Source organism: Micromonospora sp. WMMD734 (assembly GCF_049178975.1).
GTDB classification, from domain to species: domain Bacteria; phylum Actinomycetota; class Actinomycetes; order Mycobacteriales; family Micromonosporaceae; genus Micromonospora; species Micromonospora wenchangensis.
Window position 1 is genome coordinate 2358050 of the sequence record NZ_JBMHMK010000001.1, and the last position, 55919, is coordinate 2413968.

General features: G+C 72.6%; 56 protein-coding genes (2 of these 56 running past the window's edge). 27 read left to right on the forward strand and 29 right to left on the reverse strand.

What is annotated here, in order from left to right; genetic code table 11:
* A protein-coding gene (locus ACN267_RS09885; RefSeq protein ID WP_421488485.1) for an amino acid ABC transporter ATP-binding protein crosses the window boundary here: on the forward strand, positions 1 to 86 show its end. 664 nt of this gene lie to the left of the window's left edge; only the last 86 of its 750 coding nucleotides appear in the window; its start codon lies off the left edge, out of view; the stop codon is at positions 84 to 86.
* A gap of 60 nt (positions 87 to 146) precedes the next feature.
* Here the strand turns inward: ACN267_RS09885 and tatC are convergent, their stop codons facing one another.
* The 5 genes from tatC to ACN267_RS09910 all read right to left on the reverse strand — a co-directional run bounded on the left by tatC (position 147) and on the right by ACN267_RS09910 (position 3983).
* Positions 147 to 1100, reverse strand: coding sequence for a twin-arginine translocase subunit TatC (gene tatC, locus ACN267_RS09890; protein WP_281897909.1), 954 nt, complete (start codon positions 1098 to 1100; stop codon positions 147 to 149).
* An 18-nt stretch (positions 1101 to 1118) separates the two neighbouring features.
* Positions 1119 to 1472 carry a Sec-independent protein translocase subunit TatA gene (tatA, locus tag ACN267_RS09895; RefSeq protein WP_281897911.1) on the reverse strand — a complete coding sequence of 118 codons (354 nt, stop codon included), beginning with the start codon at positions 1470 to 1472 and terminating at the stop codon, positions 1119 to 1121.
* Between the two features lie 261 nt (positions 1473 to 1733).
* Positions 1734 to 1982 (reverse strand): hypothetical protein, encoded by a 249-nt coding sequence (locus ACN267_RS09900; protein WP_204960141.1) that lies wholly within the window; start codon positions 1980 to 1982, stop codon positions 1734 to 1736.
* 10 nt (positions 1983 to 1992) lie between these two features.
* Entirely contained in the window at positions 1993 to 2988 is a 996-nt protein-coding gene (locus tag ACN267_RS09905; protein ID WP_204960142.1) for a helix-turn-helix transcriptional regulator, read from the reverse strand.
* Positions 2985 to 3983: a helix-turn-helix transcriptional regulator gene (locus tag ACN267_RS09910; protein WP_204960143.1), complete on the reverse strand. Its 999-nt coding sequence runs from the start codon at positions 3981 to 3983 to the stop codon at positions 2985 to 2987. Before ACN267_RS09910 ends, ACN267_RS09905 begins: the two co-directional genes overlap by 4 nt.
* A 233-nt stretch (positions 3984 to 4216) precedes the next feature.
* On the opposite strand from ACN267_RS09910, the gene ACN267_RS09915 reads away from it, so the two are divergent.
* Positions 4217 to 5287 carry a cation diffusion facilitator family transporter gene (locus tag ACN267_RS09915; protein ID WP_421488486.1) on the forward strand — a complete coding sequence of 357 codons (1071 nt, stop codon included), beginning with the start codon at positions 4217 to 4219 and terminating at the stop codon, positions 5285 to 5287.
* 54 nt (positions 5288 to 5341) lie between these two features.
* Positions 5342 to 6427 (forward strand): DUF3866 family protein, encoded by a 1086-nt coding sequence (locus tag ACN267_RS09920; RefSeq protein WP_204960145.1) that lies wholly within the window; start codon positions 5342 to 5344, stop codon positions 6425 to 6427.
* A 40-nt stretch (positions 6428 to 6467) separates the two neighbouring features.
* On the opposite strand, the gene ACN267_RS09925 is transcribed toward ACN267_RS09920, so the two are convergent.
* The 5 genes from ACN267_RS09925 to rfbA all read right to left on the reverse strand — a co-directional run bounded on the left by ACN267_RS09925 (position 6468) and on the right by rfbA (position 10381).
* Entirely contained in the window at positions 6468 to 7010 is a 543-nt protein-coding gene (locus ACN267_RS09925) for a carboxymuconolactone decarboxylase family protein (protein ID WP_204960146.1), read from the reverse strand.
* A gap of 153 nt (positions 7011 to 7163) precedes the next feature.
* The gene (locus ACN267_RS09930; protein ID WP_088646859.1) at positions 7164 to 7361 is read right to left on the reverse strand and encodes a hypothetical protein; all 198 of its coding nucleotides are present in this window, start codon (positions 7359 to 7361) and stop codon (positions 7164 to 7166) included.
* A 55-nt stretch (positions 7362 to 7416) separates the two neighbouring features.
* The gene (pafA, locus tag ACN267_RS09935) at positions 7417 to 8775 is read right to left on the reverse strand and encodes a Pup--protein ligase (protein WP_088646860.1); all 1359 of its coding nucleotides are present in this window, start codon (positions 8773 to 8775) and stop codon (positions 7417 to 7419) included.
* A 68-nt stretch (positions 8776 to 8843) separates the two neighbouring features.
* A complete protein-coding gene (gene rfbC, locus ACN267_RS09940) occupies positions 8844 to 9467 on the reverse strand; it encodes a dTDP-4-dehydrorhamnose 3,5-epimerase (RefSeq protein WP_204960147.1) in 624 nt (207 codons plus the stop codon).
* Complete coding sequence (rfbA, locus tag ACN267_RS09945) at positions 9464 to 10381, reverse strand: glucose-1-phosphate thymidylyltransferase RfbA (protein WP_421488487.1); 918 nt, start codon at positions 10379 to 10381, stop codon at positions 9464 to 9466. Before rfbA ends, rfbC begins: the two co-directional genes overlap by 4 nt.
* A gap of 88 nt (positions 10382 to 10469) precedes the next feature.
* Between rfbA and rfbB the strand changes: the two genes are divergently transcribed.
* The 6 genes from rfbB to ACN267_RS09975 are packed head-to-tail and all read left to right on the forward strand — an operon-like array spanning position 10470 to position 15792.
* A complete protein-coding gene (gene rfbB, locus ACN267_RS09950; RefSeq protein ID WP_421488488.1) occupies positions 10470 to 11471 on the forward strand; it encodes a dTDP-glucose 4,6-dehydratase in 1002 nt (333 codons plus the stop codon).
* A complete protein-coding gene (gene rfbD / locus ACN267_RS09955) occupies positions 11468 to 12355 on the forward strand; it encodes a dTDP-4-dehydrorhamnose reductase (protein WP_281897924.1) in 888 nt (295 codons plus the stop codon). The genes rfbB and rfbD overlap by 4 nt, the downstream gene beginning before the upstream one ends.
* Entirely contained in the window at positions 12352 to 12759 is a 408-nt protein-coding gene (locus ACN267_RS09960) for a DUF2304 domain-containing protein (protein ID WP_239485766.1), read from the forward strand. Before rfbD ends, ACN267_RS09960 begins: the two co-directional genes overlap by 4 nt.
* Complete coding sequence (locus tag ACN267_RS09965; RefSeq protein WP_204960151.1) at positions 12752 to 13453, forward strand: glycosyltransferase family 2 protein; 702 nt, start codon at positions 12752 to 12754, stop codon at positions 13451 to 13453. Before ACN267_RS09960 ends, ACN267_RS09965 begins: the two co-directional genes overlap by 8 nt.
* On the forward strand, positions 13453 to 14763 hold the full coding sequence (locus ACN267_RS09970; RefSeq protein ID WP_421488489.1) for a polysaccharide biosynthesis protein: 1311 nt from the start codon (positions 13453 to 13455) through the stop codon (positions 14761 to 14763). Before ACN267_RS09965 ends, ACN267_RS09970 begins: the two co-directional genes overlap by 1 nt.
* Entirely contained in the window at positions 14764 to 15792 is a 1029-nt protein-coding gene (locus tag ACN267_RS09975; RefSeq protein WP_421488490.1) for a glycosyltransferase family 2 protein, read from the forward strand.
* Positions 15793 to 15920: 128 nt separating this feature from the next.
* Here the strand turns inward: ACN267_RS09975 and prcA are convergent, their stop codons facing one another.
* The 7 genes from prcA to arc all read right to left on the reverse strand — a co-directional run bounded on the left by prcA (position 15921) and on the right by arc (position 24184).
* The gene (gene prcA, locus ACN267_RS09980) at positions 15921 to 16754 is read right to left on the reverse strand and encodes a proteasome subunit alpha (RefSeq protein ID WP_421488491.1); all 834 of its coding nucleotides are present in this window, start codon (positions 16752 to 16754) and stop codon (positions 15921 to 15923) included.
* A gap of 61 nt (positions 16755 to 16815) precedes the next feature.
* Entirely contained in the window at positions 16816 to 17655 is an 840-nt protein-coding gene (gene prcB, locus ACN267_RS09985) for a proteasome subunit beta (protein WP_204960155.1), read from the reverse strand.
* The gene (locus ACN267_RS09990; RefSeq protein WP_421488492.1) at positions 17574 to 18260 is read right to left on the reverse strand and encodes an endonuclease VII domain-containing protein; all 687 of its coding nucleotides are present in this window, start codon (positions 18258 to 18260) and stop codon (positions 17574 to 17576) included. Before ACN267_RS09990 ends, prcB begins: the two co-directional genes overlap by 82 nt.
* Positions 18261 to 18282: 22 nt before the next feature.
* On the reverse strand, positions 18283 to 18495 hold the full coding sequence (locus ACN267_RS09995) for a ubiquitin-like protein Pup (protein ID WP_204960157.1): 213 nt from the start codon (positions 18493 to 18495) through the stop codon (positions 18283 to 18285).
* A gap of 109 nt (positions 18496 to 18604) precedes the next feature.
* On the reverse strand, positions 18605 to 20122 hold the full coding sequence (gene dop, locus ACN267_RS10000; RefSeq protein WP_372446003.1) for a depupylase/deamidase Dop: 1518 nt from the start codon (positions 20120 to 20122) through the stop codon (positions 18605 to 18607).
* Between the two features lie 58 nt (positions 20123 to 20180).
* On the reverse strand, positions 20181 to 22250 hold the full coding sequence (locus ACN267_RS10005) for a hypothetical protein (RefSeq protein ID WP_281897935.1): 2070 nt from the start codon (positions 22248 to 22250) through the stop codon (positions 20181 to 20183).
* 152 nt (positions 22251 to 22402) lie between these two features.
* Positions 22403 to 24184, reverse strand: coding sequence for a proteasome ATPase (gene arc / locus ACN267_RS10010; RefSeq protein WP_204960159.1), 1782 nt, complete (start codon positions 24182 to 24184; stop codon positions 22403 to 22405).
* A 177-nt stretch (positions 24185 to 24361) separates the two neighbouring features.
* Between arc and ACN267_RS10015 the strand changes: the two genes are divergently transcribed.
* Positions 24362 to 24658: a ferredoxin gene (locus tag ACN267_RS10015; protein ID WP_088646668.1), complete on the forward strand. Its 297-nt coding sequence runs from the start codon at positions 24362 to 24364 to the stop codon at positions 24656 to 24658.
* Positions 24659 to 24721: 63 nt separating this feature from the next.
* On the opposite strand, the gene ACN267_RS10020 is transcribed toward ACN267_RS10015, so the two are convergent.
* The 3 genes from ACN267_RS10020 to ACN267_RS10030 all read right to left on the reverse strand — a co-directional run bounded on the left by ACN267_RS10020 (position 24722) and on the right by ACN267_RS10030 (position 27486).
* Positions 24722 to 25294 (reverse strand): hypothetical protein, encoded by a 573-nt coding sequence (locus ACN267_RS10020; protein ID WP_204960160.1) that lies wholly within the window; start codon positions 25292 to 25294, stop codon positions 24722 to 24724.
* A gap of 81 nt (positions 25295 to 25375) precedes the next feature.
* Positions 25376 to 26320: a tRNA (adenine-N1)-methyltransferase gene (locus tag ACN267_RS10025; RefSeq protein WP_421490405.1), complete on the reverse strand. Its 945-nt coding sequence runs from the start codon at positions 26318 to 26320 to the stop codon at positions 25376 to 25378.
* A gap of 74 nt (positions 26321 to 26394) precedes the next feature.
* Complete coding sequence (locus ACN267_RS10030; protein ID WP_421490406.1) at positions 26395 to 27486, reverse strand: site-2 protease family protein; 1092 nt, start codon at positions 27484 to 27486, stop codon at positions 26395 to 26397.
* A gap of 139 nt (positions 27487 to 27625) precedes the next feature.
* Between ACN267_RS10030 and ACN267_RS10035 the strand changes: the two genes are divergently transcribed.
* From ACN267_RS10035 to ACN267_RS10055, 5 genes are all read left to right on the forward strand, one after another.
* The gene (locus tag ACN267_RS10035) at positions 27626 to 28537 is read left to right on the forward strand and encodes a RecB family exonuclease (RefSeq protein WP_204960162.1); all 912 of its coding nucleotides are present in this window, start codon (positions 27626 to 27628) and stop codon (positions 28535 to 28537) included.
* 101 nt (positions 28538 to 28638) lie between these two features.
* Positions 28639 to 29832, forward strand: coding sequence for a sensor histidine kinase (locus tag ACN267_RS10040; RefSeq protein WP_421488493.1), 1194 nt, complete (start codon positions 28639 to 28641; stop codon positions 29830 to 29832).
* Between the two features lie 20 nt (positions 29833 to 29852).
* Positions 29853 to 30581, forward strand: coding sequence for a response regulator (locus ACN267_RS10045; RefSeq protein WP_255554013.1), 729 nt, complete (start codon positions 29853 to 29855; stop codon positions 30579 to 30581).
* Between the two features lie 354 nt (positions 30582 to 30935).
* The gene (locus ACN267_RS10050) at positions 30936 to 31703 is read left to right on the forward strand and encodes an ABC transporter ATP-binding protein (protein ID WP_088646672.1); all 768 of its coding nucleotides are present in this window, start codon (positions 30936 to 30938) and stop codon (positions 31701 to 31703) included.
* Positions 31703 to 34243 (forward strand): ABC transporter permease, encoded by a 2541-nt coding sequence (locus tag ACN267_RS10055; protein ID WP_421488494.1) that lies wholly within the window; start codon positions 31703 to 31705, stop codon positions 34241 to 34243. Before ACN267_RS10050 ends, ACN267_RS10055 begins: the two co-directional genes overlap by 1 nt.
* Before the next feature lie 61 nt (positions 34244 to 34304).
* On the opposite strand, the gene ACN267_RS10060 is transcribed toward ACN267_RS10055, so the two are convergent.
* The 3 genes from ACN267_RS10060 to ACN267_RS10070 form a co-directional block, all read right to left on the reverse strand.
* Positions 34305 to 34952 carry an HAD family hydrolase gene (locus ACN267_RS10060; protein ID WP_204960165.1) on the reverse strand — a complete coding sequence of 216 codons (648 nt, stop codon included), beginning with the start codon at positions 34950 to 34952 and terminating at the stop codon, positions 34305 to 34307.
* 119 nt (positions 34953 to 35071) lie between these two features.
* On the reverse strand, positions 35072 to 35842 hold the full coding sequence (locus ACN267_RS10065; RefSeq protein ID WP_204960166.1) for a neutral zinc metallopeptidase: 771 nt from the start codon (positions 35840 to 35842) through the stop codon (positions 35072 to 35074).
* Between the two features lie 115 nt (positions 35843 to 35957).
* Entirely contained in the window at positions 35958 to 36164 is a 207-nt protein-coding gene (locus tag ACN267_RS10070; protein WP_421488495.1) for a hypothetical protein, read from the reverse strand.
* Positions 36165 to 36301: 137 nt separating this feature from the next.
* Here ACN267_RS10070 and ACN267_RS10075 point away from each other — a divergent pair, with 137 nt between their 5' ends.
* The 5 genes from ACN267_RS10075 (at position 36302) to ACN267_RS10095 (ending at position 41176) form a co-directional block, all read left to right on the forward strand.
* Positions 36302 to 36694, forward strand: a complete 393-nt coding sequence (locus ACN267_RS10075) for a YciI family protein (protein ID WP_421490407.1) — start codon at positions 36302 to 36304, stop codon at positions 36692 to 36694.
* A gap of 10 nt (positions 36695 to 36704) precedes the next feature.
* Positions 36705 to 37958, forward strand: a complete 1254-nt coding sequence (locus tag ACN267_RS10080; protein WP_204960169.1) for an RNA polymerase sigma factor — start codon at positions 36705 to 36707, stop codon at positions 37956 to 37958.
* A gap of 77 nt (positions 37959 to 38035) precedes the next feature.
* On the forward strand, positions 38036 to 39172 hold the full coding sequence (locus tag ACN267_RS10085) for a M20 family metallopeptidase (RefSeq protein WP_421488496.1): 1137 nt from the start codon (positions 38036 to 38038) through the stop codon (positions 39170 to 39172).
* 74 nt (positions 39173 to 39246) lie between these two features.
* A complete protein-coding gene (locus tag ACN267_RS10090) occupies positions 39247 to 40398 on the forward strand; it encodes a carboxylate-amine ligase (protein WP_421488497.1) in 1152 nt (383 codons plus the stop codon).
* Positions 40399 to 40576: 178 nt separating this feature from the next.
* Positions 40577 to 41176: a nitroreductase family protein gene (locus ACN267_RS10095; RefSeq protein ID WP_239485903.1), complete on the forward strand. Its 600-nt coding sequence runs from the start codon at positions 40577 to 40579 to the stop codon at positions 41174 to 41176.
* Here ACN267_RS10095 and ACN267_RS10100 read toward each other — a convergent pair.
* Positions 41160 to 42704: an NAD(P)-binding domain-containing protein gene (locus tag ACN267_RS10100; protein ID WP_204960173.1), complete on the reverse strand. Its 1545-nt coding sequence runs from the start codon at positions 42702 to 42704 to the stop codon at positions 41160 to 41162. The two genes, ACN267_RS10095 and ACN267_RS10100, sit on opposite strands and share 17 nt — an antisense overlap.
* Before the next feature lie 124 nt (positions 42705 to 42828).
* Positions 42829 to 43650: an endonuclease/exonuclease/phosphatase family protein gene (locus ACN267_RS10105; RefSeq protein WP_281897956.1), complete on the reverse strand. Its 822-nt coding sequence runs from the start codon at positions 43648 to 43650 to the stop codon at positions 42829 to 42831.
* A 254-nt stretch (positions 43651 to 43904) separates the two neighbouring features.
* Here ACN267_RS10105 and ACN267_RS10110 point away from each other — a divergent pair, with 254 nt between their 5' ends.
* Positions 43905 to 44927: a glycoside hydrolase family 43 protein gene (locus ACN267_RS10110; RefSeq protein ID WP_204960175.1), complete on the forward strand. Its 1023-nt coding sequence runs from the start codon at positions 43905 to 43907 to the stop codon at positions 44925 to 44927.
* A 51-nt stretch (positions 44928 to 44978) separates the two neighbouring features.
* Here the strand turns inward: ACN267_RS10110 and ACN267_RS10115 are convergent, their stop codons facing one another.
* The 3 genes from ACN267_RS10115 to ACN267_RS10125 form a co-directional block, all read right to left on the reverse strand.
* The gene (locus tag ACN267_RS10115; protein ID WP_204960176.1) at positions 44979 to 45116 is read right to left on the reverse strand and encodes a hypothetical protein; all 138 of its coding nucleotides are present in this window, start codon (positions 45114 to 45116) and stop codon (positions 44979 to 44981) included.
* A 175-nt stretch (positions 45117 to 45291) separates the two neighbouring features.
* A complete protein-coding gene (locus ACN267_RS10120) occupies positions 45292 to 46926 on the reverse strand; it encodes an LLM class flavin-dependent oxidoreductase (protein ID WP_204960177.1) in 1635 nt (544 codons plus the stop codon).
* Positions 46927 to 47075: 149 nt separating this feature from the next.
* A complete protein-coding gene (locus ACN267_RS10125) occupies positions 47076 to 47363 on the reverse strand; it encodes a DUF1905 domain-containing protein (RefSeq protein WP_421488498.1) in 288 nt (95 codons plus the stop codon).
* An 87-nt stretch (positions 47364 to 47450) separates the two neighbouring features.
* On the opposite strand from ACN267_RS10125, the gene sthA reads away from it, so the two are divergent.
* From sthA to prfH, 4 genes are all read left to right on the forward strand, one after another.
* Positions 47451 to 48854, forward strand: a complete 1404-nt coding sequence (gene sthA, locus ACN267_RS10130; RefSeq protein WP_204960179.1) for a Si-specific NAD(P)(+) transhydrogenase — start codon at positions 47451 to 47453, stop codon at positions 48852 to 48854.
* A 148-nt stretch (positions 48855 to 49002) separates the two neighbouring features.
* A complete protein-coding gene (locus ACN267_RS10135; protein ID WP_204960180.1) occupies positions 49003 to 50214 on the forward strand; it encodes an ROK family protein in 1212 nt (403 codons plus the stop codon).
* A gap of 198 nt (positions 50215 to 50412) precedes the next feature.
* Positions 50413 to 51561 (forward strand): RNA ligase RtcB family protein, encoded by a 1149-nt coding sequence (locus ACN267_RS10140; RefSeq protein ID WP_421488499.1) that lies wholly within the window; start codon positions 50413 to 50415, stop codon positions 51559 to 51561.
* On the forward strand, positions 51558 to 52232 hold the full coding sequence (gene prfH / locus ACN267_RS10145) for a peptide chain release factor H (RefSeq protein ID WP_204960182.1): 675 nt from the start codon (positions 51558 to 51560) through the stop codon (positions 52230 to 52232). The genes ACN267_RS10140 and prfH overlap by 4 nt, the downstream gene beginning before the upstream one ends.
* Here prfH and ACN267_RS10150 read toward each other — a convergent pair.
* Positions 52192 to 52815, reverse strand: a complete 624-nt coding sequence (locus ACN267_RS10150) for a DUF1349 domain-containing protein (RefSeq protein ID WP_204960183.1) — start codon at positions 52813 to 52815, stop codon at positions 52192 to 52194. The two genes, prfH and ACN267_RS10150, sit on opposite strands and share 41 nt — an antisense overlap.
* 160 nt (positions 52816 to 52975) lie before the next feature.
* Between ACN267_RS10150 and ACN267_RS10155 the strand changes: the two genes are divergently transcribed.
* Positions 52976 to 53806 (forward strand): PIG-L family deacetylase, encoded by an 831-nt coding sequence (locus ACN267_RS10155; RefSeq protein ID WP_204960184.1) that lies wholly within the window; start codon positions 52976 to 52978, stop codon positions 53804 to 53806.
* A gap of 200 nt (positions 53807 to 54006) precedes the next feature.
* On the forward strand, positions 54007 to 55919 hold the 5' portion of the coding sequence (locus ACN267_RS10160) for a M4 family metallopeptidase (RefSeq protein WP_421488500.1). 331 nt of this gene lie beyond the right edge of the window; the window shows 1913 of its 2244 coding nt (coding positions 1-1913); the start codon lies at positions 54007 to 54009; the stop codon falls past the right edge of the window.

Genomic DNA, 55919 nt, shown 5'->3' on the forward strand with positions numbered 1-55919 from the left:
TCGTGCTGGAGGCCGGCGCACCGGAGGCGGTCTTCGAGTCACCGCAGCACCCCCGGCTGCGCCGCTTCCTGTCCCAGGTGCTCTGAGACGGCGACGCCGCTCCCGGCAGGCGGGAGCGGCGTCGGATGGTACGGATGACCCGGCGATCAGGTCATGTCGTCGTAGCGGCGGTCGATCGGCTTGGGCGGGGCCACCGGCTCGGAGGCGTGCACCGGCTCGGACAACGCCAGCTCCGGCGTGGCCACCACCGGGTCGTCGTCCAACTCCAGCGGCGACACCTCGTCGTCACTCAGCCCCGCGTAGGAGCCGTCGCGCCGCTTCCTGCGCCGGTCGTTGATGAACGCCACCCCGACCGCGACGAAGTACAGCAGCGACAGCGAGAGGGCCAGCAGCGTCATCCCGAACGGACCCGGGTCCGGAGTGGCGATCGCGGCGAAGGCGAAGCAGATGAAGATGACCGCCCGCCACCAGCTCAGCAGGCGCTTCGCGCTCGCCACGCCGGTGAAGTTGAGCATCAACAGGATCAGTGGGAACTCGAACGCCACCCCGAACAGCAGGATCATGTTCGTGACGAACGAGATGTAGCGGGTCACCTCGAGCTGGGTGGACAGCCCGGTGACACCGGACTCCATCAGGAACGCGAGGCCCTTGTCCACCACCAGGTAGGCCAGGACCGCCCCGGCGGCGAACAGCGGCGCCGCGATCGACACGAAGACGTACGCCCACTTGCGTTCGTGCCGGTGCAGGCCGGGCGCGATGAACGCCCACAGCTGGTAGAGCCAGACGGGCGCGCCGACGATCAGGCCGATCCAGAGCGCCAGCTTGAGCTTGAGGATGAAGCCGTCCGCCGGTGACAGTTGGAGGAACTGCTGACACTCGCCCGCCGCGTCGAGGGCACCGGGCAGCTGGCAGTACGGCTCCTTGAGCAGATTGAACGCGGGCTGCGCGAGCCAGAAGCCCACGATCAGCCCCACCACGATCGCCAGCGAGGCACGGAACAGCCGGTTCCGCAGCTCGCGGACATGTTCCATGAGCGTCATGGAACCGTCGGAGGCCCGTTCGAAGGTGCTGGGGCCACGTTTACGGAGTGCGAAGGCCACGGTGATCGGGCCCTTCGGTCAGTTGTCGCGGACGCGCTGCACCGGGTCGACCGGCGGGGCGAGCGGCTGCTGCTGGGGCTGCGGCGGGGCGTACTGCTGCTGAGGCTGCTGGGCGTACTGCTGCTGGGGCTGCGGCGCGTACGGCTGCTGCTGCACGGGCTGCTGCTGGGGCGGCAGCGGCTGGTAGCCGGCCTGCGCGTCGGCCTTCTCGGCCAGGTCGCGGTCGTCGTCGGCCAGGCTCTTGGTCTCCGCCTTGATGATCCGCAACGAACGGCCGAGCGAGCGGGCCGCGTCGGGAAGCCGCTTCGCGCCGAACAGCAGGATCAGCACGACCACGAGTACGGCGATGTGCCACGGCTTGAGGGCACCCATGGGAAGCTCCAGTCGCTCTGTGTCGAAGGGTGGGGTCGTCGCCCATCGTACGTGCGCGACGGGCTGCTGCCACCCGCCGGGCCACCGCTGATGCGGCCCGGCCGGTGAAGTCTTGACCACCGCTGAGTGTCCCGTCAACCACCTGTACGGGTGCAGAGCCGCGTGAAACGGACGTCGGGCGGACGGCGGGCACGCGATTCACCGACCGGCGTCGATCACTCTCCGCGCCTGGCATCGATCGGTTCGCGCCCTCGACCCCGGTCAGTTCCCGCGCTTGGCCTTGATCAGTTCGAGCCGCTGCTGGGTCGTCTCGGTCTGCCGCTGCAACGCCTCGGCCCGCTCCTGCAACGCCTCGGCGCTGTGCCGCAACGCCTCCGCGTCGGCCTGACGACGCTGCAACCCCACCGCCGCCCGGCGCAGCCGGGGCAGCCGCACCAGCACCGGGCGCACCGCCAGGGCCAACACGACGAGCGCGAACAGCAGCACCGCCAGCACGATCCACTTCACCACGGCGGTCAGCCTACCGGGACGTCACCGCGCCCGCCGGGCCGGCCGGGGCGGGCGTCGCGTACGCCTCCAGCGCGGCGGTGGCCTGGGCGCGGACCTGGGTGGCCAGCTCGACCGGGGCGAGGACGGTGACGTCCGGGCCCAGCCCGAGCACGAAGCGGCGGGCCCAGTCGAGATCGGTCACCCGCAGCGACACCAGCCAGTGGTCACCGTCGACCTCGACCCGCTCACACGGGTAGTACTCGGTGATCCACCGCTCCCCCCGCCCGATCCGCAGGGTGATCAGCGGCAGGTCCGCAGACGGCTGGAACACCCCCTGCCGCAGGTCGTGCGGGCGGGCCTGCGGCGGCACCACGGCCGGCTCGTCCAGCTCGACGACCGCGTCGATCCGGTCGGCCCGGAACAACCGGACCGCCTCGGCGCGGCGGCACCACGCCTCGACGTACGCCCGGCCGTCGACCATCAGCATCCGCAGCGGGTCGATGACGCGGTCGGTGCTCTCGTCCCGGGCGGCGGTGTAGTAGGTGATCCGCAGCGCCCGCCGTCGCTCGACCGCGGCCCGCAGCTCCTGCACCCGCTGGCCCTCGCCGGGCAGCCGGACGGCCACCGGGGCGCCGACCAGGTCACCGGCCGCGTTCTCGATCTTGGCCAGGGCCCGTTCGACGGCCTCCCGGTTGGCCACCCCGGGCGTCTCGGCGAGCATCCGCAGCGCCACCACCAGGGCCAGCGCCTCGTCCGGGGTGAGCCGCAGCGGCCGGTCGATGCCGGCGTCGTAGGTGATGGTCACCCGGTCGCCGTCGAAGGCCATGTCGATCAGGTCACCCGGGCCGTAGCCGGGCAGCCCGCAGACCCAGAGCAGCTCCAGGTCCTCGCGCAGCTGCCGTTCGGTGACGCCCAGGTCGCCGGCCGCCTCGGCGATCTCGATGCCCGGCCGGGCCAGCAGGTAGGGCACCAGGTTCAGCAGCCGGGCCAGCCGGTCGGCGGAGGTACGCGCGGCGGGGCGGGTCACCTGGCACCCCCGGCCACGGCCAACTCGTCGTGCCGCACGGCGATCTCCTTGAGCCGCTGGATCACCGCGTCGCGCACCTCGGGTGGGTCCAGCACCCGGACGTCCGGGCCGTATCCGACCAGGTGTCCGGCCAGCGACTCCGGATCGGCGTAGGGCAGCACCAACCGGTCACCGTCGGGGCCGGGCACGCACTGCACCGCCCACCGGCGCAGCCCGGCGGCCCGCCCGGGGGTGGCCAGCACGGTGGCCCGACCGGTCCGCTCGACCGGCCCGGACCAGGCGGCCACGTGCGAGATCAGGTCGACGCCGGCCGGGGGCTCGTAGCCACCTGGCGCACCGGTGACGCGCACCGCGCCGGTCACCCGGGACAGCCGGAAGCAGCGGGTGGCCGCCCGGTCCCGGTCGTGGCCCACCACGTACCAGCGGCCCCGCCAGCAGACCACGCCCCACGGTTGCAACCGGCGGCGGGTCGGCGCGTCCCGGTCGGGCACCCGGTAGTCGAAGGTGACCTCGCGGCGGTCCCGGGCGGCGGCGGTGAGCGGGGCGAACGCCGGGTCGACGGTGACCATCGGCTCCAACCCGAGGGTGGCCTGCGGATCGACGTCCACGCCGGCCGCGCGCAGCTTGGCCAGCCCCGAGGAGGCGGCGGCGGCCAGCCCGGCGTGCTGCCACAACCGGGCGGCGATGCCCACCGCGGCGGCCTCGTCCGGTTCGAGCGGGATGTCGGGCAGGGCGTACTCCCGGTGGGCGATCCGGTAACCGGGCTCGGCGTCGAACACGCTGGCCGTCCCGGTCTCCAGCGGCACCCCCAGCTCGCGCAGTTCCGCCTTGTCCCGCTCGAACTTACGCTGGAACGCCTCGTGTTCCCGGGCGTCGTCCGGATCGTGTTCGTAGCCGGGCACGGTCGCGGCGATCTGCGCGGCGGTCAGGAACCGCCTGGTGGACAGCAGACAGATCACCAGGTTGACCAGGCGTTCGGTACGACTCCGCGACACGGGGTGAACGCTAGCAGCCCGGACGGGATACCCGTGCACCCACGCCGGACCGGGCCCGCCCCACCCGACCACGATCCCCGCCCCGCCCTGCCCTGCTGCGCCCCGTCCTGCTGCGGTGATCAAGAGGTTCGCGTCATCCGTAGAGATCAAATTGACGTAAAGCTCTTGATCACCGGGGCACGAACCGCCGGCCGCTGCGGGCGGAGGCGGGTTCACGGAACTACGGTGACCGCATGTCGGAAGCCGCAGTCAAGAACGAGAGCGTCGGCACGGTGGTGGTGGCCGGGGCGGCGAACCTCGCCATCGCGGTGGCGAAACTGGTCGCCGGGATCCTCTCCGGCTCCGCGGCGATGCTCTCCGAGGCGGCCCACTCGGTCGCCGACACCACCACCGAGGTGCTGCTCTACCTGGCGCTGCGCCGGGGGGCCCGGCCCGCCGACGTCCGGCACCCGTTCGGGTACGGCAAGGAGAGCTACGTCTGGGCGTTCCTGGCCGCGCTGTTCACCTTCGTGGCCGGTGCCGGCTTCGCCATCACCCACGGGGTGACCACCATCCTGGTCCACGAACACAGCGGCGACTACCTGATCTCGTACGTGGTGCTGGCGGTCTCCTTCGCCATCGAGTCGGTGTCGCTGGCCCGCGCGGTCCGCCAGGTACGCGGCGAGTCCCGCCGCTGGGGGACCACCCCGCGCCGGTTCCTGCGGCTGACCGCCGACACCACCGTCAAGGCGGTGTTCCTGGAGGACAGCGCCGCCCTGATCGGCCTGCTCATCGCCGGGGTCGGGCTGGGTCTGTCGCAGTGGACCGGCGACGAGCTGTTCGACGGCATCGCCTCGATCCTGATCGGCCTGCTGCTGCTCGTGGTCGCCGCCATCCTGGCCAGGAGCAACATCTCGCTGCTGGTCGGCCGGGCGGTGCCCGAACGGCTGCACCGCGAGATCGAACGCGAGCTGGCCGGCCTGCCGACGGTGGACCGGGTCGACACCCTACTGACCATGCAACTCGGCCCGGACGACATCCTGGTGGCCGCCAAGGTCGACTTCCGGGACGAGGCGACCGGGGCCGACATCGAGGCCGCCGCCGACGAGGCCGAACGGCGGCTCACCGACCGCTACCCGGAGATCGGGTACGTCTTCCTCGACCCCACCCGGTCACTGCCCGGCTCCGGCCGCCACGCCCGGCGTACCCAGGAGGTGCCCGGCCCGGTGGGCGACGCCCCGCTGGGCACGGCGTACCCCGGCCCGGTCGGCGGCACGCGACCGGCCGACGGGCCGTCCGATCAGGAGCCGGACGGGCGGGGCTGACCGGCCACGGCCCCGGACGCGGCCGGCCGGATGGTCGGCGATAGCGTGCCGGGCATGGTGCGATGGCGGTCCGGGACGGTCACGGCGGTACGGCGACGGTGGGCCGGCGCGGTGGAACTCGACGTCGCCCTGCCCGACGGGGCCAGCATGCGCGCGCTGGCCTACCCGGAGCTGGTCGGCGACCCCGTCCCCGGCGACCGGGTGCTGCTCAACGCCGGCGCGCTGCTAATGGGCCTGGGCACCGGCGGGTACGCCCTGGTGGTCGCCCTGCCCGACCGGCTGCCCGCCGACCCGCCGCAGGCCGGCGACACCCGCGACGCCGGTCACCTGGTCAAGGCCCGGTACACCCCGTTGCAGCCGATCATGCTGGGGGTCGACGAGGAGGCGTCGCCGCACCACGCGCTGCTCGCCGCCGTCGACGACCTGGACGGGTTGCCGGTGGTCACCGCCGACCTGCACTCCGCCCTGCCGGCGATCCTCGCCGGCATCCACGCCGACGCCCCCCGGGCCCGGGTGGCCTACCTGCTCACCGACGGGGGCGCGCTGCCGGCCTGGTTCTCCCGCACCCTCGACGGGCTACGCGACGCGCTGGTCGGCACGGTCAGCGTCGGGCAGGCGTTCGGCGGGGATCTGGAGGCGGCCACCCTGCACACCGGCCTGCTGGCCGCCCGGCACGTGCTCCGCGCCGACGTGGCGATCGTCGCGCAGGGGCCGGGCAACCTGGGCACCGGCACCCGGTGGGGGTTCTCCGGCGTCGCCGTCGGCGAGGCGGTCAACGCGGTGGCGGTGCTGGGTGGCCGGCCGGTCGGTTCGCTGCGGATCTCCGACGCCGACGCCCGCCCCCGGCACCAGGGGGTGTCGCACCACAGCCTCACCGCGTACGGCCGGGTGGCGTTGGCCCCGGCGGAGCTGGTGGTGCCGGATGGCCTGCCGCCGGAGCTGGCGGCCCGGGTGGACACCGCGCTGGCCCCGCTGGCCGACCGGCACACCCTGGTCCGGGTCGGCACCACCGGCCTGGACGCCGCGCTGCGCGCCCTGCCCGTGCGACTGTCCACGATGGGCCGGGGTCTGGACGCCGACCACGCCTACTTCCTCGCGGCGGCCGCCGCCGGCCGGCACGCCGCCGCGCTGCTCGGCTGACCGGTCCCGGCACCGCCCGCCGGGGCGGTCGACCCCGTGGTCAGGCCGTGTAGCCGTGCTCGACGATCCGCGCGGCCGTCGCCTCGTAGCCCTCACCCTCGGGGGCGTAGGTGCCCAGCCCGTCGACGTACCGGTTGAACATGCAGAACGCGGCAGCGATCAGCACCGTGTCGTGGATCTCCAGGTCGGTGGCGCCCTCGGCGCGGGCCGCCTCGACCAGTTCGGTGGTGACCTGCCGCCCGTCGGCCTGGACCGCCGCGCCGATGCGGAGCAGGGCCCGCAGCTTCGCGCTGATCGGCGCGGTGTCCGGGTCGGCCCGCACCTGGTCGACCAGGGTCATCCCGGTGGGCAGTTGGGCGGCGGCGAACGCCGAGTGGGAGGCGCAGCAGAACCGGCACTCGTTGAGCCCGGAGACGTAGGCGGCGATCAGTTCCCGCTCGCCCGGCGTCAGCGTCGGGTGCGGGGCGCGCAACAGCACCTCGGCCAGCTCGTTCAGCGGTTTCGCGGTCTCCGGCCGGTAGCGCATCGGCCCGGTGATCCCCGGGAACGCCTTCTCGTCGAGACCAAGATCGATATGCGCCACCGGCACCCCCTGATTCGTCGGCCGCCTCCGACGGGCCGCCGTCGCACCAGGGTGCCAGCACCGGGCGGCCGGCTCATCTTCCAGATTGCTCGATCGGTCGGCGGCGGCGGCCCCACCGGGCGGTGCACGGCGGGGGACCGCGACGGCCCCGCGTCAGCCGACCAGGAAGATCAACGCGAGCCAGCCGACCACGATGACGACCAGCGCCACGGTCAACACCCAGGTCGGCACGGTGTACTCGCCCCGGCGGTTGCGGGCGATCTCGTCGCGGATCTTCGCCCGGCGGCGGTCGATCCAGTTGAGCCGCTGGGTGTCGCCGCGCTCGCGGTCGGCGGATTCGGAATCGTTCATCGCCCCGCCAGCGTACCGGTGGGCCGGCGGCCGTCACCGACCGCCGGCCCACCGGTCACATGCTCGCGATCAACCGCTCCACCCGCTCGTCGTACGCCCGGAACGGGTCCTTGCAGAGCACGGTGCGCTGCGCCTGGTCGTTGAGCTTCAGGTGCACCCAGTCGACGGTGAAGTCACGCCGCTTCTCCTGGGCGTGCCTGATGAACTCGCCACGCAGCCGGGCCCGGGTGGTCTGCGGCGGGGTCTCCTTGGCCTCGAAGATCTCCGGATCGGTGGCCACCCGGTCCACCTGGCCACGCCGTTCCAGCAGCCCGTACAGGCCCCGGCCCCGACGCAGGTCGTGGTAGGCCAGGTCCATCTGCGCCACCCGGGGGTGCGACAGCGGCAGGTCGTGCTTGCGCTGGTAGCGCTCGATCAGCCGGAGCTTGCTCACCCAGTCGATCTCCCGGGCCACCGGGTCCAGGTTGCCGCTCTCCACCGCGTTCAGCACCCGCCCCCACAGCTCCACCACCCGCTTGGCGGTCTGGTCGCCGCCGCGACGCTCCACGAACTCGGTGGCCCGCGCCAGGTACTCCTGCTGGATCTCCAGCGCGCTGACCTCCTTGCCGGAGGCGAGCCGCACCTTACGCCGGCCGGTGATGTCGTGCGACACCTCCCGGATGGCCCGGATCGGGTTCTCCAGCGACAGGTCGCGCATCACCACGCCCGCCTCGATCATCCGCAGCACGATGTCGGCCGAGCCGACCTTGAGCAGCGTGGTGACCTCGTTCATGTTGGAGTCCCCGACGATGACGTGCAGCCGCCGGTAGCGTTCGGCGTCGGCGTGCGGCTCGTCGCGGGTGTTGATGATCGGCCGGCTGCGGGTGGTCGCCGAGGAGACGCCCTCCCAGATGTGCTCGGCCCGCTGGGACAGGCAATAGACCGCCCCGCGCGGGGTCTGCAACACCTTGCCCGCCCCGCAGATCAGCTGCCTGGTGACCAGGAACGGGATGAGCACGTCGGCCAGCCGACCGAACTCACCGTGCCGGGAGACCAGGTAGTTCTCGTGGCAGCCGTACGAGTTGCCGGCCGAGTCGGTGTTGTTCTTGAACAGGTAGATCTCACCCGCGATGCCCTCGTCGTGCAGCCGCTTCTCCGCATCGACGAGCAGGCCCTCCAGGATGCGCTCACCGGCCCGGTCGTGGGCGACCAGGTCGGTGACCGAGTCGCACTCCGGAGTGGCGTACTCCGGGTGCGACCCGACGTCCAGGTAGAGCCGGGCCCCGTTGCGCAGGAACACGTTGCTCGACCGGCCCCACGACACCACCCGGCGGAACAGGTACCGGGCGACCTCGTCTGGGGACAGCCGCCGCTGCCCGCGATAGGTGCAGGTGACGCCGTACTCGGTCTCGAGGCCGAAGATTCGCCGCTCCATGATGTGACACTAGCCGCCCGGAGGGCCGGTTCGTCACTGTCACAGCACAGGTAGTGTGCTCCGGTCGCTCAGATCCCGTCCGAGTACGACATTCCGTCCGGCCCCAGCCCGGCCACGAACTCCCGGCAGGCGGCGTAGTCCGGCAGCGTCCCTGCCGCCCTGACCTGCGCGAACGTCGGCGCCGCCGCGTCGCGGGCGGACAGTTGCGGCACCTCGGCGGGCCACTCGATGCCCAGCTCCGGGTCGAGCGGGTGCACCGCGTGCTCCCCGGTCGGGTTGTAGGTGGTCGAGCAGAGATAGTTGAGGGTCGCGTCGTCGGTCAACGCGCAGAAGCCGTGCCCCAGCCCCTCGGCCAGGTAGACCGCCCGCCGGTCGGTGTCGTCCAGCCGGACGCCCTCCCAACGGCCGAAGGTCGGCGAACCGGTCCGCAGGTCCACCACCACGTCGAGCACCGCGCCCCGCACACAGGTGACGTACTTGGCCTGCCCGGGCGGGACGTCGGCGAAATGGATGCCGCGCACCACACCCCGTCCGGAGATCGACAGGTTGGCCTGGGCCAGCCGCAGCGGATGGCCGACCGCCTCGGCGAGCTGGTCGAACCGGTACCACTCCATGAACAGGCCGCGTGGGTCACCGTGCTGCTGCGGGGTGACCTCCCAGGCGCCCTCGATGCTCAGCGGACGAATCTTCACCGCGCCCCCTCCGTTCCCGACTGTGCCGCGCGCAGCACCGCCTCGTCGTGCTTGTCGGCCAGCAGACCCAGCAGGTAGTCACCGTAACCGCTCTTGGTCAGCGGCTCGGCCAGCGCGCGCAGCTGCCCGTCGTCGATCAGGCCGGCCCGCCAGCAGACCTCCTCGACGCAGCCGATCTTCATGCCCTGCCGTTCCTCGATCACCCGGACGAACTCGCCGGCCTGCATCATCGAGGTGAAGGTGCCGGTGTCCAGCCAGGCGGTGCCCCGGTCCAGCACGGTGACCGACAGCTCGCCGGCCTCCCGGTACGCCTCGTTGACCGCGGTGATCTCCAGCTCGCCCCGGGCGCTGGGGGTGAGCTTGCCGGCGATCTCGACCACCCGGTTGTCGTAGAAGTACAGGCCGGGCACGGCGTAGCGGGACTTCGGCCGGGCCGGCTTCTCCTCGATCGACAGCACCCGGCCGTCGCCGTCGAAGTCGACCACGCCGTACGCCTGCGGGTTGGCCACCGGGTAGGCGAACACCCGCCCGCCGACCAGGTCGCCGTTGTCGGCCAACTGCCGGCCGAGGCCGACGCCGTGGAAGATGTTGTCGCCCAGCACCAGCGCCACCGAGTCGTCGCCGATGAAGTCCGCGCCGAGCACGAACGCCTGCGCGATGCCCTCCGGGCGGGCCTGGGCGACGTACTCCAGGCGCAGCCCCCACTGGCTGCCGTCGCCGAGCAGCCGCTGGAACTGCTCCTGGTCCTCCGGAGTCGTGATCACCAGGATCTCCGGCACCCCGGACATCACCAACGTCGACAGCGGGTAGTAGACCATCGGCTTGTCGAAGATCGGCATCAGCTGCTTGGACACCGCCCGGGTGATCGGCCACAGCCGGGACCCGGTGCCACCAGCGAGAAGGATTCCACGCACCGGGGGAGCCTACCGGGACCGGCGCGAACCGGACACCGGGGTCACGGTCCCCGGAGCTGCGGGCCGATGCGCGTACACTTCCGTCCCCGTGAGGATTCTCGTCACCGGCGGAGCCGGATTCATCGGGTCGGAGTACGTACGGATGCTGCTGGGCGTGCCCGGTGGCGACGCGTCCGGCGTGCCCGCGATCGAGCCCACGACGGTGACCGTGCTGGACAAGTTGACCTACTCCGGCAACCTGGACAACCTCGCCCCGGTGCGCGAGGACCCCCGGCTGCGGTTCGTCCGGGGCGACATCTGCGACCCGGCGACGGTCGACGAGGTCGTCGCCGGCCAGGACGTGGTCGTGCACTTCGCCGCCGAGTCGCACGTCGACCGGTCGATCGCCGGCGCCGCGCCGTTCGTCACCACCAACGTGCTCGGCACCCAGACCCTGCTGGACGCGGCGCTGCGGCACGGCACCGGCCGGTTCGTGCACGTCTCCACCGACGAGGTGTACGGCTCCATCGACTCCGGGTCCTGGACGGAGACCTGGCCGCTGGCCCCGAACTCGCCGTACTCGGCCTCGAAGGCCGGGTCCGACCTGCTGGCGCTGGCCTACCACCGGACCCACGGGATGGACGTGGTGGTCACCCGCTGCTCCAACAACTACGGGCCCTACCAGTTCCCGGAGAAGGTCGTTCCGCTGTTCGTGACCAACCTGCTCGACGGCGGGACGGTGCCGCTCTACGGCGACGGCGGCAACGTGCGGGACTGGCTGCACGTGCACGACCACTGCCGGGGCATCGCGATGGTGGCGCACGCCGGCCGCTCCGGCGAGGTCTACCACATCGGCGGCGGCACCGAGCTGAGCAACAAGGAGCTGACCGGGCGGCTGCTGGAGGCGTGCGACGCCGGCTGGGACCGGGTCGTCCCGGTGACCGACCGCAAGGGCCACGACCGCCGCTACTCGCTGGACATCAGCAAGATCAACACCGAGCTGGGGTACGCCCCGAGCATCGGCCTCGACGAGGGCCTGACCCGGACCGTCGCCTGGTACCGGGACAACCGGGCCTGGTGGGAGCCGCTGAAGACGGCACCGGCCGCATGACCCGGGTCCTCGTCACCGGCGCGGGTGGCATGCTCGGCCGGGACCTGCTCGCCGTGCTGGCCACCCGGGGCGACCTCAAGGTGACCGCCGCCACCCGCGCCGACCTCGACGTCACCGACGCCGGGGCGGTGCACGCCGCGGTCGCCGGGCACGACGTGGTGTTCAACGCCGCGGCGTGGACCGACGTCGACGGCGCGGAACGCGACGAGGCGGCGGCGACCGCGATCAACGGCGACGGCGTGGCCCACCTGGCCCGCGCCTGCGCCGGGCACGGTGCGCGGCTGCTGCACGTCTCCACCGACTACGTCTTCGCCGGTGACGCCGACACCCCGTACGCCGAGGACGCCCCCACCGACCCGGTCAACGCCTACGGCCGCAGCAAGCTCGCCGGGGAGCGGGCCGTGGTCCGATTTCTCCCCGAAACCGGCTACCTGGTGCGGACCGCCTGGCTCTACGGCGCACACGGACGCAACTTCGTCACCACCATGCTCGACCTGGCCGCCACCCGGCAGCACCTCGACGTGGTCGACGACCAGCACGGCCAGCCCACCTGGTCGTACGCGTTGGCCACCCGGCTGGTGGCGCTCGCCGACGCGGCCCTGGCCGACCGGGCACCCGCCGGGATCTACCACGGCACCTGCACCGGCCAGACCACCTGGTACGGGCTGGCCCGCGCCGCCTTCACGCTGGCCGGGCTCGACCCGGACCGGGTCCGACCCACCACCAGCGACCGGTTTCCCCGTCCCGCCGCGCGACCCGCGTACAGTGTGCTAGGGCACGACCGGTGGGCCGAGGCCGGCCTGCCCCCGCCGCCGGACTGGCACGACGCGCTGTCCGACGCCTTCGCCTCCCCGACTGCACCCGCCCCGTGGAAGGTCGCATGAAGCTCACCCTCGTCACCGGTCTGACCGGCCTGATCCTGCTCGCCACCATCGTCGAGCTGCTGCGCCGCCGGCAGCTCCGCGAGAAGTACGGCATGCTCTGGCTCGGCGTGCTGGTCATCGTCATCCCGTTGTCGCTGTTCCCCCGCCTGCTGGACAACGTGGCCGGCTTCTTCGGCGTGGTCTCCGGCGTCAGCCTGGTGCTCTTCCTCGGCATCGTCTTCCTGCTGCTGGTCTGCGTGCACCTGAGCTGGGAGGTCAGCGCGCTGGAGGAGGAGACCCGGACCCTGGCCGAGGACTTCGCCCTGCTCCGCGCGCAGATCGACGCGGAGCGCGCCGCCCGGCTCGCCGACGGCGCCCAGCTCACCGCAGCCACCCGAGACGAACTGGTGTCCCACGATGGTTAACGGCAAGCGCGTCCTGATCATCATCCCGGCGCTCAACGAGTCCGGGTCGATCGCCGACGTCGTCGGCGAGGTCCGGGGCGAACTGCCCGGCGTCGACGTGCTGGTGGTCGACGACGGCTCCACCGACCGCACCGCCGCCGTGGCCGCCGCCGCCGGAGCCCGGGTGGCGAAGCTGCCCTACAACCTCGGAGTGGGCGGCGCGATGCGGCTCGGCTACCGCTACGCCCGCGACAACGACTACGACGTGGCCATCCAGATCGACGCCGACGGCCAGCACGACCCCCGGTACGTGCCCAAACTGGTCGACCTGCTCGACGACAACGACCTGGTCATCGGTGCCCGGTTCGCCGGTGAGGGCGACTACTCCGTGCGCGGGCCCCGCCGCTGGGCGATGGTCATGCTGTCCGGGGTGCTCTCCCGGGTGGCCAGGACCCGCCTCACCGACACCACGTCCGGTTTCCGGGCCGCCAACCGGCGGGTCATCGAGATGTTCGCCGGCTGGTACCCGGCCGAGTACCTCGGCGACACGGTGGAGACCCTGGTGCACACCGCCCGGCGCGGCTACCGCATCCGTCAGGTGCCGGTGGCGATGCGCAAACGGATGGCCGGCACCCCCAGCCACTCCCCCGCCAAGGCGATGATCTACCTGGGCCGGGCCTTCGCGGTACTCACGCTGGCGCTCATCCGCCGGTGATGCGGCGGCTGCTCCACCTCGTCCCGCCCGGCACCCTCGCCGTCGGAGGCGGGCTCGCCCTGCTCGGGCTCGCCTCCTACGTGCACCTCGCGGTCGCCGGACACGCCCTCGACCGCGCCGACTACTCCTCGCTGTCGGTGCTCTGGTCGATCGTATTCACCCTCGGCATCGGCGTGTTCATCCCCGTCGAGCAGGAGGTCGCCCGGGTCGTCGCCGCCCGCCGCAGCCAGGGGTTGCCCCCCGGCCCGGTGCTGGCCCGGGGAGCCACCGTCGCCGCCGTCGTGCTGGCGCTGCTGGTCGTGGCCACCCTGGCCGGCTACCGGGCGCTCACCGACCGGCTCTTTGCCGGTGACGCCACGATGGTCGCCGTGCTGATCGGCGCGCTGGTCGCGATGGCCGTGGCGTACACCACCCGGGGCGTGCTGTCCGGCCTGCAACTCTTCCCCTGGTACGGCACCCAGCTCGGGGTCGACGGCGGGGTACGCATCGCGCTGGTCGCCGGCCTCGGCGTAACCGGCGTCACCCACCCGGTCTGGTACGGCGCGGTGCTGGTCGTCGCCCCGCTGCTGTCGGTGCTGGTGACCCTGCCGCCGGTGCTGCGGGCCGTCGGCGGCGGCGTCCCGGTGGCCTGGGGCACCCTGCTGCGCGGCCTCGGCCTGCTCACCGTCTCCAGCCTGCTCTCCCAGGTCGTGGTCAACGTCGGCGTAATCAACGCCCGGCTGCTCGACCCGGCCGACGTGGCGACCGCCGGTGCGCTGCTCTCCGCCCTGGTGCTGGTCCGGATCCCGCTGTTCGTCTTCGGCTCCATGCAGGCGTCGCTGCTGCCCGGCCTGGCCACCACCGCCACCACCGGCGACGTGACCGGTTTCCGCCGCCTGCTGCGCCGGGCGCTCGGCGTGGTCACCGCCCTCGGCGTCGCCGGGGCGGTCGGCGCGGTGGCGCTCGGCCCGTGGCTGGTGCACCGGCTCTTCGACGCCCCCGGCGTGCTCGGCCACGGCGACTTCGCCTGGCTGGCCGTCGGCACCCTGGCCTACCTGTGGGCGATGGTGCTCGGGCAGGCGCTGCTCGCCCTCGACCGGCACCGCGCCCAGGCGGTGTCGTGGACGATCGGGGTGGCCGCCCTGCTCGCCGTCACGGCCGTCCCGGCCCCGGTCGCGCTCCGCGTCGAGCTGGCCTACGCCGTCGGTTCCGTCGTGGTGGCCGCCACCATGGCCGTCCTGCTGCTGCGCCGGGGCGCCCGCCCGGCCACCCCCACCCCCGGCCGGCCGCTCGACGACGTGGTGGCCGCCGGCGTCTCCGGAGGTCTGTAGATGTCCCGCCCCCAGGTGTCCGCGGTGATGCTCGCCTACGGCGCCGAGCCCTACCTGGTCGACGCCGCCCGCGCCGTGCTGGCCAGTGTCGACGTCGAGATCGAGCTGATCGTGGTCGACAACGGCTGCACCGGTGACGGCATCGACGTGGTCAAGGGCCTCGCCGGGGTGCGGGTGGTCCGGCCGGAGGAGAACACCGGCTACTCCGGCGGCTGCCGGGTCGGTGCCGCCGAGGCCACCGGCGAGTGGCTGGCCTTCGTCAACTCCGACGCCGTCGTCGCCCCCGACGCGTTGGCCCGTACGGTGGCGGTGGCCGGTGAGCCGGGTGTGGGCGCGGTGATGGCCTCGATCCGGCTCGCCGAGAACCCCGACCTGATCAACACGTCAGGCAACCCGCTGCACTACATCGGGCTGTCCTGGGCCGGCGGCAACGGCCAGCCGGCCAGCGCGCACGCCCGGCGGACCACTGTGCCGTCGATCAGCGGCTGCTGCTTCGTGATCAACCGGGCGCTCTGGCGGGAGCTGGACGGCTTCGCCGCCGAGTACTTCGCCTACCACGAGGACACCGAGATCAGCCTGCGGCTGTGGCAACGCGGGCTGCGCCAGGAGTACGTCCCCGACGCCGTGGTGGTGCACCACTACGAGTTCTCCCGCAACAAGCTCAAGCACTACCTGCTGGAACGCAACCGGCTGATCTCGCTGCTCACCGCGTACGAGACGCGGACGCTGGTGGTGCTGGCCCCGATGCTACTGCTCACCGAGGCGGCGATGCTGGTGGCCGCGCTGCTCGGCGGCTGGTCGCGGGAGAAGGCGCGCGGCTGGGGTTGGCTGTGGACCAACCGGGCCTGGGTGCGGGCCCGGCGTCGCCGCCTCCAGCAGGAGCGGATCGTCCCCGACGGGATCATCGCCGAGCTGATGACCGCGAAGGTCGACCCGTCGAACGTCGAGTCGCCACCCGGCATGGGCGTCTTCAACGTCATCGCCGCCGGCTACTGGGCGCTGGCGAAGCCGCTGCTGCGCAGGGCCTGACCGTCGACCCGCCGCCACCGGTGCGTGCCGGTTCCGGCCCCGGTGGGCGGGCGGCGGCGCGGATGGCGGATGGCATCCACGGGTCGGGGCCGGGGTTCTCGTCACCCCGGCCCCGACCCGTGTCACCGTCACGCTTCCGGCTTCTCCTGGGGCTGACCCTCCAGGTCGGCCGAGCCGGCCGAGGTGGTGGGCTTGTGCGCCTCCTCGGTCGGCACCGTCGGGGTCGCGGCCCGGCCGTCGGCCGGCGCGGCGTCACCTGCCGCGTCGCCCTCCAGCAGCGCGGTCAGCGCCGCGCCGGTGATCCGTCGGAAGGTACGCCCCACCCGGCCGCGGTCCAGGACCGCCACCTCCAACTGGTTGGGGGCGATCGTCCGGGCCGCACCACCCTCGCCTCCGACGCTGCTCAGCGCCTTCATAGCCACCCTGACCGCCTCGCTGAGCGACAGGTCGGGGCGGTGCTCGGACTTGAGCACGCCGGTGATCGCCTCGGCCTGACCGCCCATCGCCATCCGGCCCGGCTCGTCGTTGACCGAGCCGTCGTAGGTGAGCCGGTACAGCTCGTCTTCCTCGACCGTGGCACCGACCTGCGCCACGCAGATCTCCACCTCGAACGGCTTGGACTGCTCGGTGAAGATCGCGCCGAGGGTCTGCGCGAACGCGTTGGCCAACGCCCGGCCGGTCACGTCCCGCCGGTCGTAGCTCAGGCCGTTGAGGTCGGCCATCCGCACCCCGGCGCGGCGCAGGTTCTCGAACTCGTTGTACCGACCGACGGCGGCGAAGCCGATCCGGTCGTAGATCTCACTGACCTTGTGCAGGGCGCTGGAGAGGTTCTCCGCGACGAAGAGCACCCCGCCTGTGTAACTCAGGACCACCGCGCTGCGCCCCCGGGCGATGCCCTTGCGGGCCAGCTCGGAGCGGTCGCGCATGATCTGCTCGGGCGAGGCGTAGAACTGCATGGCCACGGCGGCGGTTCTCCTTCTGGCGCTGTGCTGACGACTGGGGCTGGTGGGGGTGGGGACGGCGTCAGCCGCCCGGGTTCTCCATCCGCCCGGCGACGACGGCCTCGGCGATGGTGGCCGTCTCGGCCTCGGTGAGCCGGTGGGTGCCCTCGGCGGTCGCCGTCATCACCACCGGGTAGATCCGCCGGGTCAGGTCCGGCCCACCGGTGGCCGTGTCGTCGTCGGCGGCGTCGTAGAGCGCCTCGACGGCGAGCCGGGTCGCGTCGTCGATGGACAGGCCGGCCCGGTAGCGCTTCTTCAACGCCGACTTGGCGAACAGCGAACCGGAGCCGATCGCGTCGTAGCCGGTCTCCTCGTAGGGGCCGCCGGTGACGTCGAAGCTGAAGATCCGCCCGGCCCGCGCGGGGTCCCGGGCGGCCAGGTCGAAGCCGGCGAACAGCGGGACGACCGCGAGCCCCTGCATGGCGGCACCGAGGTTGCCCCGGATCATCGCGGCGAGCCGGTTGGCCTTGCCGTCGAGGGAGAGCATCGCGCCCTCGATCTTCTCGTAGTGCTCCAGCTCGACCTGGAACAGGCGCATCAACTCGATGCCGATGCCCGCCGTGCCGGCGATGCCGACCAGCGAGTACGCGTCGGCGGGGTGCACCTTCTCGATGTCGCGCTGCGCGATCAGGTTGCCCATGGTGGCCCGGCGGTCGCCGGCCAGCACCACACCCCCGGTGGCCGAGATGGCCACGATGGTGGTGGCGTGGGGTGCCAGGTCGGCGGCCATGCCCGGCGGCAGCGGCCGTCGGCCGGGCAGCATCTCGGGGGCCACCCTGCTCAGGAACGAGGTGAAGGAGGACGTCCCCGCGTTGGTGAACACATCTGGTAGACGCCCGGATGGATCAAAGCCCGCTGCCACGTGGTTCCTCTCAGGTACGTGATCGCCCTGGCCAGCCTCGTGGGACTGTCACGGAACTGGCCAAGACCACCGTTGCAGTTGAAGCAGAGTATCCCGCGCACCCATCCGGTGCGGTGATCGTGGTCCACATGTTGAGGATCTTCCGCGCCGCAAACGGCGCAGACGCCGCCCTGCTCGGCGAGAAGCTCCCGGAACTCCTGCTCGCCGATCCCGTAGCGGCGGCGCAGGTGGTACCCGCGACTGCCGCCGTAGAGCCGGAGCTTGCTCTCCCTACCCTTCTCGTTGTGGCAGGGCTTGCAGTATCGGCCGTAGCCGCCGCGCCCCGACCGGTTACGGGGAAAGTCGTCGAGCGCTTTCGTCTCACCACACGTCGGGCAGCGACGGTGGCCATCCGGAACCACAGGTGGTTGGCGAACCTCCCGGCCGTGCTTCTCCCTCGTCCGCTTGGCATAGCTCACCTGGAAACGCAGGTTGAAGCAAGGCTTGCAATAGCTGCCCCGGCCATCGGGCCGACGGCTGTTCACGCAGAACTCATCGAGCAACTTCCACTCGCCGCAGTCTCGGCAACGACGGTGTCCGTCTCGATCGTCGAGCGGATAGGGCATGTCCGATTTAACCCGTTATGCCCTATTCACCCCCTTTCTGTACGTAGCCGCGCACAAATTCTTCGGCGTTCTCCTCCAGGACCGAGTCGATCTCGTCGAGCAGGTCGTCGACGTCCTCGGTGATCTCCGCGTGCCGTTCCGCCACCTCGGGGTTGGCCTCGGTGGTGACGTCCTCGATCTCCTCGGCCTGGTGCGACTTGCCCGCCTGCGACTGGCCGCCCTCTTGTGAAGCCATCTCGGTGCCTCCTCCACGATCGCCTGCGATGAACTTACCTCGCGGAGGCGACGAAAAGCCCGCCGCGCGCCGGCATCCGACGCACGACGGGCCACCGGCACCTGTCGGATCAGCCGCCGGTCAACGTCTCCAGCAGGTCCTTGGCGGTGTCGCACCTGTCGAACAACGCGCCCACGTGTTTGCGGGTGCCCCGCTCCGGCTCCATCATCGGCACCCGGACCAGCGACTCCCGGCCCACATCGAAGATCACCGAATCCCAGCTCGCCGCGACCACCTCGGAGGCGTACTGGGCCAGGCAACGGCCCCGGAAGTAGGCCCTGGTGTCCTCCGGCGGCTCGGTCATCGCCCGGCGGGTCTGCTCGTCGTCCAGCATGGTCTTCATCGAGCCCCGGGTCACCAGCCGGTGGTAGAGGCCCTTCTCCGGCCGGACGTCGGAGTACTGGAGGTCGACCAGTTGGAGCTTGTGCGAACCCCAGCCCAGCTTCTCCCGCTCCCGGTAACCCTCCAGCAGCCGCAGCTTGGCCACCCAGTCCAACTCGTCGGCGCAGAGGAACACGTCGCGGCCCAACCGGTCCAGCACCCGCTCCCAACGCTCCAGCACGTCCAGGGTCTGCGCGTCGGCGTCCGCGCCGTACCGCTCCTCCACGAAGGAGCGGGCCCGCTCGTAGTAGGCCCACTGGAGGTCCAGGGCGGTCAGTCGACGCCCGTCGCGCAGCCGCATCCGGTGGGTCAGGGACGGGTCGTGGCTGACCGCGCGCAGCTCGGCGACCGGATCGGCGATGCCCAGGTCGGCACCGAGCGCCTTCTCCTCGATCATGGTGAGAATCAGCGCGGTGGTGCCCACCTTGAGGTAGGTGGAGATCTCCGACAGGTTGGCGTCGCCGATGATGACGTGCAGCCGGCGGTACTTGTCGGCGTCGGCGTGCGGCTCGTCGCGGGTGTTGATGATCGGTCGCTTGAGGGTGGTCTCCAGCCCCACCTCGACCTCGAAGAAGTCCGCCCGCTGGGAGATCTGGAAGCCGCTCTGGCCGCCGTCCTGCCCGATGCCGACCCGACCGGCGCCGCAGACGATCTGCCGGGTCACGAAGAACGGCGTCAGGTACGCCACGATGTCGGCGAACGGGGTCTGCCGCCGCATCAGGTAGTTCTCGTGGGCGCCGTAGCTGGCACCCTTGTTGTCGGTGTTGTTCTTGTAGAGGTGGATCGGCTGGGTGCCGGGGATGGTGGCCGCCCGCCGGGCCGCCTCGGCCATCACCCGCTCCCCCGCCTTGTCCCACCGGACCACGTCGAGGGGGGTGGTCACCTCGGGGGTGGAGTATTCCGGATGGGCATGGTCGACGTAGAGCCGGGCACCGTTGGTGAGTATCACGTTGGCCAGGCCCAGATCCTCGTCGGCGAGCGCCTCCGCCGGGTCGTAGGCGGCCCCGGAGTAGGTGAACCCCCGGGCGTCGCGCAGCGGCGACTCCTCCTCGTAGTCCCACCGGGCCCGGCCGCCCCGGTTGAGTTCCGGGCGCGCACCGTACGCATTGACCACCTGCGACGAGGTGACCATCGGGTTGGCTCCGGCCTGACCGGGCACGGAGATCCCGTACTCGACCTCGGTGCCCATGATCCTTCTGACGCTCATCGACCTACCTGCTCCGCTCGCCTCACCCGGTCCGCCGTCACGTCGAGCGTAGTCCGCCTCACCGGGGAAGGGGGCACGCCGCTTCGGCCGGGTCGGGAGTCGCGGTCTCCAGGGTCGGCGGAGGCGGCTCGTCGGAGGGGGCCACGTCGCACTCGGGGACCGTCAACGGCACCCAGCTCAACCGGTGCCGCAGGGCGGGCTCGTCGCGCAGCATGCGGTGCACCCGACGTTCACCCTTGGGGTCGGAGGTGATGAACCGGATCGGGCCGGCCACCCGGCGGACGATGATGTCGGTGCGGTCCGGTTCGAGGAACGGCAGACTGTAGATGCCCGGATCGGTGGCCGCCGTGGTGCCGTGCAACGCCGACAGGCACAGCGAGATCAGGTAGGACCGCATCGGTCCCCGGTCGATGACCAGGGTGGTGGTGCCCGGCACCTCGGGATAGCGCTGTTGGGCGTCGGCGCACACCCAGGCCACCCGGGACGGCAGGGTGAGGTCCTGGTGGACCCACCGCTGCGCCCAGGTCTGCTCGTCGACCACCAGCAGGCTGCGGTGCCAGCCGGTCACCCCGCACAGCGCCACCGCGACCGTCATGGTGAGCGCGGCAGCGAGCACCCCCGCCGTGGTGCTGCCGACCCCTCGCCAGCTCAGGGCGGGTCGGGGCACCGGCAGCAGCCGGACCACCCCGGCGGTGCCGACGATGAGCAACGCGGTGGCCAGGTGGGTGCCCTTGACGAAGTAGTAGCCAGGGGTCACCCCGGCGTCGGTGTTGATCTGCGCGATGGTCAGCGGTAGGGCCGCGCCGACGACACAGACCAGCAGCCAACGCCGCCACGCCGGATCGGCGCGGGCGACCTGGACGAGCAGGGCCACCCCGACGATGCCGCCGAGCCAGATCAGCGCCCGCCAGCCCTCGACGGCCTGGGACGAGCCGATGACCAGCGCCTCGGTCTGCCCGGCCCGCAGCACGCCGAGCAGCGGGGCGATCAGGGCCAGCGCGGCCCCGGCCAGGCCGACCGTCAGCACGGTGAACCACCGGCGCAGCGCCTCCCGCCAGTGGGTGAGCACCCAGCACAGGACCAGCACGGCGGCGGCCGGCAGGAACAGGTAGTAGGTGAACCCGACGGCGGCGAGCAGGGCGCACAGCAGCACGACCTGTTCCCGGGTGCCGGGCACGGGGCGGGCGACCAGGGTGGCGATCAGGACGGTCAGCGTCAGGCCGAGCACCTCGGTGGGGTAGCCGGCGTTGAGCAGTCGCGGCAGCTGGGTGCCGAGCACCAGCGCGCCGACGACCACGGTGAGCACCGTGCGGTGCAGCAGGTGGATCGGGCCGGCCAGCCGTTGGGCCGCCCAGATCAGCGCGAGGGTGAACAGTCCGAAGCCGGCGACGGTCCAGCCGAAGTAGTGGGCGACGAGATCGTCAACGCGCGGCCCGGTGGGGGTCAGGAAACCGTCGAGCAGGGCGGTGGCCAGGTGCCAGCCCTGCGGGTAGTAGATGAGCTGGGCGGTGATCTGCTCCCGGGCGGCGGCCGGGTCCACGAAGGTGTAGCCGTCGAGGCGGCCCATCGCGTCGAACAGCGCCAGGTGCCGCCAGTTGTCCTCGCCCGCGCCGAGGACGGTGAGCCGGTCGGCGAGGTCGGTGGCCCGCTGCCAGGGTTGCCGCAGGTAGAACACCATGGCGGCGGCACCGGCCAGCGGAAACAGGTCGGCCCAGCCGGGTCGGGGCAGCCGGGGACGGCGGCGTAGCGCGGCGGCGGCGAGGACCAGCGCGGTGAGGGCGGTCCCGGTGAGCGGCACCGGCCGCATCCCCCAGGGCCAGACCGGGAAGACCAGGCCGGCGATCGTGGTCAGGCCGAGCAGCAGGCCCAGGGCGAGCATCAGCCGGTCGAGCAGGGTGCGGCCACCGCGTAGCAGGCTGGCCGTGGCGACCAGGACGATCGGCGGGAGCAGCCACTCCCGGTGCAGGGCGTGCCCGGCGACGGGCACGGCCCAGGCGGCGACGAGGGCGGCCAGCAGAAGGGGTATCCACCGCCAGCTGCGGCCCCGCCGGGGCGTCGGGACGGTGGGGGGCGTGCGATCCACTGCCGGGGACAGCGGCGGATCGGCGACGGACAGCTCGGGCGGCACGCGGTTCCTCGGAGTCGACTAGCGGTGGGGGAAGTCTAGCGACGAGTCCGGCATTCCACCCGCCCGGCGCGGGGTGGCGCGGTTAACAGTGGGTGACGCCGACGCCAGCGGGCCCGCGACGCGTCGCGTCGCGGGCCCGTCCGGTCGTCCGGTCAGAGGTACTGGCCGGTGTTGCTCGCGGTTTCGATGGAACGGCCGGCCTCGGTGCCCTTGCCGCCGGAGACGAGCGTACGGATGTAGACGATCCGCTCGCCCTTCTTGCCGGAGATCCGGGCCCAGTCGTCCGGGTTGGTGGTGTTGGGCAGGTCCTCGTTCTCCCGGAACTCGTCGACGCAGGCGTCGAGCAGGTGCTGCAACCGCAGCCCCTTGCGTCCGGAGGTGAGGAACTCCTTGATCGCCATCTTCTTGCCCCGGTCGACGATGTTCTGGATCATCGCGCCGGAGTTGAAGTCCTTGAAGTACAGGACCTCCTTGTCGCCGTTGGCGTAGGTGACCTCGAGGAAGCGGTTCTCCTCGGTCTCCGAGTACATCCGCAGGACGACCGCGTCGATCATGGCCGCGACGGTGGCCTGCGGCTCACCGCCGTGCTCGGCCAGGTCGTCGGCGTGCAGCGGCAGCCCGGCGAGGATGTACTTGGAGAAGATGTCCTTGGCCGCCTCGGCGTCCGGACGCTCGATCTTGATCTTCACGTCGAGCCGGCCGGGGCGCAGGATGGCCGGGTCGATCATGTCCTCCCGGTTGGAGGCGCCGATCACGATCACGTTCTCCAGGCCCTCGACGCCGTCGATCTCGCTCAACAGCTGCGGGACGATGGTGTTCTCCACGTCGGAGGAGACACCGGAGCCACGGGTCCGGAAGATCGAGTCCATCTCGTCGAAGAACACGATGACCGGGGTGCCCTCCCCGGCCTTCTCCCGGGCCCGCTGGAAGATCAGCCGGATGTGCCGCTCGGTCTCGCCGACGTACTTGTTGAGCAGCTCCGGGCCCTTGATGTTGAGGAAGAAGCTGGTGTGCCGGTCCTTGCCCAACCGCTCGGCGATCTTTTTGGCCAGCGAGTTGGCCACCGCCTTGGCGATGAGCGTCTTGCCGCAGCCCGGCGGACCGTAGAGCAGGATGCCCTTCGGCGGCCGGAGCTGGTGCTCCCGGAACAGATCGGCGTGCAGGAAGGGCAGCTCCACCGCATCGCGGATCTGCTCGATCTGCGACTGGAGGCCGCCGATGTCGGTGTAGTCGACGTCGGGCACCTCCTCCAGCACCAACTCCTCGACCTCGCTCTTCGGGATCCGCTCGTAGGCGTACGCCGAGCGGGGCTCGATCATGAGCGAGTCGCCGGCCCTGATCGCGGAGCCGATCAGGGTGTCGGCCAGATGGACGATGCGCTCCTCGTCGGAGTGCGAGACCACCAGCGCCCGGTCACCCGGAGCGCCCTCGGGACCCGCGAGGATCTCCTTGAGCATCACCACCTCACCGACCCGCTCGTAGCCGAACGCGTCGACGATGTTGAGCGCGTCGTTGAGCAGGACCTCCTGGCCGCGCCGCAACTCCTCGGCGTCCAGTGAGGGTGAGACGGCTACCCGGAGCTTCCGTCCGCCGGTGAAGATGTCCACCGTGCCGTCGTCGTGTCGCGCGAGGAAGACGCCGTAACCGGACGGCGGCTGTGCCAGCCGGTCGATCTCCTCCTTGAGCGTCACGATCTGCGCGCGAGCCTCCTTGAGGGTGCTCACGAGCCGGTCGTTGTTCTCGGTGAGCCGCGCCAACTGTGCCTGGGTGGCCGCCAGCCGCTCTTCGAGCTGCCGGACGTGTCGGGGGCTTTCGGTCAACTTGCGCCGCACCAGAGCGAGTTCCTCCTGAAGGAACGCGACCTGCGTGGAGAGATCGTGGGCCTCCTTCTCCCACCGTGCGGCGCGCGAGTCCGCGTCGTCACTGCGTGCCACGTCCCACCTCCCCGGGGGGCTTGAACGTTCTGCCCTAACACTAGCCGCTATGAGGCCGATTCGGTCCCACGCAACGCCCTCGTCACCGAACCTTGATCGCCACGGGACGCCTGAGGGGCAGGTCCAGCCGTTCGGGTACCGTCGGGGAGTGGGACGGGAGAACATGGGGGGTGCCGGGTGACCGACGTCGCTACCGACCAGTTGCAGGTCTGGGTTGACCAGGACCTCTGCACGGGTGACGGGCTCTGCGTGCAGTACGCACCGGAGGTCTTCGAGTTCGACGTCGACGGCCTGGCGTACGTCAAGGGCGTCGACGGTGAGCTGCGGCTCGCCCCCGGCAGCCGGGTCGACGTGCCGGAACACCTGCGGCTGGAGGTGATCGACTCCGCCAAGGAGTGCCCGGGCGAGTGCATCCACGTGGTGCGTGGCAGCGACGGCGTCGAGGTCGCCGGCCCGGAGGCCGAGGACGACTGAGCCGACGACGACCGGCTCCCGGGCCGGGGTGGCCCCGGCGTCGCCCACGGCCCGGTCACGGCGCTACAGCAGCGGGCGGCCGACCACCGAGGCGACCAGTCGGGCGAACTCCTCCAGCCGGGCGATCTGCCCGGCCCCGCCGTCGTCGAGGGTCTTGCCGAAACGTAGCGCGTCGTGCCGGGGCGCGCCGACCATGTCGTCGCCGGGCGGGGCCTCGTCCAGCGAGGTGAGCAGCAGGTAGACGTCGATGCTGTCCACCCGGACCTCGCCGTTCTCGGCCCGGGTGAGCCGCCGCCGGCAGCCCACCTCGGTGACCGTGGAGACCGGCACCACCCGCAGCGACGACGTCATCGACCCGGGCGGCCCCTCCCCCGGCGGCACGTCCTCGCCGTGCCAGAGCACCAGCCGGCTGCCGTCGCAGACGACGACCTCCTGCCACACCCCGTTGACCTCGTTGACGAACCGTTCCAGGGTGAAGCCGAGCACCGAGGCGCCCCGCAGCACGCCGCCGAGCGCCTCCAGGGCGATGTCCGGGTCACGCAGGTAGGCCCGCGCCGCCGACTCCAGATCCTGGTACGGCGACCAGTCGGGGAACACGGCCGGCAGCTCACCGCCGCCGAAGCCCGGCCGACTCATGCGCACTCCCTGCGGTCACACCGTCGGCCCGCACCGGCCGTCGGGTTCTGCCCGTTCACGCCCAGCAGCTCCGATCCGCCGTCACGGCCGGTCCACCCCGTCGGCTGCGGTGGCCGACGCGGCGGCGGTGGCCTGTGCCGCCGCCTCCCGGGCCGCCGCCGCCTCCCGCAGCGCCTGCTTGCGTTCCGCGTACGCCTCGGCGCCCTTGCTGGGCTTGCGGCGGCGCGGCGGCGCGGTGACGCCCGGAGCGAGCTTACGCGCGGAGACCAGGAACGCGGTGTGCGCGATCATCCGGTGGTCGGGGCGGACGGCGAGCCCTTCGGCGTGCCAGTCGCGCACCAGCGACTCCCAGGCCCGCGGCTCGGTCCAGCCGCCCCGCTCGCGCAGCGCCTCGACCAGCTCGGACAGCTGCGGGGTGGTCGCCACGTAGCCGATGAACACCCCGCCGGGCAGCAGCGCCCGCTCGACCATGTCGAGGGTCTCCCAGGGGGTGAGCATGTCCAGGATGATCCGGTCGAAACCGGTCTCCGGGCAGTCGGCGACGTCGCCGACGTGCAGCCGCCAGGCGGGGTGCGGCGCGCCGAAGAACGCCTCCACGTTGCGCCGGGCGATCTGGGCGAAGTCGTCGCGCACCTCGTAGGAGTGCAGCTCACCGCCGGTGCCGACGGCGCGCAGCAGGGAGCAGCTCAGCGCCCCCGAGCCGGCGCCGGCCTCCAGCACCTTGGCGCCGGGGAAGATGTCACCCATGGCGACGATCTGCGCCGAGTCCTTCGGATAGATCACCTGGGCGCCGCGCGGCATGGACAGCACATAGTCCGACAGCAGCGGACGCAGCGCCAGGAACGCCGTCCCGCCGCCGGCGGTGCTGACCACGCTGCCGTCGGGCCGCCCGATCAGCGCGTCGTGCGCCAGGATGCCCCGGTGGGTGTGGAACTCCTTGCCGGGCTCCAGGGTGACGGTGTGCATCCTCCCCTTCGGGTCGGTCAGCTGCACCCGGTCACCGGGGCGGAACGGGCCCCGGTGCACCGGGGGGAGTTCCGCGACGGCGGGGGGCGGCGGGGTGCCGTTGCGGGCCGGGAGGGTGGGGGGATGTGCTGCGGTCACCTGTTCGTCTTCCGTGTGGGTTCGAGGACCTGGGCGAGATCCGCGGTGTGCAGAACGCCGACCACATCTTCGCCTGACGTCACCACGTAGCGTGCGCCCGGGTGGGCCTGGACGGCCGCCATCAGCCGCTCGCCGTCGAGACCGAGCGGCACCGCCGGCAGCGCGGCCAGCGGCCGGGCCACCGCGTCGACCCCGAGCCAGGGCCGCCGGTGCACCGGTACGGCGTCCGCCGCGGCCGGGTCGACCAGGGCGACCGGCCGGCCCGCGCCGTCGACGACCAGCACGGCGGACCCGGGCGGGCCCTGCTCGGCGTGCCGGCGCTGCGCCTCGGCCAGCGGCGTGCCGGTGGGTACGGCGACGACCGGGCGGGCCAGCCGGGCCAGGTCGAGCAGCGGCACCCGGCGGCTGATCCGGGCGTACCGGATCGACTGTCCGGCGCCGCGCCAGAGGGTGACCGCGACCAGCAGCATCAGCGGCAGCGCCAGCGGCACCAGCACCCGCTGCACGGTGAGCAGCACGACCAGCCCGGCGGTGCCCAGCGCGACGGCCCGCCCGACCCAGCCGGCGACCTCGGTGGCCCGGTGCCGGTCGCGGGTGATCCGCCACAGCACGGCGCGCAGCGCCCGGCCGCCGTCCAGGGGCAGGCCGGGCAGCACGTTGAACACGGCGACGATGATGTTGCTCAACGCCAGTTGCAGCGCGAGCTGATGGGCCAGGGTGTGGTCGGGGGTGGCCAGCGTGGCGGCCACGGCGAGCCCGCCGAGCAGCGCCGAGACGGCCGGGCCGGCCAGCGAGACCAGCAGCTCCACCCGCGGGGTGGGGGCGTCCCGGTCCATCTCGGTGTAGCCGCCGAGCAGTTCCAGGGTGATCCCGCGCACACCGATGCCGTGACGCCTGGCGGTCAGCGCGTGCCCCAGCTCGTGCAGCAGGACCGAACCGAGCAGCGACACCACGAAGCCCAGACCGATCAGGTAGCCGCCGAGCGGGGACAGGCCGAGCCGGTCCCGGGCGAACTCGGCGTAGGTGACGGTCACCAGCAGGGTGAGCAGCAGCATCGACACGTTGAGGTGCAGCGGCACCCCGAACACCCGGCCGACGGTCAGGCCGCTGCGGGGCCGACGCGGCGGGCGGGGACGGGACTGCACCGCCCCGATGTTACGCGCCGACCCGATCATGCCCGGTGCGGCGAGCACGGCCCTGTCACACCGGTGTCCTAACCTTCGGGGCATGACGGCGGAACCGGTGATCGACCAGCAGCATCCTCCGGCGGCGCTGCCCGCCACGGTCCGGGCCTCGCTGTCGCCGTCACGGGCGGCCGACTTCAAGACCTGCCCGTTGCTCTACCGGTTCCGCAGCATCGACCGGCTGCCCGAGCGGCCCAGCGTCGAGCAGGCCCGGGGCACCCTGGTGCACGCGGTGCTGGAGCGGTTGTTCGACCTGCCGGCGGGCGGGCGCACCCCGCAGGCCGCCGGTGACCTGGTCGGCCCGCAGTGGGACCGGCTGGTCACCGAGCAGCCCGAGTTGGCCGGGTTGTTCGACCCGGGCGACGAGCCGGGCACCGCCGAGTTCCTCAGGTCGGCGGCGGCCCTGCTGGAGGGCTACTTCGCGGTGGAGGACCCGCGTCGGCTGGAGCCCGCCGAGCGGGAGAGCCTGATCTCCGCGGTGGTCGACGACGAGTTGCTCATCCGGGGTTACCTCGACCGGCTCGACGTGGCTCCCGACGGGGCACTGCGGGTGGTCGACTACAAGACCGGCGGTGCGCCGAGGGAGGCGTTCGAGGCGCGGGCGCTGTTCCAGTTGAAGTTCTACGCGCTGGTGCTGTGGCGCACCAGGGGCGTGGTGCCCCGGGTGCTGCGCCTGCTCTACCTCAAGGACGCCGAGGTCTGCGACTACTCCCCCGACGCCGACGAGCTGCTGCGGTTCGAGCGTACGGTGGTGGCGCTCTGGCAGGCCATCGAGCAGGCCACCGCGCGGCAGGATTTCCGTCCCCGGCCGAGCCGGCTCTGCGACTGGTGCAACCACCAGGCGCACTGCCCGACGTTCGGCGGCACCCCGCCGCCGTTCCCGCAGCGGGCCGGGGCGGCCGACCCGCTGCGCGACGCCCGGTCCCGACCGGCCACCCCGGGCGCCGACGAGTAGCGCCGGCACCCGCCCGGCGGAGGCGGGCTCCTCCGTGAGGAGGAGACGAGGTTCACCGTCGGCGACGACCGGACGCCCCGGCGGGCGGCTAGCGTCGCGGTATGACCGAGGGACCCGAGCGGTGGTGGGTACGCCGGCCGCTGGCCGGTGACGCCCTGTTCGCCGCCGCGCTGGTGCTGGTGGAGGTCGCCTTCGTCCTGCTCACCCCGCGCGAGTTCTGGCCCCGGCAGCTGCCGTCCGCGCTGGCCTGGAGCGTGCTGTGCGCGGCCCCGGTGGTGCTGCGCCGGATCGCCCCGTGGCCGGCGGTAGTGGCGGCGCTGGCCACCCTGGCGGTGCCGGCGGTACTCGGGCACGCGCCCACCACGCAGAGCCTGACGTTCCTGGTGCTGACGTACACGACGGCGGTGCACCGGACGGTGCTGCCGGCGGTGGTCGCCACGGTGCTGCTCTGGGTGCCGGTGGCCACCCTCAACGTGGTCACCCCGCTGGACACCGGGCTCGACGTCGGTCCGGCGTACCTGGTGCTCAACAACCTGCTCACCGCTCTGCTCGCCTACGCGGTGGGGCGGGCGGTGCGGGCCCGGCGCACCTCGCTGCGGGCGCTGCGGGAGCGGGCCCGGGCGGCCGAGGACAACCAGCGGGCGCTGGCCGAGCAGGCGGTGGCCGACGAGCGGCGACGGATCGCCCGGGAACTGCACGACGTGGTCGCCCACCACGTCAGCGTGATGGGGGTGCTGGCCACCGGGGCACGGCGGGTGCTGCACCGCGACCTGGCCGCCGCCGACGAGGCGATCACCACCATCGAGGACACCAGCCGGGTCACGCTGCGGGAGATGCGCCGGCTGCTGGACGTGCTGCGCACCGACACGGAGCCCGCCGCCGACCTCACCCCGCAGCCCGGCCTGGCCGGCATCACCGCGCTGGTGGAGCAGGTACGCGAGGCGGGGCTGCCGGTCGTCCTGGAGGTCACCGAGCCGGTGCCGACGGTCGACGAGGGAGTCTCACTGACGGTGTACCGGATCACCCAGGAGGCGTTGACCAACGCGCTCAAACATGCCGGGACGGCCACCGCGACCGTCCGGTTGGGCGTCGACGGCGGCGGCCTGACCGTGGAGATCATCGACACGGGGCGGGGACCGGAGCCGGGACCCGACCGGATCGGGCACGGTCTGGTCGGGATGCGGGAACGGGTGGCGCTCTACGGTGGAACCCTGCGGATCGGGCCTCGGCCCGGTGGCGGCTTCCGGGTGTACGCGAGAATTCCGGTGGAACCGGCCGGGACGGTCCCGGCGTGACGGGGGAACGGGGACAGCAGATGGGCCAGACGTACGGCAGCCCTGTGCCGTCCGCGCCGGACGGGCGGGCCGGACACCCGCCGGGGCGGCCGGTGCGGATCCTGCTCGCCGACGACCAGCCGTTGCTGCGCACCGGGTTCCGGATGGTGCTGGGCACCGAGGACGACCTGGACATCGTCGCCGAGGCCGGCGACGGGCAGGAGGCGGTGGAGTTGTCCCGCCGGCTGCTGCCCGACGTGGTGCTGATGGACATCCGGATGCCCCGGATGGACGGGGTGGCCGCGACCCGGGCGATCGTCGACGCCCGGTTGCCGGTGCGGGTGCTCATCCTCACCACCTTCGACCTCGACGAGTACGTGGTGGGGGCGTTGCGGGCCGGGGCGAGCGGCTTCCTGGCCAAGGACGTGCCGGCCGACGATCTGGTCACCGCCATCCGGACGGTGGCGGCCGGGGAGGCGGTGGTGGCGCCGCGCATCCTCAGGCGGCTGCTGGACCGGTTCGCCACCGTGCTGCCCGATCCGGCGGCGAGCCCACCGAAGGCGTTGGGCACGTTGACCGAGCGGGAACGGGAGGTGCTCGTCCAGGTGGCCCGGGGGTTGTCCAACGCGGAGATCGCCGCCGCGCTGTCGGTCAGCGAGACGACGATCAAGACGCACGTCGGACACGTGCTGACCAAGCTGCGGCTGCGCGACCGGGTGCAGGCGGTGGTGCTGGCGTACGAGTCGGGGCTGGTCCGCCCGAAGGCGTAGCCGGGCGGCGCCGGGTGCCCCTCGGGGCGTACCCAGGGTGAGGCCGGTGGGGGGACGGCAGCGTTGTCGCGCTCACCTACCGTGACGAAAGACGGCGTGACGCGGTTGACCGTGTCGTGGCGTCAGCGCCTGACGTCGGTGCCCGGGCTCCGCCGCAGGGTGGGACGGCGCGACCGGTCGCCGGCTCAGGGACAACCCTGAGCCGTTCTCCGGGCCGACCCGCAGCGGGAAATCCGCGCCGGGTCAGTCCGTGGTCGGACGGATCCGCGCCGACCGGCACCGAGGATGGGATCGACCCCACCGACCAGCGGGGGCGGTGGGGGCACACACAGCCAGACGGAAGAGGTAGATGACGTGACCGCGACGGTAGGCCGGCATGCGCAGGCCGCGGCCCGGGCGAACGACGTGTGGAAGGTGTACGGCACCGGCGAGGCGCAGGTCGCCGCGCTGCGGGGGGTCAGCGCCGAGTTCGAGCGGGGCAGGTTCACCGCGATCATGGGCCCGTCGGGGTCGGGCAAGTCGACGCTGATGCACTGCCTGGCCGGCTTGGACTCGGTGAGCAGGGGCACGGTGCAGATCGGCGACACCACGGTGACCGGGCTGGGTGACTCGGGGCTGACGAAGCTGCGCCGGGACAAGGTGGGCTTCATCTTCCAGCAGTTCAACCTGCTGCCGACGCTCACCGCGCAGGAGAACATCCTGCTGCCGATGTCGATCGCCGGTCGCAAGCCCGACCCGGCCTGGTACGACACGGTGATCGACACCGTCGGTCTGCGGGACCGGCTGGGGCACCGGCCGTCGCAGCTCTCCGGTGGCCAGCAGCAGCGGGTCGCCTGCGCGCGGGCGCTGGTCGCCCGACCCGAGGTGATCTTCGCCGACGAGCCGACCGGCAACCTGGACTCCCGTTCCGGTGCCGAGGTGCTCAACTTCCTGCGCAACTCGGTCCGCGAGCACGGGCAGACCATCGTGATGGTCACCCACGACCCGACCGCCGCCGCGTACGCCGACCGGGTGGTCTTCCTGGCCGACGGGCAGATCGTCTCCGAGCTGATCGAGCCGACCGCCGACACGGTGCTGGACACCATGAAGAAGCTGGACACCCCGGTCGAGGTGGCCGGCTGATGTTGCGGGCCACCCTCAAGAGTCTGCTGGCGCGCAAGGTGCGCCTGCTGCTGTCCGGCCTGGCCGTGGTGCTGGGCGTCATGTTCGTGTCGGGGGCGTTCGTGCTCACCGACACGCTGGGCCGCTCGTTCGACGCGGTCTTCGCCGACGCGTACGAGGGCATCGACGTCAACGTCGCCGGCAAGCCCAAGGTGGCGCTCAGCGAGATGCAGGGCGAGCAGGTGCCGGCGGCGACGGTACAGCGGATCGCCGGGGTGCCCGGGGTGGCCGAGGCCACCGGCGTGGTCACCACCGACGGGGCCCAGCTGATCGGCAGCAACGGCAAGGTGGTCACCTCGTTCGGGCCGCCGCAGCTCGGGTCGAACTGGCGGGGCGAGAGCGACCTGGTGACGCTGCGGGAGGGCCGGGAGCCCCGGGCGGACGACGAGATCGTCGTCAACGCGGCGCTGGCGCAGGCGGGCAAGGTGAAGGTCGGCGACCGGGTCGGGGTGCTGACCCCGCTGGTGCCGAAGGAGACCTTCACCCTGGTCGGGGTGTTCGGGTACAGCGGTGACCGGGACTCGATCGGCGGGGTCAACGAGATCGCCTTCACCACGCCTGTCGCGCAGCGGCTGCTGCTGGGCGAGCGGGACACCTTCACCAACGTCACGGTCCGGGCCGCGGCCGGGGTCGACGACGTCGCGTTGCGCGACGACGTGGCCCGTACGCTCGGCGACGGCTTCGAGGTCAAGACCGGCGCGCAGTTGTCGGCGGACGCCTCGGCGAGCCTGAAGGAGGGGTTGTCCTTCTTCAACAAGATCCTGCTCGGGTTCGCCGCCGTCGCGCTGCTGGTGGGCACGTTCCTCATCCTCAACACCTTCTCGATCATCGTGGCGCAGCGGACCCGGGAGCTGGCGCTGATGCGGGCGATCGGGGCCAGCGGCCGGCAGATCATCGGTTCGGTGGTGCTGGAGGCGGTGGCGATCGGCCTGATCGCCTCGGTGCTGGGGCTGGGCGCCGGCATCGGCATCGGTGCGCTGCTGGCGTACGTCTTCGGCAACCTGGCCGGCGGGTTGACGCTGGCCGGGATCGGCGTCCCGGCGTCGGCGGTGGTCGGCTCGTTCGCGGTCGGCCTGCTGATCACGGTGGTGGCGGCGTTGCTGCCGGCGCTGCGGGCGGCGCGTATCCCGCCGATCGCGGCGATGCAGGACGTGGCCAACCCGGACCGGCCGTTGACCCGGGTCACCGTGACCGGTGGGGTGATCACCGGGATCGGCGCGGTGCTGCTGTTCCTCGGGCTCAGCGGCAACGCCGGGGACAACACCCTGGCGGTCATCCTGGGTGGGGTGCTGTTCGCCTTCATCGGGGTGGCGCTGCTGACCCCGCTGATCAGCCGCCCGGTGGTGTCCCTGCTGGGGGCGATTTTCGCCTGGTCGGTGCCGGGCAAGCTGGGACGGTTGAACTCCGGCCGCAACCCGCGCCGGACGGCGATCACGGCGGCGGCGCTGATGGTCGGCATCGCCCTGGTGACCGGGGTGACGGTGATCCTGGACTCGGCGAAGGGCAGCATCGGCGCGCTGGCCCAGGACACCATCAAGGCCGAGCTGGTGATCTCGGGGGCGTCGACCGGTCCGCGCCCGGCGAGCTTCGACCCGGCGGTGCTGACGAAGGTCGCCGCGCTGCCCGGGGTGCAGCTGGCCGACGGCGAGTACGGCGACATGGGCATGGTCGACGGGAAGGTCACCTGGCTGGCCGCGTCCAGCGACGTGACCGCGTTGCAGCGGATCTTCGGGGCGAAGGCGACCGCCGGTGACATCAGCCGGCTCGGCCCGGACCAGATGCTGTTCAGCTCGGACGCCGCCCGTTCCCGCAACATCTCGGTCGGGTCGACGGTGACCGTGCAGGCCTCCCGGGGTGAGCCGCGCACCTACACGGTCAGCGGCATCTACGAGAGTTCCGAGCTGACCAGCCCGGTGCAGTTGCCGCCGCAGGCGGTGAAGGACTTCGCCATCCCCAAGCCCAACCAGGGCTTCATCCAGCTCGCCCCGGGCACCCGGGTGGCGGACGTGCAGCCGCAGGTGGAGGCGCTGCTGGCGGACAGCCCGGAGGTGTCGGTGGCCGACCGGGACGCGTTCATCGAGCAGCAGACCGGGTCGCTGGACAGCCTGCTCACGATGATCCAGATCCTGTTGGCGCTGGCCATCGTGATCGCGGTGCTCGGCATCGTGAACACCCTGGCCCTGTCGGTGCTGGAGCGGACCCGCGAGCTGGGCCTGCTGCGGGCGATCGGGCTGCGCAGGGCGCAGACCATGCGGATGATCACCGTGGAGGCGGTGGTGATCTCGGTCTTCGGGGCGCTGCTCGGGATCGTGGTGGGCGTCGGCCTCGGTGCCGCGGTGGTCCGGGCGCTCAAGGACGACGGCATCACCGACCTGATCCTGCCGTGGGGCCAGATGGGGCTGTTCCTGCTGCTGGCGGCCGTCATCGGCGTGGTGGCGGCGGTGCTGCCGGCGGTGCGGGCGGCCCGGATCAACGTGCTGGGCGCGATCGCGCACGACTGATCCTGTCCGCCGTGAGGGGGGTTCCGCCGGCCGGCGGGCCCCCCTCGTCATGTCAGACGGCTCAGCCGGGTGGCTCGCCGAGCAGCGCCGCCAGCAGCTCCAGGTCCGCCGAGGTGAGGCTCTCCACCTGGTGTACGCCGTCGGTAGGCGGCACCGGCACCTCCGCCGGGACGGCCAACACCGCCGCACCGGCGGCGAGCGCGCTGGCCACCCCGGTCGGCGAGTCCTCGATCGCCACACACCGGTCGATCGGCACGTCGAGCAGCCGGGCGGCGGTCAGGTAGGGCTCGGGGTGCGGTTTGGTCGAGTCCACCTCGTCGCCGCAGACCACGGCGTCGAAGCTGTCCCGGCCGAGGGTGTCCAGGGCGACCTCGACCAGGGGCCGGCCGCTGGAGGTGACCAGCGCGGTGGGGATGCCGGCGGCGCGGACCGCCCGCAGCAGGGTCAACGCGCCCGGCCGCCAGCGCAGCCCGGTGCGGAACAGTTCCAGGATGCGCGCGTTGATCCAGTCGGCGCTGGCCTGCGGGTCCCGCTCGGGTTGGCCGAGGTCGTCATGGAGGATGCGCATCGACGCGGCCATCGCGGTGCCGATCATCGCCCGCCGGGCCGGGCCGCTGAGCGTCCCCCCGTAGACGGTGGCCAACTCGTGCAGGGCGACGTCCCAGAGCTTCTCGCTGTCGACCAGGGTGCCGTCCATGTCGAAGAGCACGGCGGCGGGGTGTGGGCTGCTCAGCGGAATCCTCCTGGCGCTCGCGGGTGGTCTCCGGGCGATCCTGCCAGGCGGGCCAGGACCGTCCGTCGCCGTACCGGCCGGACGTGACCTGCTCCTCAGCGCAGGTTGCAGGCGTCCAGGGAGCGCTCGTAGCCGCGGAAGAACCAGTCGGTGCGCTGTTCGGCGGTGCCGTGCGAGCCCTCGGCGAACCACGGCTGGTCGGGGTCGTCGCCGACGGCGAGCAGCCCCTCACGGAACTCGTCGAGGTCACCGGCATCGAGCCGCAGGGTGCCGTCGCGTACGGAGTCGCCGAGGTAGGCCCCGGCCATGCAGTCGGCCTGCAACTCCTGCTGGATGGTGAAGTTGGCGCGCAGGCCGAGGCGGACCTGGATGCCGTGGGCATACTCGTGGCCCAGCAGGTAGAACACGAACGCGTCGCCGACCTGCCGGAACGCCGACACCGACCAGTTGACGTCGTAGGCGATGAAGTCGCCCTGGGAGCAGTAGACCGCGTTGTTGCGGGGCAGCGCCTGCCCGGCGCAGGAGATCTCGCCCTCACGCTGGTAGGGCACGATCCGGCTGATCGGGCGGAACTGCTCGCCGGAGGTCCGGAACTGGGCGGCCCAGTAGCGTTCGGCGATGGTGACGGCGTCGGCGATGTCGCTCTTGAACTCGGCCACGCTGGTGGTGCCGTCGGCGCGGGTGGTCTCCGCCTCGGGCGAGGAGGGGGCCGCCGCCGGGCGCGACGACTGCCGGGGGGCCGGCTCCCGGGGTTCCTGCGGCGCGTTCTCCCCCACCCCGCCGGCCGCGCAACCGACCGCCACCACCAGTGCCGTCAACGCGGCGAGCAGTGGTCCGTGCGAGCGGCGTCGCGAGCCTGCCGTCACCGTGTGCCTCCCAGGCGTGCCGGTCCTGCGATCGGTGGTACCCCGACCGTGGAACGATCATGCCCGGCCGGCGTCCCGTTGACCATGGGTGAGCCAGGTCGGCCCCGCCGGACGGTCAGTGGTGCTCCTGGCCCCGATGGATCGTGTCGTTCTGGGCGAAGTGGCGTTCCGCCTCGTACCGGTGCTGTCTGGCCTGGGCGTCCCGCCCGGCGGTGCGGTCCTCGGCCCCGACGGTGCGGGCCCGGTCGCGCCAGGCGACCCAGCCGACCGTGCCGATCATCACCAGGGCCGCCGCCCCGAGCACGAGCCACATCGTCGTCATGAGGCCACGGTAGGTGACCGTCGCCACCCGCCCGGTCGGCGACTAGCCTCGCAGCCGGTGTCCGGATCGGCCCGGCGGCTCCGACGTCCCGGGTGTCCGGCCGCACCCGGCGGCCGAGAGGAGAGCCCGTGAAATACATGATCATGTTGTACGGCTCGCAGCGCGACTACGACGCCATGGCCGGCCGCCCCGGGGCCCAGCCGCCGATGACGCCGGAGCAGGTCGCCGCGATGCACGAGCACATGGCGGCGGTGCACCAGGAACTGGCCGAATCCGGTGAGCTGGTCGACGGGCAGGGGTTGACCGCGCCGGTGCACGCCCGCCGGGTGCGGCTGCGACAGGGCACGCCGGTGGTCACCGACGGGCCGTACCCGGAGACGCAGGAGGTGCTCGCCGGGTTCACCATCGTCGACTGCGAAAGCTTCGACCGGGCCACCCAGATCGCCGCCCGGTTCGTCGACCCGGACGCCGAGGGCGGGTACGTCGACGTACGGCCGGTCGCCGACGGCATCGACGACCTGGACGGCTGACCCTCACGCGATGGGACCGTCCACCGTCGAGGACCTGTTGCGCGTGCTCGCGCCGCAGGTCCTCGGCGCGGTCGTCCGCCGGTACGGCCACTTCGACGCCGCCGAGGACGCCGTCCAGGAGGCGCTGCTGGCCGCCGCGACCCGCTGGCCGGTCGAGGGGCTGCCGGAGCAGCCCCGAGGCTGGCTGGTCACGGTGGCCGCCCGGCGGCTGACCGACCTGCTCCGCGCCGAACAGGCCCGGCGACGGCGGGAGGACGACGTCGGCCGGGCGCAGCCGTGGTCCGCCCCGGCGGCCGACCACCGGGAGCCGGGCGACGACAGCCTGGTGCTGCTGTTCCTGTGCTGTCATCCGGCGCTGCCGCCGGCCGCCCAGATCGCATTGACCCTGCGCGCCGTCGGCGGGTTGGGCACCGCCGAGGTGGCGCGGGCGTTCCTGGTGCCCGAGGCGACCATGACCCGGCGGATCACCCGCGCCAAGCAGCGCATCCGGGACAGCGGGCTGCCGTTCGCGCTGCCCGGACCCGACGAGCGCGCAGCCCGGCTCGACGCCGTCCGGCAGGTGCTCTACCTGATCTTCAACGAGGGGTACGTCGGCACCACCGGCCCGCGCCTGTGCCGGGTGGACCTGTCCGCCGAGGCGATCCGGCTGACCCGGCTGCTGCACCGGTTGCTGCCCGACGATCCGGAGGTGACCGGGCTGCTGGCGTTGATGCTGCTCACCGACGCCCGGGGGCCGGCCCGGGTCGGCCCGGACGGTGAGCTGGTGCCGATGGCGCAGCAGGACCGCCGCCGCTGGCGGGCCGACCAGATCGCCGAGGGGGTGGCCCTGGTCAGCGCGGTGCTGCCGCGCGGCGACATCGGGCCCTACCAGCTCCAGGCGGCGATCGCGGCGGTGCACGACGAGGCAGCCAGCGCCGCAGCGACCGACTGGGCGCAGATCGAGGCCCTGTACGGGGTGCTGCTGGGGATGTCGGACAACCCGGTGGTGGCGCTCAACCACGCGGTGGCGGTGGCGATGGCCCGGGGTCCCGCCGCCGGGCTGCGGCTGCTCGACGCGCTGGCCGACGACCCCCGCGTCGGCGACGACCCCCGGCGGCACGCCGCCCGCGCCCACCTGCTGGAACGCTGCGGCAGGACCGCCGAGGCCCGGACCGCGTACGCGCACGCGGCCCGACGGTCGACGAACCTCGCCCGCCAGCGCTACCTGTACGGCCGGCTGGCGCGGCTGACCGATGCCGGGGACGGTGAGCACGGCAACGGATGACCGTCGGCGGGCGACGCTGCGATGGTGGGTGGGTCGCCTGGCCGGGCCCGTCACCGTCTTCGAACCTGGAGTGCTCGATGGACCATCAGCGCGATCTGCTGGGCGCCGCGACGAAACTGCGCGCCGAGATGGTGGACCGGCTGGGGGACCTGGTCGCGGCCGAGTCCGCCCCGGGCGACCTGCCCCACCTGGAGTCCTGCGCCGACCTGCTCGCCAGCTGGGGCGAGCAGGTGCTCGGCCGGCCCGCCGAACGGGTCGTCGTGGACGGGCTGCCGCACCTGCTGTGGCCGGCGGCCCGGCAACGGGTGCTGCTGCTCGGCCACTTCGACACGGTCTTCCCCATCGGCACCGTCAGGTCCCGGCCGTTCACCGTACGCGGGGACGTCGCCACCGGTCCCGGGGTGTGCGACATGAAGGCCGGGATCGTGCAGATGTTCACCGCGTTGGGCCTGCTGGCGGACACCTCCACGGTCGGCGTGCTGCTCACCTGCGACGAGGAGACCGGCTCCGGCACGTCCCGGCCGCTGATCGAGCGGGAGGCGCTGCGCTCGGACGCGGTGCTGGTCTGCGAGGCGGCCACCCCGCAGGGGGAGGTGAAGGTGGCCCGCAAGGGGGGCTCGGTGTACCGGGTCATCGTGCAGGGCCGGGCCGCCCATGCCGGGGTGGAACCCCAGCGGGGGGTGAACGCCACCGTCGAGGTGGCCCACCAGATCCTCACGCTGCGCGCCCTCGGCGCGGGGCACAGCGGCGGCACGTCGGTCACCCCGACGCTGCTGGCGGCGGGCACCACCACCAACACGGTGCCGGAGCTGGCCAGTCTGGCGGTCGACGTCCGGGCGTGGACCAGTGCCGAACTCGAACGCATCGACCGGGCCATCCACGAGCTGGTGCCGTTCCTGCCCGAGGCGACGGTGGCGGTGGAGGGCCGCATCGGCCGTCATCCGATGCCGGCGGAGCTGGCCCGGCCGCTGTTGGAGACCGCCCGGTCGGTCGCCGACCGGCTCGGCCTGCCGGCCCTGACCGGGGCGCACGTGGCGGGCGCGTCCGACGGCAACTTCACTGCCGCGCTGGGGGTGCCGACCCTGGACGGGTTGGGCGCGGTGGGTGGTGGGGCGCACGCCCGCGACGAGTACGTCCGCCTCGACCGGATGCCGGAGCGTACCGCCCTGCTGGCCGGTCTGGTCGACCAACTGTCCACGAAGGATAACTCCTGAGCGCGGTCCGGCCGGTGGGCCCGTAGGCTACCCCCTGTCGGCGAGCGACCGACGGGCAGGGGTCGAACGCGCGCATGAGCACGGCACAGCGGTCAGGGTCGTCCATTCCCCGGCTCGGCGTCGAGGAGGAGTTCCTCGTCGTCGACGCCGAGCGGGGCGAGGTGACGCCGCAGGCCGCCACGGTGGTCGACCGGGCCCGGGCGGAGCTCGGCGGCCGGGTGGGTGGCGAGATCACCGAGTTGCAGATCGAAACCCGTACCGAGCCCTGCCACGCGGTGGCGGAGCTGCACGCGCAACTCGTCGGGGCGCGTGGCGCGTTGCAGGCGGCGGCGGGTCGGGACGGGCTGCGGGTGGTCGCCACCGGTTCTCCGGTGCTCGGCCCGGCGGTGCCGCCGCCGATCACCCAGGGGCCACGGCAGGACCGGGGCAACGCCACCTACCGGGGGTTGCACGACGACCTGGCGATCTGCGCGGTGCACGTGCACGTGGAGCAGCCGGACCGCGACCGGGCGGTGCTGGTCGGCAACCACCTCCGTCCGCACCTGCCGGTGCTGCTGGCGCTCACCGCCAACTCGCCCTACTGGCGCGAACGCGACACCGGCTACGCGAGCTGGCGCAGCCTGACCTGGCAGCGCTGGCCGGTGGCCGGGCCACCGCCCTTCCTGACCTCGGCCCGGCAGTACGACGCACACATCGACCTGCTGCTCGACGCGGGCGCGATGGTCGACTCGGGGACGATCTTCTGGGACCTGCGGCTGTCGGCCCGCCATCCCACCCTTGAGGTGCGGGTGGCCGACATGCCGATCACCGCCGCCGAGTCCGCCGGGTTCGCGGCGCTGGTCCGGGCCCTGGCGATGGTCGCCGCGACGGCCGTCGAGCGGGGCGACGAGGGGCCCCGCACCGACCCGGATCTGATGCGGCTGGCGTACTGGCGGGCGGCACGCGACGGGATGTGCGGCCACGGCGTCGAGGTCGGCACCGGCCGGCTGCTGCCCGCCGGGGTGCTCGCCGCGCAACTGGTCGAGCTGGCCCGGCCGGCGTTGGAGGAGACCGGCGACGGCCCCCGGGTGCAACGGTGGCTGGCCGGGCTGGCGGTCGACGGCGACGGCGCGGCCCGGCAGCGGGCGGCGGCGGCCACCAGGGGCCGGCTCACCGACGTGGTCGCCGCGCTGGTCGCCGCGACCGCCGCGGACGGGCCCGGCGGGCAAGACAGCACACTGGCGTAACGACGAACCGGCCCGCCTCGGAAATGCTGGGAGCAGCCGGCCCGCGCGGTCCCCGCGTCCACTGTGGAGTGGGACACGACCGGGTCCGGCCGCGGCTCTGCCAGGGAGGCGACAGATGGCCGACACGGTCCAGCTACCCACCGTTCCGATCCGACTCGAACGCCGTCCGGCAGCGGACATGGTCCGCGCGGCGGAGGCGTTCGCCGAACAGATGGCCCGCCGCCGGTCGGTGCGCGACTTCGCTCCCGACCCGATACCCGAGGGGGTGATCGAGGCGGCGATCAGGGCCGCCTCGACCGCCCCCAGCGGGGCCAACGTGCAGCCGTGGCGGTTCGTCGTACTGACCGATCCGGCCCGCAAGCGCCGGCTGCGCGCGGCGGCCGAGGCCGAGGAACGCGACTTCTACCAGCGGCGCGCGCCGCAGGAGTGGCTGGGTGCGATCGCCGCGCTCGGCACCGACTGGGAGAAGCCGTTCCTGGAGACCGCACCCGCCGTCATCGTCGTGTTCGAGGTGCACCAGGGGCCGCACAGCCCCAAGCCGTACTACGTCAAGGAGTCCGTGGGCATCGCGGTCGGCCTGCTGATCACCGCGCTGCACCAGGTCGGTCTGGCCACCCTGACGCACACACCCAGCCCGATGCGGTTCCTCAACGAGGTGTGCGGACGCCCGCCGGAGGAACGACCGAACCTGGTGCTGCCGGTCGGGTACCCCGCGCCGGATGCGCGGGTGCCCGACCTGGCCCGCAAACCGCTTGACGAGATCATGATCCGTCAGTGAGGTCCCGGCTGAGGAAGCGCACCAGTGGCTCCACGTGCCGGTCCGGCCGCCGCCACTCGGCCAGCAGATCCTCCAGCAGGTGCTGCTCGGCCACCAGTTCGCCGTGGCGGTACCGCCGGATCACCGGGTGGATGAAGGCGCTCTCCCGGGCCCGGTCCGGGGTCGGGTGCCGCTCGATGGCGAACACGTCGCCGTAGTCGTCGCGGCCCCAGCGCAGGGCCAGGGTGTAGCAGTGCGGGGAGTCGGCGAACCGCTGCACGGCGTAGTCCTCCGGCAGGTCCTCGTGGTGCCGGAAGTCGCCCGTGGCGTCGTCGCGGACGAAGACGTCGCAGAGGTACTCGAACTGGGTCCACAGCGCCGAACTCCAGTTGACCCGGTCCAGCATCACCTTGGTCAGCGAGGCCGGCTCGCCCGACACGGTGCCCACGGGCAGCGGCACGTCGTCGTACCGCTCCCGCAGCAGCCGGGTGAAGGTACGCAGGTTGTACCGGAACCCGTCGATGAACGGCGACGAGGCGTGCTTCACGTCCCGCGCCTGGGCGATGGTGCCGGCGAAGTACAGGTCGTCGACGTTGCTCGACTGCCAGTCGGGACGCAGGCCCGGCATCCGGCCGTCCCGCACCATGTCCGGGACGCAGGAGGCGTCGAACAGGGAGGTGTCCATCCGGAATCCGGTGCAGCGCAGCACCTCGTGGTAGTCGAGTTCGGCGGTCTCGCCCTGCGCGTGGGTGTAGGTGATCGAGACCCGGAACCTGCCGTCGACAGGCCGGATCTCGTCGATGGTGCAGTCGAGCACCGAGTGCAGCGTCTTGAACTGGTAGCTGTCGAGGATCGCGCCGTACTGGCCCCGGACGTCGCCCGGGTGCTTGGTGTTCCAGGCCAGCCGCAGCGGCTGCCGGCTGGCCAGGTGCACCATCGACGCCTTGCCCAGGATCGACGAGGCGGTCTCGAACGCCGAGTTGCCCTTGCCGATGATCAGGACCCGCTTGCCGGCGTACCGGTCGGGGTCGACGTCCATCTCCTCGTAACCGGTGGCGTGCTCGATGCCCTTGATGTCCGGCACGAACGGCCGCCCCCAGCCGGTCGCCACGATCAGGCACCGCGCCCGTACGACACCCCGGTCGGTACGGACGGTGAACCCGTCGTCGTCGCGGGAGATCTGCTCGACGGTGGTGCCGTAGCGGACCCGGAGCTGGTGTACCCGCTGGAACTCGGCGAGGTACCGCACCAGGTCGTCGGCGGCCGGCAGGTACTCCTGGCTGAAGTTCGGGAACAGCAGTTCCGGATCGTCGTTGAGCAGCGAGTTCCAGTCCCACCGCAGTCGGATCTCGGGGTCGCTGCTGTCGGTGTGCACCTTGTTCAACGAGATCAGGCGGCGGTGGCGCGGGAACCGCCGGAAGAAGCCCCCCGGCTCGGCGCCACGTTCGAGCGTCAGGTAGTCGGCGCCCTGCTGCTGAAGGTAGTAACTCAGTTGCAGGCCGGCGGGCCCGGCTCCGACGATGACGTACGTGTGCGTGGTGTCGACCATCAGGTGAACCCTTCGGTGCGGAGGCGGTTGCTCCGACGATGAGGTGGACCACGAGATGTGTCAATGGTCGACGGCCGGGCGAACCGCAGCCGGACCCGCCGGGGGCGACGCGGAACCGGCCCGGCTACGACGCGATGGTGAACGCGGCCACCACGCCGTTGTGGTCGGAGTTGGTGCCGCTGACGATGCTGTAGTCGGTCATCCACATCTCGCGGTACTCCTCCAGCCGCTTCCAGAAGTAGATGTAGTCGATGTGCCGGTTGCCGTGCGTCCCGTTGGCCTTCTCGCCGTACAGGTTGTAGCAGGACCGCAGGTTCGGCAGCTCGTTGGCCTCGAAGACCTGCCAGGGGAACTTCTGGTACCCGTAGGCCCGGTCGGCGCTGAAGTCGACGTTCAGGTCGCCGCTGACGATGACCTGGCCGGAGTCCTTCTTGGCCGCCGCCAGGTCCTTCAGGGCCTGGAACTGCTGCTCGGCGCAGGCGGTGCGGGGCAGGTCCTCGGGCCGGCCGTTGTTCTCGATGCTGGCGTTGGCGTGCGCGTTGATGTGGTACACGCTGCGCCCGGTCGCCTTGTGCCGGTAACGGACCCAGTTGTTGTAGCGGGCCGGCGGCACCTCGCCCGGCCCGTTGGTGTCGCACACGAAGTTGGACCCCTTGTCGAGCACCTCGAACATGCTCTTGCGGGCCAACAGCGCCTCGTTGGCCGCCTGCGTCGGTTCGGGCGCGTACAGCCACCAGCCGTTGTCCGCGGCCCAGTCCTTCAGGTACGCCTTGCGGTTGCCGACCTCGTTGAGCCCGACCAGGTCCGCCTTGGCGGTGATCAGTTCCAGGTCGTGGACGAAGTCGGCCTGGTTCAGCTCGTTGAGGATGTTCAGGGTCGCCGCCTGGAAGGTGGAGTTCGCGGCGGCGGGAGTGGCCGGCACCAGGCTCACCAGCAGCACCGCCACGCCGACGAGGGCTCCTGCACCGCGCGCCGACCATCGTTCTCCGCGTGCCATGGCTGTCCTCTCCGGAGCGCTGACGACCGGCGCGACACGATCCGGCCATGAAGAAAGGTTACTTTGCCAACTGTGGCACGGTAGCTTAGTTTCAGCCTCCGGACAACGCACACACATTGTCCGCAGTGAATTGCCGATCCAGCCGGCGGAGCGACCCGGACACCCGCGACGCCCCCTCCGCCGCCGTCACGCCAGGGAGAGCCATGCACCTACGAAGGACCTGGCGGCCGGCGTTGGTCGCCGTCGTGGTGACGGTCGTCGCCGGCACCGCCGCCGCGCCCGCCACCGCCGCCACCCCGCAACCGGTGTACGCCCCCACGGGCGGGATCGCCGACCCCGGCGTGGTGCGGCACGGTGACAGCTTCGTCGTGTTCGCCACGGGTGGACGTGCCCCGGCCTACCGGGGTGAGACCGCGTCCGGGCCGTGGAGCAGCCTCGGCACGACACTCGGGTCGGTGCCGGACTGGGCCGACAACGGCACGGTGTGGGCCCCCGAGGCGGTTCACACCGCCACCGGTTGGGTGCTCTACTACTCGGTGCCGGCCAAGGGTAGGAACGGGCAGCGGTGCATCGGTGCGGCCACGTCCGACGTCGTCGGTGGGCCGTACACGCCGGTCGGCACCGCGCCGCTGATCTGCCCGGGCGGCGCGCACGGGGCCGACGACGCGGTGCCGGGGCGGCCGGTGGCCGCCGCCGGGGTGATCGACCCGTCCCCGTTCGAGGACGCCGACGGCCGACGGTTCGTGCTCTACAAGACGCAGCAGACGCCGTCGTCGATCCGGATGCTGCGGCTCGACGACACCGGCACCCGCTGGGTCGGCAACGCCAGCGGTGAACTGCTCCGCAACGACGGCATCATCGAGAACCCGGTGCTGCGGCAGCGGGGATCCACCTTCGTGCTGTTCGCCTCCCGGTACGGGTACGACAACTGCAGCTACGCCACCGTCTACCTGACCTCCACCGACCGCTGGGACTTCCACGGCCGGACCGAGCACCCGCTGCTCACCACGTCCGGCACCGGAATCTGCGGCCCGGGTGGCGCGGACCTCGTCCCCGCCCTGGTCGACGACGAGCAGCGGTTGTTCCTGCACGGGTGGGTCTGTGCCGGCACCACCCCGTGCCGGCAGCAGGCCGACGGTTCGCTGCCGGCCGACGCCCGCCGGGCGTTGTACGCGGCGATCTTCCGGTGGGACGGCGCGACCCCCCGGGTCGGCGCGTTCCTCTGACCCGGCCGGCGACGACCAGCGGTGGGCCGGTCGGGCCGCGCCCGGGGGTGGTCAGTCGTCGCGCCGCCGGCCCGACCGGCGGGTGCTGCGGGCGACCACGACGGCGGCGGCGAGGCTGAGCGCGGCGGCACCCAACTGCAACAGGCCGTCGAGCAGGTCGACGAGAGCGGTGAGAGAGGTGGAATCCACTGTGGCCTCCGGGGGTTGGTTCCCCCGCCGTCCGCGTGCTGCGGAGGCGGCCCCCCGGGCCCGACGGTGACAACCACGGGCACCAGCACGATTATGGCACGGCGGCCCGAACGACGTTCCCCGCCGGGCACCGCCCGTCGCCGGGCCCGGCCGGCACCGCGGTGACCCCGGCCGCTCAGAGTTGGCCGGGGAAGAAGCCGTACCGGGCCAGGGGTTCGACGATGTTCCGTTCCTCGTAGGACAGGTGCGACAGCAGGGTGTCGGTGAGCACGTCCACCGCCTGCTGCAGGCCGGTCAGCCGCCCCGGGTCCCCGATCAGCGCGACCAGGGCCCGGTCGACACCCTCGACGACCTCGTGGATCACGACGTGTTCCTGCTCCAGCCGGTCGATCACCGGGACCAGCCCCGGATCGGCCCGCCTCAGGTGCGGGAAGATCGCGTCGTCCTCCAGCCCGTGGTGCTGGGTGACCAGCGTGCAGTAGGCGGCGCAGTACGCCCCCAGCGTCCAGTTGTTCTGCCGCAGGGTCATCCGGTTGAGCGCGCCCCGGGCGTCCCCGGCGGAGACCACCCCCCGGCGGACCTGGTCGAGCAGGTCGCGGATCTCGCCCAACTCCCGGCGCAGGTGGTCGTGCACATCGACCAGGTGCCCGCCGACGGCCTGGGCCTGCGGGGAGTAGACGTACCCGGCCGGGGCGGGCGGGGCGACGGGCCGGGTCGACTCGTCCCAAAGCCGGTGGTCGCTGTGCCGTACCTGCGGCGCGGGGGTGGGGGTGACCGCGAGCCCCGCCACGCCCCCGGCCCGGACCGTCTCCCGCCGCCCCTGCGCCGGTCCCGTCGCCCCGGACGGTTCTGTCGCCCCGGTCGGCCCCGCCGTGCCGGTCGGCTCCCCCGGCGGCGGGGTGGCCGACGTCGAGCCGGCCCGCTCGGCGGCGACCAGCTCGCGGACGCCGGGGGCGACCTCCTGGGCGAAAAGCTGGATGCTGGCGGGGTCGTCGGTGCCGAGGACGAACCCGGAGGTGCCGTGCTCCAGCGCCAGGTCGGTCAGCTCCCGCACCCACTGCCGGGGCGGCCCGTCGAGGAAGCCCGCGCCGGTGCCGGTGAACCGACCGGAGACGTTCAGCAACCGCCGTACCCCGGCGGGGTCCCGCCCGGCCGCCGCCGCGCCCTCGTCGACCAGCGCGTTGAGCCCGGCCAGGTCGGCCGGCCCGTTCGGCAGGTACGCCAGGGACGGCAGCCAGCCGTCCGCCGTCCGCCCCACCAGCCGCAGCAACCTCGGCCTGTACGCGCCGACCCAGATTCCCACCGGGTGCGCCGGGGCGGGGCCGCGCTTCGCGCCGACCACCCGGTAGTGCTCGCCGTCGACGCGTACCCCGCCGCGCCGGTCGGCGGCCCACACCTCCCGGATGATCCGGATCGCCTCGTCGAGGGCGTCCACCGCCTGCCCGGGGGTGCGCCGTCGGCCCCCGTTGGCCTCGATGGCGTCCCAGAACGCGCCCGCGCCGAGGCCGAGCTCGACCCGGCCGCCGCTGAGCAGGTCGAGGCTGGCGACGCTGCGGGCCAGCACCACCGGCTGCCGCAGCGGCAGGTTGAGCACGTTGCCGGCCAACCTGATCCGGCTGGTCGCCGCCGCCAGGTAGGACATCAGCGTCCAGGTGTCGAGGAAACCCGGCTGGTAGGGGTGGTCCTGGAAGGTGACGAGGTCCAGGCCGACCTGCTCACAGAGCCGGGCGCGGGCGACGACCTGCTCCGGCTGCCGGGCGTCCGGGGTGAGGAAGCCGCCGAACAGCAGCTCGTGTCCGTAGTCGGTCATGACGTCGCCGTCACCTGTCCCCTCGTCGCGTGCGGCGTCGCCCGGCGGCCCGGCGCGGTGGGGCGACCGGCCCACCGTAGCGCCGACCTGCGCCCACCCGCCTGGCGGTCGCGGGTTTCGGGTCCGCGCGGGGCGGGCTGCCGGTGTGCTCAGACGTCGACGGTGAGGTGCACGGCCACCCGGTCGCCCACCGCGAGCCCTTCGGCCGCCCGCACCCGGGTCTTCACCGGCACCAGGTAGCGCCCGTCGCGGGGGAACAGCGAGGTCCGCCAGCTGGTGGCCCCGATCCGGGCGGTGACCGGGACCATGCCCCAGCCGTAACTGACCGCGGCGGACGCCGTCGACAGCGCCGCGCACTCGTCGTCGGGGACGGTGACGAAGTGCCAGGGCGCCGGCCCCTTCCACCACCACAGTTCACCGCTGAACGCCAGTTCCACCGGGTCAGGATAGGAACAGCGCCCCGTCCCGGCCACCGGGACGATCACGACTGGCGGAAGTTGCGGCACCTTGCGAGGCTAGGTGCCGTGTATGACTACGACCTGTTGGTGCTGGGCTCCGGGCCCAGCGGTCAGAAGGCGGCGATCGCCGCCGCGAAGCTCGGTAGGCGGGTCGGCATCGTGGACCGCCGCGACATGATCGGTGGGGTGTGCATCAACACCGGCACCGTCCCCTCCAAGACGCTGCGGGAGGCCGTGCTCTACCTCACCGGCCTGAGCCAGCGGGACCTGTACGGCAGCAGCTACCGGGTCAAGGAGGAGATCACCGTCGCCGACCTGGCCGCCCGCACCCAGCATGTGATCGAGCGGCAGACCGACGTGATCCGCAACCAGCTTGCCCGCAACCGGGTCGCGCTGATCACCGGCACCGGCCGGTTCGCCGACCCGCACTCGATCTGGGTGGACGGCGGCTCCGGCCACGACACCCGGATCACCTTCGACAAGGCCGTCATCGCCGCCGGCACCCGGCCGGCCCGCCCGGACAGCGTCGACTTCGACGACCGGACGATCGTCGACTCCGACGGGGTGATCAACCTGCAGGCCGTGCCGCGCAGCATGGTGGTGGTCGGTGCCGGCGTGATCGGCATGGAGTACGCCTCGATGTTCGCCGGGCTGGGCACGAAGGTGACCGTGGTGGAACGCCGGGACCGGATGCTCGACTTCTGCGACGAGGAGATCATCGAGTCGCTGAAGTACCACCTGCGTGACCTGTCGGTGACGTTCCGCTTTGGCGAGGAGGTCGCCGCGGTGGAGAAGCACCAGAACGCGGCGCTGTGCGTCCTCAAGAGCGGCAAGAAGATCGTCGCCGACACGGTGATGTACTCGGCCGGTCGGCAGGGGCAGACCGACGACCTGGCCCTGGACGCGGCGGGCCTGGAGGCCGACAAGCGTGGCCGGATCGCGGTGGACGAGCACTACCGCACCAGCGTGGAGCACATCTACGCGGTGGGTGACGTGATCGGCTTCCCGGCGTTGGCGTCCACCTCGATGGAGCAGGGCCGGATGGCCGCGCAGCACGCCTGCGGCGAGCCGGCCCGCGAACTCCAGGAGTTGCAGCCGATCGGCATCTACACGATTCCGGAGATCAGTTTCGTCGGCAAGACCGAGGAGGAGCTGACCAACAGCTCCACCCCGTTCGAGGTCGGCATCGCCCGCTACCGCGAGCTGGCCCGGGGGCAGATCGTCGGCGACTCGTACGGCATGTTGAAACTGCTCGTCTCCCCGCAGGACGGCCGGCTGCTCGGGGTGCACGTGTTCGGCACCGGCGCGACCGAGATCGTCCACATCGGGCAGACCGTGATGGGCTGCGGTGGCACGGTCGACTACCTGATCGACACGGTCTTCAACTATCCGACCCTGTCCGAGGCGTACAAGGTCGCCGCCCTGGACGCGGCCAACAAGATCCGCAACATCACCCGGATCGACGGCTGACCCGCCGCCCGGTGCGGGCACCGCGATCCTGCGGGACCCGCACCGGTGGGTGGGGACGGTCACCGGCCCCGGCACGCGGGGTGACGCACGGCAGGTCGGCAACTACGCTCGACGGGTAGTCAGCAGCCGATCGACAGGGCCCGCCGTGATGCCGAGAAGTCCCACAGTGGACGGGCAGTCGCCGGGTGACAGCCGTCGCCGGAGCCTCGGGGCGTTGCTGCGGCGGGTGCATCTCGGTGGCCCGGTGTCGCGGGCCGGCCTGGCCGAGTGGCTGGGCGTCAACCGCAGCACGGTCCTGTCGCTCACCACGGAACTGGTCGCGGCCGGCCTGGTGCGGGAGGACTCCGCCGAGCTGACCGGGCGGGCCGGGCGACCGTCCCTGATGGTCCGGCCGGCCGCCGACCGGGTCTACGTGATCGCCTTCGACATCGCGGTGGACCGGCTGGTCGCGGCCCGGGTGGGGCTGGGCGGGGCGATCCAGGATCGCCGCGAGGCGCGCCGGGCCCGCGCGGGCGTCGACCTGGACACCGTCGTGCGGGTGCTGGCCGACCTCGGCCGGCAGCTGCACGCCACGGCGGCGTCGGGGGCGGCCTGCGTCGGGATCGGCGCGTCGTACTGCGGGATGATCCGGCCGGGCGACGGGATGGTGCGCTTCGGGCCGGACATGGGCTGGGTGGACCAGGCGTTCGGCGCGGAGCTGGCCCGCCGGCTCGATCTCGGCCTGCCGGTCCTGGTCGGCAACGAGGCCCATCTGGGCGCGGTGGCCGAGCACCGGCGCGGGGTGGGTGTCGGGGTGGACAACCTGGTCTACCTGCACGGCGACGTCGGGGTCGGCGGCGGGATCATCGTGGGCGGCGAGCTGCTCGGCGGCGACGGCGGGTACGGCTCCGAGGTCGGTCACATGCTGGTCAACCCGTACGACGGCAGACCCTGCGGGTGTGGCTCACGCGGCTGCCTGGAGGCGGAGGTCGGCGAGCGGGCGCTGCTCGACGCCGCCGGTCGGCCCGGCGACCGGATCGGCCGGGACGCGGTCCGCGAGGTGGTCGACGCGGCGGACCGGGGCGATCCGGCGGCCCGGGAGGCGCTGCGGACCGTCGGCGACTGGCTCGGCATCGGGGTGGCGAACGTGATCAACCTGTTCAACCCCGGCATGGTGATCTTCGGCGGGATGCTGCGGGAGGTGTACCGGGGCTCGGCGGCGCACGTGCGGGAGCGGATCGCCGTCAACGTCCTGCCGGTCTCGCGTACCCGGGCTCGGTTGCGGGTGTCCGCCCTCGGCGACGACGCCACCCTGGTCGGCGCGGCGGAACTCGGCTTCACCCGGCTGCTCGCCGACCCGCTGGGGACGCCGGTCGGCTGAGCGGCCGGCCGAAAACCGGTTGGCGGAAGCGGTCCGGTGGGCCAGGCTGACGGGCATGACGTACTGACGGACACCCCCGCATCCCGCACGCCCGTGCCGCGCCACCGCGCCGTGGCGCCGCCGCACGCCATCGTGCCGCCGGCTGCCATCGTGCCGCCGCGTGCCGTCCGTCGTTCCCGTCACCCGAAACGAGCATTCGTGTCCGCACAGCATTCCCCGCCGTCCCCGACCACGGCCACCGTCACCGTCTTCGCCTCCCCCGAGAGCTGGATCGAGTCCGACGCCGTGCGGCAGTGCCACCAGGTGGCCGCACTCGACGGCATGCGGCGCGTCGCCGCCATGCCCGACCTGCACCCGGGCAAGGGCGCCCCGATCGGCGCGGCGATGGCCTCGACCGTGCTCTACCCGCACCTGGTGGGCTCCGACATCGGGTGCGGCATAGCCGTCTTCCCGATCGGCCTGAAGCGGGCCGTACCCGAGCGGATCGCCGCCCGGTTCCCGGACCTGGACCGGTCGCCGGACCCCGACGACCCGGTCTGGGCCGTCGCGCCCGGCGGGCCGCCCGCCGGTCACGTCGAAGGGCTCGGCACGGTCGGTCGGGGCAACCACTTCGTCGAACTGGCCCGGATCGACACCGTCCTCGCGGCGGACCACACGGACCGGCTCGGGCTCGTCGCCGGTGACCTCGTGCTCGTCGTGCACAGCGGGTCGCGGGGCCTGGGCGAGCGGATCCTGCGGGCGCACACCGAGGCCCACGGCGCGGGGCCGGCCCCCGACCCGGCCGGATACCTGGCGCGGCACGACGAGGCGGTCCGCTGGGGCGCGCTCAACCGGCGGGTGCTGGCCGCCCGGGTCGCCCACGCCCTAGGGGCCGAACCCACCGAGCCGGTCGTCGACCAGTGCCACAACCTGGTCGAGGTCCGCGACGGCGAGTACCTGCACCGCAAGGGGGCGGCCCCGGGCGACGGCCGGGACGTGCTGGTCGCCGGTACCCGGGGCACCCCGTCGTACCTGGTGGCCGGGCACGCCGGCCCGGCGGCCAACCACTCCGTGGCGCACGGCGCGGGGCGGAAGATGTCCCGCGCCGACGCGCTGCGCCGGGGCCGCGCCAAGCACACCGTCGCGCAGTTGCGGCGTACGCCGGTGGGTTCGCTGGTGGTGTGCGGCGACCGGCAACTGCTGTTCGAGGAGGCGCCGACGGCCTACAAACGCATCGAGCAGGTGATCGCCGACCTCGTCGCGCACGACCTGGCCACCCCGGTGGCGAGCACCGTCCCGCTGGTCACCTACAAGACGCCCGACCTCGGGCCGGACCGCCGGGACGAGCGTCGGCGGGGTCGTAGGTGAGCGTCCACCTGCTCCTGTCGGCCGGGCGCGGTCCACAGGAGTGCGAGTGGGCGGTGGCCCGGCTGCTGGGCCGGTTGGCGGCCGACGCCGCCCGGCACGGGGTGGACAGCCACCGGGTCGAGTCCGTCGCCGGCGACCGACCGGGCACCTACCGGTCGGTCCTGCTCCGGCTCGACGGGCCCGACGCGGCGACGTTCGCCGCCGGGTGGACGGGCACCCTGTGCTGGCAGGCGCCCAGCCCGTACCGGCCGGGGACCGGTCGGAAGAACTGGTACGTCACCGCCCGACCGTGCCGGGTGGACACCCCGAGCACCGCATTCGTCGAGGCCGACGTGTACGTCGTCGCCTGCCGTACCGGTGGACCGGGCGGTCAGCACCGGAACAAGGCCAGCACGGCGGCGCGGGCGACCCACCGCCCTTCCGGCACCGTCGTGGTGGTCGACAGCGAACGGCAGTTCAGCCTCAACCGCGCCGCCGCGCTGCGGCTGCTGCGGCAGCGTCTCGCCGAGGGTGACGCGCGTGCCGGCCGCGCCGTCACCGCCGCCCGCCGACGCCTGCACGACGAACTCGTCCGGGGCGACGCCGTGCGGGTCGAACGTCCCCGGCCGCCCGCCGCGACCGGGGCCGGTGTCAGGAGCCGTTCCGCAGGTCGGTCAGCCGGTCGCGGGTGAAGCGGAGGTCGTCGAAGACGACCCGGCAGCCGTCGCCGGTCGGCGACTGCGCCTCCAGGCCGATCGTGGCGGCGGTGGCCGCGCCGTCGATGCCGAAGTAGCGGACCATCCGCCAGGTCCGCCCGTCGACCGAGGCGTGGTACGCGAACGCGTGGTCGATCCGGGACACCCGCAGCCAGACCGTGCGGGCGTCGACGACGAAGGCGTTGGCGTCGTCGGCGACGCCCCGGGCGACCACCGAGACGATCATCGGTTCGCCGTCGGGAGAGAGTTCGAAGCAGAGCTTGCCCCAGTGCCGCTCGTCGACCCAGAGCAGCAGCACCCCGGCGTCGTAGGTGGCCGCGAAGTCGACGGTGACCCGGGCGCTGAACTGGAAGTCACCGTCGGGGGGCAGGCCGAGCAGGGTCGCCGCGTCGAGGGTCGCCCCGACCACCGGGTCACCCGCCGCCGGGTCGATGAAGATGTCGCTGCGTGGGGCCGCCGAGCCGGTCACCACGCCGTCGGCCTCGACGATCGTCCACGCCGCCTCGGGCGAGGGTGACAGGGCGAACGGCAGACCCGGGACGGTGCGGGTGGTGGTCATGACAGCCATTATCCGCCGCGGCCCCCCACGCGCGTCGCCCCGGTGGCGCGTCCGGGTGACGGTGCGCGACCGGGAACAGCGGGACCGGCGGACGCCGACCCCCGGCTCCCCCACCGGGCCGGTACGCACCGTCGTCGGTCGGGCCGCCTAGGGTGAGGGCATGGTAGAGCGAGGTCTGACCCTGATGGCGGTGCACGCGCACCCGGACGACGAGGCGACGAGCACCGGTGGCGTGTTGGCCCGGTATGCAGCGGAGGGCATCACGACGGTGTTGGTGACCTGCACCGACGGTGGTTGCGGCGACGGCCCCGGCGGGGTCAAGCCGGGCGAGCCGGGGCACGACCCGGCGGCGGTGGTGGCAATGCGGCAGGCCGAGTTGGAGGCCAGCTGCGCGGCGTTGAAGGTCAGTCACCTGGAGACGCTCGGCTACGCCGACTCCGGGATGATGGGCTGGCCGAACAACGAGTCGCCCGGCGCGTTCTGGACCACGCCGGTGGCGGAGGCGGCGCAGCGGCTGGCGGAGCTGATCCGCCGGTACCGGCCGGACGTGGTGGTCACCTACGACGAGAACGGCTTCTACGGCCACCCCGACCACATCCAGGCCCACCGGATCACCATGGCCGCCGTCGAGATGACCGACATCCCGGCGAAGGTCTACTGGACCACGGTGCCGCGCACGGCGTTCGCGGAGTTCGGCCGGGTGATGAAGGAGTTGGGCGTCGAGTGGGCCGAGCCGGACGCGCAGGACGCACCGGGGCCGCAGCTCGGCCTGCCCGACGACGAGATCACCACCTGGGTGGACACCAGCAGCTACGGCAACCAGAAGTTCGACGCGCTGGCCGCCCACGCCAGCCAGACCGAGAACATCTTCTTCCTGCGAATGGGCCGGGACCGGTTCGTCGAGCTGATGGGCCGGGAGACCTTCGTCCGGGTCCGCGACACCACCGGGGCGGCGCTGCCGGAGGACGACCTGTTCGCCGGTCTGCGCTGACCGATCCGGCGATTGTTGCCGGGGTGTTCCAGCCGTAACCGGGACGGAACACCCCGGGGGGTGACCCGCCGGCCATCACTTCGGAAAGATGGACAACTCGGTATGGTTATCCATCGACAACCGTCTTCCCAGACTCTCCACAGCCGACGATGATCGCGTCATCGAAAGATGCGAAAGCATCTCGGATCGGGGAGGTCAGTTTGAGATCAGCCCTAGCGCTGGCCGGCGTCACCATGCTGGTCGGCAGTGGTCTCGTGGTCACCACCACGGGCGCGTCCGCCGCTCCGCCGCCCACCGCGGGACCATCGCTGGTCGCCGCCGCCGACACCGCGCTCAAGGAGCACTCCCGCGACGTCAGGTCGTCGGCGAAGGACCGCTACGCCGTGCACAGCAGCAGGCGCGACGCCCAGGGCCGGGGCACGGTCCGCTACACCCGCACCTACGACGGGCTCCGCGTCTACGGCGGGGATGTCGTCATCCGCACCGGGGCCGACGGCGACTACGCCGGCAGCTCGGTCGGCCTGGCCGCGCCGCTGAGCCTCGCCACCACCCCGAAGGTCAGCGCCGCCAAGGCCAGCAAGGCGGCGACCACCGCGTTCTCCGGCCGGATCACCGGCACCGGCGCGGCGGAGCTGTTCGTCGACGCCAGCAGCGGGACCGGCCGGCTCGCCTGGGAGACCGTGGTGTCCGGCTGGGCGCCCGACGGGCAGACCCCCTCGAAGCTGCACGTGATCAGCGACGCGCTCACCGGGGCCCGGATCGGCTCCTACGACGAGATCGAGTCCGTCGTCGGCACCGGCAACAGCATCTACGCCGGCCCGGTCGCGATCGACACCACCCTGTCCGGGTCGACCTACAGCATGATCGACCCGACCCGGGGCAACGGCCGTACCTGCGACATGAACAACGGCACGTCGACCTGCACCACCTTCACCGACGCCGACAACGTGTGGGGCACCGGCGCGGCCTCGAACCGGCAGTCCGCCGCCGTCGACGCGCACTTCGGCGCGGCCACGACCTTCGACTACTTCACCGAGGTGCACGGGCGCAACGGCATCTTCGGCAACGGCACCGGCGTGCCGAGCCGGGTGCACTACGGCAACGCGTACGTCAACGCCTTCTGGGACGGCGCGCAGATGACCTACGGCGACGGCACGGGCAACGCCAAGCCGCTGGTCGCCCTCGACGTCGCCGGCCACGAGATGTCCCACGGCGTCACCGAGAACGTGGTCCCCGGTGGCCTGACCTACTCCGGCGAGTCCGGCGGCCTGAACGAGGCCACCAGCGACATCTTCGGCAACATGGTGGAGTTCTACGCGAACACCCCGGTCGACCCCGGCGACTACGAGGTCGGCGAGAAGATCGACATCCGGGGCACCGGCGCGCCGCTGCGCTACATGTACAACCCGACGCTGGACGGCTCGTCGCACGGCTGCTGGTCGACCAGCACCAACAGCCTTGACGTGCACTACTCCTCGGGCGTGGCCAACCACTTCTTCTTCAACCTGGCCGAGGGCTCCGGCGTCACCCCGTACGGCACCTCGCCGCTGTGCGGGTCGGCCCCGCCGGTGACCGGGATCGGCCGGGAGAAGGCGGAGAAGATCTGGTTCCGGGCGCTGGACGCGTACTTCGTGTCGAACACCCGCTACGTGAACACCGCCCAGCCGACCAACACCGCGCGGATCCACACCCTGTCGGCCGCCACCGACCTGTACGGCCTGTGCAGCACCGAGTACAAGGCCGTGATGGCCGCCTGGACCGCGGTGAACGTCACCGGCACCGAGTCGTGCGCCGCCAACGACTTCACCGTCGCGGTCTCCCCGCCGACGCTGACCCTCGACCCGGGCACCTCGGGCTCCGCCACCGTCAGCACCACGGTCATCCGGGGCACCGCCGAGACGGTCACCTTCTCGACCGGCCCGCTGCCGGCCGGGGTGAGCGTGTCGTTCTCCCCCGCCTCGGTCACCGCCGGCGGGTCGACCACCGTCACGGTCACCGCCGCCGCCACCGCCGGCAGCGGCACGGTGCCGATCACGGTGGTGGGCACCGCCCCCTCGGTGGCCCGCACGACCACGCTGAACGTGACGGTGAACGGGCTGCCGGGCTGCTCCGG

What these genes read in the sequence shown, in the direction of transcription:
- tatA (WP_281897911.1), bottom strand. Translation starts at nt 1,472, where the DNA reads ATGGGTGCCCTCAAGCCGTGGCACATCGCCGTACTCGTGGTCGTGCTG.
- ACN267_RS09915 (WP_421488486.1), top strand. Translation starts at nt 4,217, where the DNA reads ATGTCGGAAGCCGCAGTCAAGAACGAGAGCGTCGGCACGGTGGTGGTG.
- ACN267_RS09920 (WP_204960145.1), top strand. Translation starts at nt 5,342, where the DNA reads ATGGTGCGATGGCGGTCCGGGACGGTCACGGCGGTACGGCGACGGTGG.
- ACN267_RS09930 (WP_088646859.1), bottom strand. Translation starts at nt 7,361, where the DNA reads ATGAACGATTCCGAATCCGCCGACCGCGAGCGCGGCGACACCCAGCGG.
- pafA (WP_088646860.1), bottom strand. Translation starts at nt 8,775, where the DNA reads ATGGAGCGGCGAATCTTCGGCCTCGAGACCGAGTACGGCGTCACCTGC.
- rfbD (WP_281897924.1), top strand. Translation starts at nt 11,468, where the DNA reads ATGACCCGGGTCCTCGTCACCGGCGCGGGTGGCATGCTCGGCCGGGAC.
- ACN267_RS09960 (WP_239485766.1), top strand. Translation starts at nt 12,352, where the DNA reads ATGAAGCTCACCCTCGTCACCGGTCTGACCGGCCTGATCCTGCTCGCC.
- ACN267_RS09965 (WP_204960151.1), top strand. Translation starts at nt 12,752, where the DNA reads ATGGTTAACGGCAAGCGCGTCCTGATCATCATCCCGGCGCTCAACGAG.
- ACN267_RS09970 (WP_421488489.1), top strand. Translation starts at nt 13,453, where the DNA reads ATGCGGCGGCTGCTCCACCTCGTCCCGCCCGGCACCCTCGCCGTCGGA.
- ACN267_RS09975 (WP_421488490.1), top strand. Translation starts at nt 14,764, where the DNA reads ATGTCCCGCCCCCAGGTGTCCGCGGTGATGCTCGCCTACGGCGCCGAG.
- ACN267_RS09990 (WP_421488492.1), bottom strand. Translation starts at nt 18,260, where the DNA reads ATGCCCTATCCGCTCGACGATCGAGACGGACACCGTCGTTGCCGAGAC.
- ACN267_RS09995 (WP_204960157.1), bottom strand. Translation starts at nt 18,495, where the DNA reads ATGGCTTCACAAGAGGGCGGCCAGTCGCAGGCGGGCAAGTCGCACCAG.
- dop (WP_372446003.1), bottom strand. Translation starts at nt 20,122, where the DNA reads ATGAGCGTCAGAAGGATCATGGGCACCGAGGTCGAGTACGGGATCTCC.
- ACN267_RS10020 (WP_204960160.1), bottom strand. Translation starts at nt 25,294, where the DNA reads ATGAGTCGGCCGGGCTTCGGCGGCGGTGAGCTGCCGGCCGTGTTCCCC.
- ACN267_RS10035 (WP_204960162.1), top strand. Translation starts at nt 27,626, where the DNA reads ATGACGGCGGAACCGGTGATCGACCAGCAGCATCCTCCGGCGGCGCTG.
- ACN267_RS10040 (WP_421488493.1), top strand. Translation starts at nt 28,639, where the DNA reads ATGACCGAGGGACCCGAGCGGTGGTGGGTACGCCGGCCGCTGGCCGGT.
- ACN267_RS10045 (WP_255554013.1), top strand. Translation starts at nt 29,853, where the DNA reads ATGGGCCAGACGTACGGCAGCCCTGTGCCGTCCGCGCCGGACGGGCGG.
- ACN267_RS10055 (WP_421488494.1), top strand. Translation starts at nt 31,703, where the DNA reads ATGTTGCGGGCCACCCTCAAGAGTCTGCTGGCGCGCAAGGTGCGCCTG.
- ACN267_RS10070 (WP_421488495.1), bottom strand. Translation starts at nt 36,164, where the DNA reads ATGACGACGATGTGGCTCGTGCTCGGGGCGGCGGCCCTGGTGATGATC.
- ACN267_RS10075 (WP_421490407.1), top strand. Translation starts at nt 36,302, where the DNA reads ATGATCATGTTGTACGGCTCGCAGCGCGACTACGACGCCATGGCCGGC.
- ACN267_RS10080 (WP_204960169.1), top strand. Translation starts at nt 36,705, where the DNA reads ATGGGACCGTCCACCGTCGAGGACCTGTTGCGCGTGCTCGCGCCGCAG.
- ACN267_RS10085 (WP_421488496.1), top strand. Translation starts at nt 38,036, where the DNA reads ATGGACCATCAGCGCGATCTGCTGGGCGCCGCGACGAAACTGCGCGCC.
- ACN267_RS10090 (WP_421488497.1), top strand. Translation starts at nt 39,247, where the DNA reads ATGAGCACGGCACAGCGGTCAGGGTCGTCCATTCCCCGGCTCGGCGTC.
- ACN267_RS10095 (WP_239485903.1), top strand. Translation starts at nt 40,577, where the DNA reads ATGGTCCGCGCGGCGGAGGCGTTCGCCGAACAGATGGCCCGCCGCCGG.
- ACN267_RS10100 (WP_204960173.1), bottom strand. Translation starts at nt 42,704, where the DNA reads ATGGTCGACACCACGCACACGTACGTCATCGTCGGAGCCGGGCCCGCC.
- ACN267_RS10110 (WP_204960175.1), top strand. Translation starts at nt 43,905, where the DNA reads ATGCACCTACGAAGGACCTGGCGGCCGGCGTTGGTCGCCGTCGTGGTG.
- ACN267_RS10120 (WP_204960177.1), bottom strand. Translation starts at nt 46,926, where the DNA reads ATGACCGACTACGGACACGAGCTGCTGTTCGGCGGCTTCCTCACCCCG.
- ACN267_RS10135 (WP_204960180.1), top strand. Translation starts at nt 49,003, where the DNA reads ATGCCGAGAAGTCCCACAGTGGACGGGCAGTCGCCGGGTGACAGCCGT.
- ACN267_RS10150 (WP_204960183.1), bottom strand. Translation starts at nt 52,815, where the DNA reads ATGACCACCACCCGCACCGTCCCGGGTCTGCCGTTCGCCCTGTCACCC.
- ACN267_RS10155 (WP_204960184.1), top strand. Translation starts at nt 52,976, where the DNA reads ATGGTAGAGCGAGGTCTGACCCTGATGGCGGTGCACGCGCACCCGGAC.